The following is a 57,671-nucleotide window of genomic DNA, read 5'->3' on the forward strand; positions in this document are numbered from 1 at the left end:
TTGATCATCGACTGCCGGTAAGACGTTCTCATTCTCAAGCGCCATCAATAAACGCTCGATGCCGATTCCGAATCCGATTCCCGGTGTTGCCGGTCCACCGATTTGTTCGACGAGACCGTTGTATCGTCCACCACCACATAGTGTCGTGATTGCTCCGAAGCCTTCTGCTTCTGACATGATCTCGAACGCCGTGTGATTGTAATAATCGATTCCGCGAACGAGCGTTGGATCAACGACATACTCGATGCCGAGTGCATCTAAGTGAAGCAATACTTCGTCGAAGTAAGCTTTTGATGCCGGGTTTAAGTAATCGAGAATTGATGGTGCTGTTGCCATGCTCGGGTGATCGCGGTCGACCTTACAGTCAAGGACACGAAGTGGATTCGTTTCGAGACGGTTCTGACAGTCCTGACATAACTCGTGAACGACCGGTTTGAAGTGATCGACAAGTGCTGCCCGGTGTGCGGCGCGACTTTCGTTATCCCCGAGTGTATTGATGACGAGCTTAAGGTGCTTCAATCCAAATGAACGGTAGATGCTCATCGCGAGACTGATGACTTCCGCATCGATCGCTGGTTGTTCACTGCCAAGTGCTTCGACTCCGTATTGGTGGAGCTGACGGAAACGACCTGCTTGCGGACGTTCATAACGGAACATCGGTCCAATGTAGAACAATTTCGTCGGTTGGTTCGGTGAACCGAACAGCTTGTTCGTTACGAATGAACGAACAACAGCAGCCGTTCCTTCTGGACGTAACGTCAACTGGTCTTTTCCGCGTTTCTCAAGCATGAACATCTCTTTTTGAACGATATCCGTCGTCTCACCGACGCCACGTTTAAAGAGTTCTGTCTCCTCAAAAATCGGCGTCCGGATTTCCTTATAGTTGTAACGCTTACTAATGTCACGTAATTGTTGCTCGATGTACTGCCAGCGTTCGACTGTTCCTGGAAGGACATCAAACGTACCGCGTGGTAATTTCATCTCAAATTCCTCCTTTTTTGAATACAAAAAAGTCCTCGTCCGCAAAGGGACGAGAACTTGAAGATCCCGTGGTACCACCCTGGTTGTCAAATCACATTTGACCACTCGGTGCAGTTAACGCCTGCGTACGACCTTCCCTACTATCGGTTCAGGAAGATACCTCGGAAGGGTCTTTCATCGAGTTCGTCTGTTCGCCCTTCCAGCCAAGGGGCGACTCTCTAAGCAGACGAGGTCTTGATTACTCCTCTTCGTCTTCGGTCGTATGAATCATTTGGTTACGTCTAATATTGCCTCGTCTCTCGGTTCCTGTCAAGCGTTTGCTTCTTTTTCAAGAATCAATGTCACCGGTCCATCATTGACGAGCGCGATATCCATCATCGCACCGAACTGACCTGTCTCGACTGTCAGTCCTTGCGCGCGAAGACGTTCATTGAACGCTTTATACAATTCGTTGGCAACATCCGGTTTCGCTGCTTCCGTAAACGCTGGGCGACGTCCTTTTTTGACATCACCATACAACGTGAACTGCGAGACGGATAGAATCTGACCGTCGACATCTTGCAACGAGCGGTTCATCCGTTCCTCTTCATCTTCAAACACGCGGAGTCCTGCGATTTTATCAGCTAACCAGTTCACCTGATCGATCGTGTCTTCGTGCGTGACACCGACAAGCAAGAGAAAACCTTGCTTGATTTGACCGATGACCTCCTGATCGACTGTGACACTTGCTTCTTTGACTCGTTGTAATACGACTCGCATGACTCATCCGCTCCTTACGTCATCATGACGCGATGCACAGCATACACGTCAGAGATTTGTTTGATCCGATCGACGACTTTTTGTAAATGGTTGACGTTGTTGATCGCGATCGTCATCGTGATTTTGGCTTGTTTACTGTCGTCGCCTTTCCCGCTGACGGCAACAATGTTCGTATTCGTCGCAGATACCGACTGCAGGACATCGTTCAATAATCCAGCCCGGTCGAATCCAGAAATTTCGATTTCGACGTTATAACTCTTAACGGCTTTGCCTTCGTGTTCCCACTCGACTTCGAGCAAGCGTTCTGGATTTTGTTCATGAATGACATTCAAACAATCCGTCCGGTGAATCGAGACACCCCGTCCACGTGTGATATACCCGACGATATCGTCCCCTGGTACTGGATTACAACAACGACTCATGCGAACGAGCATGTTATCGATTCCTTTGACACGAACGCCTTCTGGATTTTCCTTCTTCGGACGATCAAACGTCTTCATCTCACTGATGGCTTCGTTCAGTTCAAGATTTTTGGACTCTTTGTCTTTGCGTAACTTTTCCGTCAATTTATGCGCGACTTGGGCAGCGGTCAGACCATGATACCCAACAGCAGCATACATGTCTTCTTCTTGCGCGAAGTTGAACTTCCGCGTCACGTCTTCGAGCGTCTTCTCATTGATGACTTCCTTCGGCTCGAATCCGAGTTTCTTGACTTCCGCTTCGATCAGTTCCCGTCCTTTAGAGACGTTCTCTTCGCGTTGCTGACGTTTGAACCATTGACGGATCTTGTTCTTCGCCTGACTCGACACACAAATCTTGAGCCAGTCCTTACTTGGACCATAACTGTGTTTTGATGTGACGATTTCAATGATGTCGCCTGTCTTCAGCTTATAATCAATCGGTACCATCCGTCCGTTGACTTTCGCTCCGATCGTTCGATGACCGATCTCTGTATGAATCCGGTAGGCATAATCAATCGGAACAGAGCCTTTTGGCAATTCGATGACGTCGCCTTTTGGTGTAAAGACGTACAACATGTCACTAAAGAAATCGACTTTGACCGATTCCATGAATTCTTCAGCATCCGCCGTATCCTTCTGTAACTCAAGAATTTCACGGAAATGGGCAATCTTATCCTCAAAGCCTGATTTCGCTTCCTGTTCCTTGCCTTCTTTATACGCCCAGTGAGCGGCAATCCCGTACTCGGCAATAAAGTGCATGTCCCGTGTCCGAATTTGGACCTCGAGCGGCTCGCCTTTCGGTCCGATGACCGTCGTATGCAGCGATTGATACATGTTCGGCTTCGGCATCGCGATATAATCCTTGAAACGTCCCGGCATCGGTTTATATTGCGTATGAATGATTCCGAGAACAGCGTAACAGTCCTTGATTGAATCGACGATGATGCGTACAGCCATCAAGTCATAAATTTCGCTGAACTCTTTTTTCGAGTTTTGCATCTTGTTATAAATGGAATAGATATGCTTCGGACGTCCATCGACTTCCGCTGCGATTTGTACATCATCGAGTACTTCGTTGACCTCTTCAATGACCGAACTGACTAGCGCTTCGCGTTCCGTCCGTTTTTGTTTCATCATTGAGACAATCCGGTAGTACTGTTGTGGATTGATATAACGCAAACTGATGTCTTCGAGTTCCCACTTGATCGTCGAGATCCCGAGACGATGCGCAAGCGGTGCAAAGATTTCGAGCGTCTCTTCTGCCTTTTGCACCTGCTTTTCCTTGACCATATGTTGCAACGTTCGCATGTTATGCAGACGGTCAGCCAGTTTGATCAAGATGACGCGAATGTCTTCTGCCATCGCGATGAACATCTTCCGGTGGTTCTCAGCCAATTCTTCGCGTTTCGATTTATATTTGATTTTCCCGAGTTTCGTGACGCCGTCAACGAGCATCGCGACGTCGGGTCCGAATCGTTCCGTTAATTCTTCGAGTGTAATGTCCGTATCTTCGACGACATCATGAAGAAGCGCAGCGACGATTGTCGTTGCATCCAAACCAATATCGACTAAGATACCGGCAACTTGTACCGGATGAATGATGTAGGGTTCCCCAGAACGGCGGAATTGCCCATCATGTTCGTCTTTCGCGAATTGGTAAGCCCGTTCGATGTCTTTGACTTCAGCTTGCGTCATGTATTCCACACATCGAGCGAGAAGGTCTTCTACATTTACGATTTGTTTGTTTGTCATCCCTTTTCCTCACCCAGTCCCCGGGATCGTCTGCAACGGAATCCCTAATATATAGTTCTTATTATCGTGAAATCTTGAGAAGATGTCAAAATAAAAAGAAATACCCCCTTGGTCACCATGTACCAAGAGAGTATATATGCTTTAGTCTTCGTAACGAATCAATGAAAGAACGTCGTATCCTTCGAGTTTCTCACGTCCACCAAGACCATCGAGTTCAATCAAGAATCCGATTCCGGCAACCGTTCCGCCTAATTTTTCAATCATTTGGATCGTCGCTTCGATCGTACCACCTGTCGCAAGCAAGTCGTCAAGGATGACGACGCGTTGTCCTGGTTGAATCGCATCTTCATGCATCGTCAAGACGTCTTTTCCGTACTCAAGACCATACTCGACACGGACTGTCTCACGTGGTAATTTTCCTTCTTTACGGACAGGTACGAATCCGATTTCCATCGCGTAAGCGGCTGGGCAACCAACTACGAATCCACGTGCTTCCGGACCCGCGATGACATCAGCACCTTTACTGCGTGCATATTCGACAAGTGCATCAACCGATTGTTTGTATACTGGTCCGTTCTGCATGAGTGATGTGATGTCTTTGAAACTGATTCCTTCTTTCGGCCAGTTTTCGACCTCTTTTATATGCTGTTTGAACTCCATGTCTTTTCCTCCTGCTTCGCCGCTTCTACCAAAGTATCAAAACGCTCTTTCAACTGAGCGAGTGACGAATAAATGTATTGTTGCTCGAGCTCTTGACGCGCTTCATGACGCTGGTACGTCGGAGCTTCCGTCAGATCTCGTTTTGCAGCATTTGGGTTTACACCCGGCAGCCCGTCCTCCATTGTAACAAGAAAATCAAGTTCCGAGAATACCGAATGCATAAAGTTAATCGATCGTTTCGTCCATTTTCGCGATTTCGACAAACGTACAAGACCGATCCGGAGCTCGTCACGCGGACATTTCGCGAAATACTGGAAGTAATGCTTGAAGTCCTCCCGCGATGGAATCGTCTCGAAATAATATCCCTCGTCCTTAAAGGCACAATAAATCCGCTCTGCCTGTTGCACGTATGGATAAAATGCTGCTTCTTCTTCCGGTAGATCAAGGAAAACGATATTTTGACGAATCGGACCGTTCAACGGACGTTCCGCGTACTTCTCTTTCACCTCATCGGTAAAGGCGACGAATGTCGTCGTCTCATGCGGTAAGGCGAATAGTTCGCTCAGCGGCCGCTTACCGCCGCGGTAATCGAACACTTGGACATCTTCGACAGCGACGTCTTGAATCATCAATTGTGGTTTACGGAACCCATTCCATTCATTGATGTTCAGACTGCCCATCAAGTGAATCTCCGATAAGGTCGAGACTTCATCGACAAGGTCGCCGAAGCCGAAGCCGATCGCATCGAGTTCCTTCCCATCGCCTGATAGTAGTGCTTTGACATGCGTCAAGTCACGACCGATCCGTTTCATGTCACGGATCTTCGCTTGCTCGATGACGATCCGTGGTGCGGGATTTCCCATCCCGAACGGTGCCAATCGCTGAATATCTTCAATCAACTGAATCGACACATCACTGACCTGTAGACGTAGATCCACATCGATTGTCGCGATGAAGGCATCGTCCGGCAACGTACTTGCTTGTTCATTCAAACGTTGACGTAACGCCTCGACGTCATCGGAAGAGAGCGTCATGCCGGCAGCAGCCGGATGTCCTCCGAAATGCGGCAAGATGTCTTCACATTTCGTCAGTTCAGCGAATAAATCAAAGGCTGGAATCGATCGTCCAGAACCCTTCGCTGTTCCTTTTTCAGCATCATGACACAGCATGATGACGGGACGATGGTATTTTTCAACGAGTCGCGAGGCGACGATCCCGACGACACCTGGATTCCAATCTGCCGCATCGACGACGAGTACGCGGTCATCTTTAAAACGTTCTTCGACAAGCGCCGTTGCTTCCTCCGCAATCTGCTTGACGATATCTTGACGTTGTTTATTTTGTTGGTCGAGTTGTTTCGCGAGATGAAGTGCCTCATCTTTGCTTTCCGCTAGTAACATCTCAAGCGCTGGCATCGCCGAATCAAGACGACCTGCCGCATTGATCCGCGGACCGAATGCAAATCCGACTGATTCTTCCGTCAGTTCGTCTTCCGTCAAACTACAAACGTCACGTAACGCAAGGATACCCGGGCGTTCACTCGCATTCAGCGCCTCGATGCCGCGGATCGCAAGCAACCTGTTCTCTCCGACGAGCGGCACAAGATCGGCAATCGTTCCGAGCACCGCAAGATCGAGTAACTCGACGGGTTCACGGTCAAGGAGTGCATGTGCGACTTTAAAGGCAACACCTGCCCCAGCAAGCTTCGAGAACGGATAGTCTGGATCGACACCTGGGTGAATTAAGGCAAAGGCATCAGGTAACGTTTCTTTTGCTTCGTGGTGATCGGTGATGATTAAATCGACCCCGAGTTCCTTTAGGACATCGGCTTCATGAATGCCGGAAATCCCACAGTCGACCGTGATAACGAGGCTGAACCCTTCTTCTGCCGCCCAGCGAAACGCGGCTTCGTTTGGTCCATAGCCTTCCGTGAAACGGTTCGGGATATAACACTCTGCCATTCCTCCGATTTCAATCAAGGCATGCCAGAGAATCGCAGCGGAACTCACGCCGTCGACATCATAATCACCGTAAATCAAAATCATCTCGCCCTCGTCGACGGCACGTTGAATCCGTTCGACGACTTTTGGCATGTCTTTGAAAGCAAATGGATCATGAAATGCCATTTGATCGGTCTCTAAAAAATCACGGGCAGCTTCACGAGTCGTGAATCCCCGTTGGACAAGTAGTTGTGCGACGTGCGGTGAGATTGTGCCATCCGCCGTCAATTGTTCGATTTGTTCTGAATCGATGACTTTATCAAGCCATGTTTTTTTAGCATGGTACATCTCAAACCCTCCAATCAACTTCCCCATTATAATTGAAAATCCGCACCAGCGATAGCTGATGCGGATACTCTTTTAAGAAGCGCGTTTTGTACGACCAAGTGTCCGACCCTTCATGACGAGCCAGAGTTGCGCGGCGATGAAGATCGAAGAATACATCCCCATGATCAACCCGACAAGCAGGGCGAGACTGAATCCACGGATTGCTTCGCTACCGAAGATGTAGAGCGCTGCTGCTGTCATGACGACCGTGACGACGGTATTGATCGAGCGGATGATCGTCTGTTGGATTGATTCATTGACGATATGCGCCAATTCATCAAACGAGACTTTCCGACCACCTTTTTCAGCGAGTCCGAGATTTTCTCGTACCCTGTCGAACGTAACGATCGTATCGTTGACGGAATACCCGATGATCGTCAGGATTGCTGCGATGAAGTACAAGTTGACTTCGATCTGGAACAGCGAGAAGAATGCCACGATCATCAACGCATCATGTAGCAATGCGAGTACTGTCGCAATTCCGTATAACGGTTGGAATCGGAACGAGACGTAGATGACGATCCCGAGTGACGCGAGCAAGACGGCATAAATCGCGTTACGCGCGATTTCTTGACCAACTTGTGCGGAAACCGTCGAGATGCTCGGTTCCTTATCATACTGCGCTTCAATCGTTTGTTTCATTTCAGAAATTTGATCCTGACTAAATTCACCAACGAACGTGACGTTCGCTAACTTTCCGCCTTGAGCGAACTGAATGCCATCGATTTCTTCCGCATCGATCCCGGCATCTTCAATGACGGAGCGAACGTCCGCTTCCTTAATTTGATTCTCAGAAGAAATCTCGACGCGAGTTCCTTGCGTGAAGTCAATCCCAAGGTTCAGACCACGGAACGACAACAAGAGTACAGAAACGATGACAAGCGCGATCGTGATCGCGAAATAAATTTTTCGATGTTTGATGTAATCGAATTTCGTAGGATTAAAGCTCACGGATTTCACTCTCCTTTACACCGAACCATGATTTCTTCTTATCGAACCATCGGCTACTGACAAGGAGTTGCATCAGGTAACGTGAGACAAAGACGTTCGTGACGAACGTGACGGCGATCGAAACCATCAACATGATGGCGAATCCTTTGACCGTACTTGTACCAAAGTAGTACAACACGCCAGCAGAGATCAATGTCGTCAAGTTGGCATCAAGAATCGTACCGAACGAACGACGGTTACCGGCTTTGAATGCAGACAAGACGGATTTTCCACTTCGTAATTCATCCTTGATCCGTTCAGCGGTGATGATGTTCGCATCGACCGCCATCCCGACTCCAAGAACGAGTGCGGCGATCCCCGGTAACGTGAGGACGGCGTTGATCCCGTTAAAGAAGATCATGACAAGATAGATGTAGAACAGCAACGTGATGATCGAAACGAATCCAGAGATCCGGTAGAACAGTAGCATGAACAAGAAGACAGCGGCTACACCAATTGCTGACGCGAACAATGTTTGATCAAGTGCATCCTGTCCAAAAGCAGCAGAGACCGACGTCGAGTAGATTTCCTCGAGTTTGACCGGTAATGCGCCGGCGTTTAGGATTGACGATAATTGTTTCCCGTATGCGGCATCGATATCGCCACCAGAAATGATCGCTTTATCTGAGTTGATTGGTTCTTGAACAGATGCATCTGATACGATCTTTGAATTTGCTTTTTGAATTTCTTTTTCGTACGAATCACCTTTCTCGTAATCGAGCCAGATGACGAGACGATTCGCAGGTGGTTGCATTTGTGAAATCTTTTGAGTCACATCATAGAACTTTTGTTTTGATTTAAGTGAAAGTTCTACAAGCGGTTGGTTCGTTTGTGGATCGTATCCGACTTTTGCGCCTTTGGCTTTTAAATCCGATCCATCCAGTAACAACTTATTGTTGATGTCACGGAATGATAATTGTGCTGTCGAAGAGAGGATTTGACGCGCTTCCGTCTGATCCTTGACGCCAGCAAGCTGAACGCGAATCCGGTTATCGCCTTCGATCCGGATGTCTGGTTCAGAGACACCGAGGACGTTGACACGGTTCTCGATTGCCGTCAGCGTCGCACTCATCGCATTTTGATCGATGACGTCTCCTTCTTTCAGCGGTTGTACTTCATACAAGACTTCGAAGCCACCCTTAAGGTCAAGGCCAAGCTTCGTATCCTTCAACAACCATGACGATGTCGTACCAATCAGTACGAGCAACGCGATGACGACGATGAAGAATGTGGCAAGTTTCCCTTTCTTGATCATGCTACATTGTCCTTTCTCTAGTTCCCAGTATATTTTCAGACAACTTTGTTCTCCTATCCTAGCTTACAAAAGAAATGGTAATCTTAGCAAACGTTTTTCTCATATATAAACAGAAAAGACGCTCCGGAATCCGGAAAGCGCCTTTTCAATGCCTTATTCGACAGTTTCGTCGTCCATGACAGTCGTTGATTTTTTCGTCACTTCTGCGACAGCACTCCGGTTGAATGTCAATTGTGCATTACCTGACTTCAATGTCACCGTCATGTCGTCAACTTTTTGGACAACCCCGTGAAGACCACCGATCGTAACGATCGAGTCGCCGCGTGAGAGTTCATTTTGCATCTGACGCACTTGCTTCTGGCGTTTGTTCTGTGGACGGATCAACAAGAAATAGAACACCACGAAGATCAAGATCATCGGGAGGAATGTGATTAAGCCTTCCATCTGATTCAGCTCCTTTTATCATTCAAATCACGTTCATTATACCGTGAAAGAATTGATTTGTCAGACGATTTGTTAGAAATTCTTTGCATTCGGTAAATTGTAACCGTATTCTTCGAAGAATTCTTCCTTGAAATCGAGCAGACGATCCTCACGAATCGCTTGGCGAACGCCTTCCATCAACTTGACGAGGAAGTGAAGATTGTGTGTCGAACAGAGATGCAGACCGAACGTTTCTTGCGCCCGGATCAAGTGATGGATGTACGAACGCGAGTAATTCTTACACGCGTAGCAATCACATTTCTCATCGAGCGGACGGAAATCACGTGCATATTTCGCGTTCCGGACGACGAGACGTCCTTGTGATGTCATCAATGTGCCGTTTCGTGCGATCCGTGTCGGTAAGACACAGTCGAACATATCGATTCCGCGGATCGCACCCTCGATCAATGCGTCCGGTGAACCGACGCCCATCAAATAACGTGGTTTGTCTTCCGGCATGAGTGGTGTCGTGAATTCGAGCGCACGGTACATGACGTCTTTTGGCTCTCCGACCGAAAGACCACCGACCGCATAACCCGGGAAATCAAGGGCAACGAGGTCTTTTGCACTTTGGCGACGCAAGTCTTCGTATTCTCCGCCTTGGATGATACCGAACAGCGCTTGATCGTGTGGACGTTCGTGCGCAGCAAGACAACGTTCCGCCCAGCGGCTCGTCCGTTCGACTGATGCTTTCATGTACTCGTGAGAAGCTGGGTACGGTGGGCACTCGTCAAACGCCATCATGATATCTGAACCGAGTGCATTTTGAATTTCCATCGCTTTTTCCGGTGATAAGAACAATTTGTCCCCGTTCAAGTGGTTACGGAAATGAACACCCTCCTCAGAAATGTTCCGAAGATCAGCAAGTGAGAAGACTTGGAAGCCACCTGAATCCGTGAGAATCGCGCCATCCCAGTTCATGAATTTATGCAGACCGCCCGCTTCCTTGATGACATCATGTCCTGGACGCACCCAGAGGTGGTACGTGTTCGCGAGGATGATGTTCGCGTTCATGTCCTTGATTTGTTCCGGTGCCATCGTCTTGACCGTCGCTTGCGTTCCGACCGGCATGAAGACTGGTGTCTCGAAACTACCGTGCGGCGTGTGGACGATTCCTAACCGCGCTCCGGATTGTTTACATGTTTTGATATGTTCATATGTTACCGCGTGTTTTGTCATTAGTTTCGTTCCTCTCTCGTTAAGAACATCGCATCACCGAAGCTAAAGAAGCGATAGCCGTTTGCGACTGCTTCTTCGTAGGCATGCAGAATGTGTTCCCGTGTCGATAACGCGGACACGAGCATGATCAATGTTGATTTCGGTAAGTGGAAGTTCGTGATCAGACCATCAATCCCTTTGACTTCCTGACCCGGGAAGATGAAGATGTCCGTCCAGCCCGTTGCTTCGACGAAGTCGCCATGGTCGCGAATGACCGTCTCAAGCGTTCGTGTCGACGTCGTCCCGACCGCGATGATCCGTCCGCCTTGTTTTCGTGTTTCGCGTAGCAAAGCAGCTGAACTTTCCGGCAGTTCGTAATACTCACTGTGCATCTTGTGACTATCGACGTCGTCGACCGAGACAGGACGGAATGTGCCAAGTCCAACGTGTAACGTCAATGGTGCGATCCGAACGCCTTTCGCTTTAAGCGCTTCAAGCAACTCGGGTGTAAAGTGAAGACCAGCCGTCGGTGCTGCCGCACTTCCGCGTTCCCGAGCATAAACCGTCTGATAACGATCTTGATCCTCGAGTTGTTCATGAATGTACGGCGGTAGTGGCATCGTTCCGAGTTGGTCGAGCACTTCATAAAAAATGCCGTCATAGAAAAACTTCAGGATGCGTCCTCCGTCTTCAAGTGCTTCGACACACTCAGCACGAAGTAATCCGTCACCAAACGACAAAATCGTTCCTGGTTTGACGCGTTTTGCCGGTTTCGCCAGTGTTTCCCACACATCGTCACTCGTTTGCTTCAAGAGTAACAATTCGATCTTCCCACCTGTCTCTTCCTTCACACCAAAGAGACGTGCTGGTAAAACTTTCGTATCGTTGATGACGAGTGTATCACCTTCGCGGAAGTGATCGACGATATCATGGAAGTGTTGATGCTGAATCGCACCCGTCTCCCGATCGAGAACCATCAATTTCGAACTCGTCCGGTCGAGCAATGGCACTTGGGCAATTTGTTCTTCTGGTAAATGAAAATCAAATAAGTTTACATCCATTGGTTCAATTTCCTTCTTTCAGTCCTAAATGTTGGCGGGCGAACGGTGTTAAGACACGTCCGCGCGGAGTACGTTGTAAAAAGCCTTGTTGCAGTAGATATGGTTCATATACATCCTCAATCGTCTGCGCATCTTCCCCGATCGTCGCTGCGATCGTCTCAAGACCGACCGGACCACCGGCAAACCGTTCTGCAAGCGATCGTAGTAAACGATGGTCGACATCGTCGAGCCCAAGCGCATCGACATGCAAACGATCAAGTGCACTTGTCGCGAGCACGGCATCGATCTCGGTTTGATGGGCGACTTGAGCGAAATCACGGACACGCCGTAACAACCGATTCGCGACACGTGGTGTTCCACGTGAACGAAGCGCGATGGCTTCTGCAGCCAGACGATCCGCTTCGAATCCGAACAATCGTGACGTTCGGGTCACGATGGCAGACAACTCTGACATCGTATAATATTCAAGCTTCAGCGTCACGCCAAAACGATCGCGGAGCGGTGCCGATAACATCCCCGCACGCGTCGTTGCACCAACGAGCGTAAACGGTGGTAAATCAATTCGGACGCTGCGGGCGAGTTCACCTTGACCGATGACGATATCGAGACAATAATCCTCCATTGCTGGATACAGAATCTCTTCGATCGATCGACTCAATCGATGAATCTCGTCGATGAACAGGACATCGCCCGGTTCAAGCGATGATAGGATCGCCGCTAAATCACCCGGTCGTTCAATTGCAGGACCGGCTGTCGTCTTGATGCCGACCCCCATCTCGTTCGCAATGATCGTCGCAAGCGTCGTCTTCCCAAGACCCGGAGGACCGTAGAGAAGCACGTGATCGAGTGTTTCCTGACGAATTTTTGCCGCCTCGATGAAGACACTTAAGTTTCCTTTTGCTTTCTCCTGCCCGATGTATTGCTCGAGCGTCTGAGGACGCAGACTCCACTCTTCTTGATCTTCCGCATGGGCGGATTCTGACAAAATGCGCTCTTCCATGTCCTCACCTCACATTCAATAACAACTGGAGTGCCCGTTTGACATATTGATCCGTCGACAGGACTTCTGCCTGCAACGCTTTTTTGACTTTCTCGACTTCTCGGTCACTGTAACCAAGCGCCGTCAAGGCTTCACAAGCTTCATTCAGCTCAGCATTGCCTTGCGCGAACAAGCCTTCGCTCGGTACGTAATCCGGTGCGAGCTCGGCTAACTTTCCTTTTAGGTCGAGCGTCATTTGCTTCGCTGTTTTCTTGCCGACACCTGGGAATTTGACGAGATAACTTTCCTTCTCTTGTTCAATCGCTTCAACGAGCGCATCGACATTCCCTGATGCGACGATCGCGAGCGCTCCTTTCGGTCCAATTCCTGTGACCCCGAGCAACTTCGTGAACAAGGCACGCTCACGACGGGAACGGAATCCAAATAAGACTTCTTGGTCCTCACGGACATAATGATACGTATATACGATGATCTGTTCGTCTCCGGTCCGATAAAAAAACGGGTTCGGTGCTACGATCTTGTAGCCAATCCCGCCAACTTCTACCGTCACGAATTCCGCACAGACATAAGCGACTTCGCCGCGTACGAATTCTATCAATGTGGAACGCTCCCATCCTTAAACAAACTCTCGTGTTATTGTAGCATACATCTTCGTTTGGCTTCAAAGCGTTCTTCAGCAAAAATCAATACATATGTTCGCTCTCTCAATCCGAAGACAAAAAAGCGTGATCGTTCGCACGACCACGCTCCGATCCTCTATTTTACGAACGCGCAAGCATCCGGTCGAGCGCCAGCACGGCATGCCGCGTCGTCTCTGCATCTACCGTAATGATGTTGACCGGCTCACCGGCTTCGACTTGTTCGAGCGCCCACGCCAAGTGCGGTAAGTCGATCCGGTTCATCGTCAAACACGGACACATGAATGGATTGAGCGACACGATATCGAGTTCCGGATGCGTCGTCGCGAGTCGATTGACGAGATTCATCTCTGTTCCGATCGCCCACTTCGTTCCGGGAGCAGCCTGTTCGATTTGTTGAATGATGTACGCGGTGGATCCATTGAGATCAGACGCTGTCACGACTTCATGCGAACATTCCGGGTGAACGAGAATCTTTCGCTCCGGATCCGTCTTGCGGAACTGTTCAATCTGACCGACCGTGAATTTTTCATGGACCGAGCAGTGTCCTTTCCACAAGATGACGCGGACGTCCTGGTCTTCTCCATCAAAAACGAGTTCGTCCTTGATCGGATCCCAAATCGCCATCTGTTCTAACGGAATTCCGAGTGCGTGCGCCGTATTGCGACCGAGGTGTTGATCGGGCAGGAAGAATAAGATGTCGCGTTCAGCAAGCGCCCACTCAACCATCTGGACAGCATTTGACGACGTCACCGTTGCCCCACCGTGACGACCGACGAATGCTTTGATGGCTGCCGTCGAATTGACATACGTCAACGGTAAAATCGACTCCCCGAATCGTTCCGTCAAGATTGTAAAGGCGCGCTCCGTTTGCGTATCATTCGCCATATCTGCCATCGAACAGCCAGCACGCATGTCAGGCAAAACAACTGTATGTGACGCATCCGTCAGCATGTCTGCCGTCTCTGCCATGAAGTGGACACCACAAAAGACTGTATATTCCGCTTCTGTCATCTGCTTCGCGACTTGCGCGAGCTGGAGCGAATCTCCCGTCGCATCCGCGAACTGGACAACTTCATCCTTTTGGTAGTGGTGGGCAGGTAAGAACAAGCGACTGCCCATCCGTGCTTTGACCCCTTCAATGATCGCAATTAATTCTGCTTCCGATTGCTGTAAGTACGACGCCGGAATCCCCTCATGACGTAATAAGTCAAATGACATCTTTTTTTCCTCCTTCGATTTTCATACTGATATCAAGCGCTGTTGCTGAATGGGTGAGTGCCCCGAGTGAGATGACGTCTGCTCCGCTATCCGCGAAGTCTGATAACGTGTCTATCGTGATTCCGCCGGATAACTCGACCGTGATATGCGGTGGAATCAATTGCCGAAGCTGTTTGATCTCTGCTGGTGTCCGGTTATCGAGCATGATGATATCGACTTTTGCAGCCACTGCCTCCAGTACTTCCGCTTCCGTCTCGACTTCGACTTCGATTGGTGTCGTATGACCCGCGACACGTTTTGCTCGCGCCACCGCCTCTGTGATCGATCCCGCGACTGTGATGTGGTTATCCTTGATCATGACGGCGTCATCGAGACGTCCGCGATGACTATATCCACCCCCGACGCGAACGGCATGTTTTTCGAGCATTCGTAATCCAGGGGTCGTCTTTCGTGTATCCGTGATTCGGATTCGTCCTGCTGCTACCTCGACCGCTTGACGTGTCTTCGTCGCAATCCCAGATAAGCGTTGCACTAGGTTCAAGGCGACCCGTTCTCCGCTTAAAATGTCCTGTAACGAACCAGACCACTCGGCAAGGAGTGTTCCTCGCGTGACGATCGTCCCTTCCGCTACATGAATCGTCACGTCGACTTGTAAGAGATGTGCCATCTCCCGAATGATGTCGACTCCGCAAAAGACACCGTCTTCCTTTGCTAGAAAACGACCGGTCCCGCGTTCTTGTCCCGTCAGACATCCTTCACTCGTGATATCCCACTGTCCGATGTCCTCGATTAAAAATGCTTCCAGTTGTTGCCGTAACTGCCACTTGTTCAACGTTCTCATCCTCTCCTGTCAACCGACTTCGCGCCCCTTCAAGCAACAGACATGCCGTTACGTGACGTAATCGATTCTCTTCCGCTTCCTGTCCGGATTCGTCTAATGTCCAGCTTTTTAACTCTTCTAAACTATCTTCTATTTGCTTAACATCCATTTCGACACCAATGACCTGTGATAGACGGTCTGTTACGGAACGAAGTGTTCCCGGGCGTCGTTTCACTTGTTTTACTAAAAGTTCCGGTAACAACTCGAGCTGTTCTGCTACTGCTTTCCCCATAACAACACATTCAAGGAGCGAGTTCGACGCCAGACGATTTCGACCGTGTAGTCCAATCGATGCTGTCTCACCAACCGCGTAAAGTCCTTCGACATGCGTCTGCCCCGTCAGATCCGTTTCGATCCCACCCATCAAGAAATGGATGCCTGGTGCAATTTCAACGAGATCCGGATTTATGTTCAGTTTTTCACATTTTTCAACAAACGTTGGAAACCGTTTCGTCCGGTCGACGACGTTTGACGTATCGAGATAGACCGGTTCACATTTTCGCACCTCATGGATTCGTTTTGCGACTTCATCTCGCGCCGCTAAATCTTGCATCGGATGATCCGCCATGATCCGGTCACCATTTTTCGTTACAAGCGTCGCTCCTGCACCTCGTAGTGCTTCCGTGATCAAACCTTCCGAGCGACCAGCATGAACGAGTACCGTCGGATGATGCTGGATATAACCGAGATCACGAATCGTCGCCCCCGCTTCAAAGGCGAGTGCAATCCCGTCTCCTTGAATCAAAGGGTCATTCGTCGACGCCGCGAATAATCCACCCACTCCACCGGTCGCAAGAATCGTCGCGCGCGCCACAATCTCGATTGGCTCTCCCTCGCTATATCCGACTGCACCTACTACCTGCCCGTTGACTTGAATCAACTCCGTGATACACGTCTGCTCAAGAATCGGAAATGGTACTCGCGGCATCAACGTCTTCATGATCCGTTTACCAGTCTCGTCCCCGCCACAGTGATAAATCCGCGACAAACGATGCGCTCCTTCACGACCGAGCAAAAACTCTCCCTCGGATTGATCGAATGGAACGCCTTGTCGTAACAAGAATTCCATCGCCTCGGTTCCCGATCGAGTGACGTAATCGACGACGGACGGATTGATACGCCCTTTTGCTGCTTGGCATGTATCTTCAAAGTGATCACGATGATCGACTTCTGCATAAGCGGAAGCAATCCCACCTTGTGCTCGAACGGAATTTGTCTCAAACCGCGTGCCTTTTGTGACAAGCAACGCTTCCGTTCCGGGTGGAAGATGCAGAGCGACCGATATTGCAGCGAGCCCTGTTCCAATGATCAAAACATCCGTCTCAATCCTTTTATGTAAAGACATATGTTTTACACCTCTATATCTAAATGTTTACTATTGACTTGACAATAAGTTTGGCATACTTTTAGCTGAGTGACAAGACGAAAGGACAGGATTTTTTCATGATCTATCTCGATTACGCAGCGACGACTCCGCTGCATCCACAAGCACTCGATCATTATCAACAAGCCGCTCAGTCGTTCTACGGCAACAGTTCTTCTCTTCATGACATCGGTGGCAACGCTGAACGTTTACTCGAACGAGCTCGTCAGTATCTGATGCAACAATTGGCTCAACAAGAAGGAACCGTCATCTTTACAGGGAGTGGATCTGAAGCAAACTACATTGCTTTGACCCATCTGATGCGACAGAGTAACAAATCAGTTGTCTTGACACTTCGATGTGAACACGACTCGGTCTTGCTTCCGCTTGCGCGCTGGGCACAAGAAACACGACACCTTTCTTTATTACCGGACGGAACGTTCGATTGGGAACAATTCGTTGCAGCTTGTACGGATGAAATCGGTGTTGTCTCGATTCAACATGTCAATTCGGATACGGGTTTTCGCTTTCCGGTCGAACGGATTGCAGCATACTGTCAATCGCGCGAGATTCTGTTTCATTGCGATGGTGTCCAAGGATTTTTAAAAGATGCAATCAACATCGACGCTTTTGATGCCTACACGATGAGTAGTCATAAAGTGTATGGACCAAAAGGATTGGGCGCTTTGTACTTGCGGCGTCCGCTCTTCAGCCCTTATTACGAGGGACATCACGAATTCGGAATCCGCCCAGGCACAGTGGACGTTCCAGGAATTGCCGCCTTCATCGCTGCCTGTGAGGCGTCTCGCTTCGAAAATCCAGGAATCCAAGCTTCAAGCCGTCGATTTCGTGGTATGCTAAAAAAAACATTGTCTTCGTCTCGTTACACGATCATCGAGTCGCCGACGCAACTCGCTTCCATCTGCGCCATCCATACGAAGCAACGGGATGGTCAATACGCATTGCTCGCCTTGAATCGTGCTGGAATCGCGGTTTCCGCTGGTAGTGCTTGTCGTGCTGGAGAAAACGGTCCGAATGCGACATTACGTGCCATCGGCTTTGACGAATCAGCGGCTCACGGGTTGATACGACTCAGTTTTGGAAGACAGACGACGAACGAAGAAATCGAACAGTGCATTGATGTGTTGAACACGATCTCATGACACTGAAGAAAGGTAGGAGACATGATGGGGAAACGCATCTCCGGAGAAGAACGCCGGAAATCATTACTTCGTATGATTGAGGAAAGTGAGCAACCTGTCACGGGAACGGCACTGGCGAAACAAGCAGGCGTCAGTCGTCAAGTGATCGTGCAGGATTTATCTTTGTTAAAGGCAAAAGGATATCCTGTCATCGCGACAGCTCGAGGTTATTTAATCAATGATCCTGAAATCGACGGATCGAAATTACGTCGCAAGATCGTTTGTCGTCACGGCATCGATCAATTAAAGGATGAGTGTGACGCCATTGTTGACGAAGGGGTCGTCGTCCGCGATGTCATCATCGAACATCCCGTCTACGGCTTCATCACTGGAGAATTGATGCTAAAAAGCCGCCGGGATGTCCGGGTATTGCTAGAGAAGTTACATGAGACGCAAGCCACTCCACTCTCGAGCCTGACGGACGGAGTCCATATTCATACGCTTGAGGCTGATCATGAAGACGCACTGGAAGCCGCTATCGCTAAACTCGATCGTCTCGGAATTCTCGTTTCGGAACTCGATGTCTGAACATCAAAAAACCGCCTATTCCTAAGGAATAAGCGGTTTTTTTATCGTTCAATCGGTTCAAGTCGTGTCTCCGGCATCGTAGCAGGAGGATCGAACGTTGCTAAGACTTTGCGGACGCGTCGGTTTTCGATATGCAAGACGGTCAACGTGACACGTTCATAACGCATCGCCGTTCCGACGTCTGGCAATTGACCGCTCTCCTCCATGATCCATCCCCCAAGTGACTGGGCATCGGTGTCCGGCATCGTCAATTGAAATTGCTGACAGAAGTCTTCAATGTCATACTCCGCTAGACATTCGTATTGCTCTGGACCAATCCGTTTCGTATATTCCAACGATTCATCGTGTTCATCCCAAATCTCCCCGACGATTTCTTCTAAAATATCCTCAAGGGTGATCAGACCTGCCGTCCCTCCGAATTCATCAAGGACAACTGCCATGTGGGACTGCTTGACTTTGAGTTCCGGTAATAAATCCATCAATCGCGTCTGTGGTACGACGAACGATACCGGTCGAATCCATTCTCGGATATCAACGGAGCCGTTCTTCACGTATGCACGCAGAAAGTCCCGCTCCGATAATACACCAATGACGTGATCAATCGAATCTTTATAGACCGGTAGACGAGAATAGCCACCCTTTTGGACTTCTGCAATGATGTCTTCGAGCCGCGCATCAATATCGATCGCTTGAATATCCATCCGTGGCGTCAGCGCATCTTCGACCGTCGCATGTTGAAAATCAACTGCTTGATGAACGAGTTCAGCCTCTGCAAGCCCCATGATCCCTTCTTCCTGACTAATATCGACGAGTGCCTTGAGTTCCTGTTCGGTCACGAGCGGTCCTTTCGGATCAGCCCCAATCAATCGTAGCGCCAATTGGCGTAAGCGGAGTAACAGGAAAACGAGCGGTCGAAAGCACAGTAAGAAGAAACGCAGTGGACGTCCGATCAATAACACGTAACGTTCCGTATGTTCACGAGCATACGACTTCGGTATCAATTCTCCGAACAACAGCAACAGAAAAAACAGCGCAAGAAAGGCAACGGTTTGTGTTGCGATCGTCTCGACGAACTGGATGATCCACCAGCCACCAAATAAGATAAAGGCGACGTTGACGATCGTATTCCCAATCAAAATCGACGTCAGTGTCTCTTCGTAGCGTTGAAGTAAGCGAAACACACGGGACGCACGCGCGTCCCCTGCTTCCGATTGGTGCAACAACCGCAACCGATTGACACTCGCGAGTGCCGTCTCAGCTGAGGAAAAGAACGCAGATAACATGAGAATCGGAATTAACCAAACGACTGAAATCATGGGCAATGGGTCCACGATGCTTTCACACTCCGTTTCCTAATGGAATGAACCGCTTAGAATGATGACTCGACGAATTCGAACTCGAAATCACGGATACGAACGACATCGCCGTCGATCGCACCAAGACGACGCAACTCTTCGTCGACACCCATTTGACGCAGTGTCCGAGCGAAACGTTTAATCGATTCTTCACGCATGAAGTTCGTCATCGTGAAGAGTTTTTCGATGCGTGGTCCTTTGATGACGAAGCAATCGTCTTCATCTTTCGAAATCGTAAAGCCAGCTTCTGGTGCTTCGTAACCGTAGACGACACGTGGTGTCGCTGTTTTCTCTTCGAGTTCCTCAAGACCGAATTCTGGTGTCGCATCGACGAGGTCAGCGATTCGGAATAACAGATCGCGTAACCCTTGACGTGTTGCTGCTGAAATCTCGAATACTTCAAGCTCTGGGAAAGCTTCCTTGAAGGCTTCAAGATGTTCTGCCGCATCTGGCATGTCCATCTTATTCGCGACGACGACTTGCGGACGTTCTGTTAAGCGCAGATTATAGTCCGCGAGTTCTTTATTGATGATGTTGTAGTCTTCGATTGGATCGCGACCTTCCATCCCACTCATGTCGATGACGTGGACGATGACTTTCGTCCGCTCGACGTGACGGAGGAACTGGTGACCGAGTCCGACCCCTTCACTTGCGCCTTCGATCAATCCTGGCAAGTCAGCCATGACGAAACTACGGCTATCTTCCGTTTCGACGACACCGATGTTCGGTGTGATCGTCGTGAAGTGATATGCGCCGATTTTCGGACGTGCTGCTGAAACGACCGATAACATCGTTGATTTTCCGACGCTCGGGAAACCGACGAGACCGACGTCTGCTAGCATCTTCAGCTCAAGTTTCAAGTACTTCTCTTCTCCTGGCTCACCGTTTTCAGCGTGCTCAGGTGCTGGGTTGGCTGGTGTCGCAAAACGTGTATTCCCACGGCCGCCACGTCCACCTTTTGCGACGATCGCTTGTTGTCCGTGATGGACGAGGTCAGCGATGACTGCATTTGTATCGTCATCGTAGACGACTGTGCCCGGTGGAACCTTGACGATTAGATGCTCGGCTTTACGACCGTGCATCCCTTTTGACATGCCGTTTTCACCTTGAACCGCTTTAAAGTGACGTTTGTAACGGAAGTCCATCAATGTCCGAAGTCCTTCGTCAACTTCAAGGACGACGTGTGCCCCGTGACCACCGTCACCGCCGGCAGGACCGCCGTCCGGAACATATTTCTCGCGACGGAACGCTACTTGCCCACGTCCTCCGTCACCTGCTTTTACATAAATATTTACCTGATCGACAAACATGTCGGATCCCTCCTCTTACTTCTCTTCCTCAAACGGAAGACTTTCAATCTCAATCACACACTCATTTTCCGTCTGCGACTCGATTTCCATCGGCGTCACTAGATCCTCAAGGCGCGACATATCTAGTAGATCCCGATAGATCTCGATGGTCACGCCCTCGTGGAAGGTCACGGATACTTCACCTACTCCTACATCAATCATGGCGATGGCTGCTTCGACGAGTTGCTTCAGCCGCTCATCTTCCATGTGGGGTGCTCCGATGACATCATACGTCACAGTTTTGCCTGACCATTCAGCTTGCAGTAACGCCAGTGCGGTTTTCGGCAATCCGATTCGCGCTAGACGTCCTTCCCGAGATGCTTGCTCCCGGTACGCCGAACAAATCGACTCGACTGCTTGTTCGTCTCCGATCGCGCCATACGAACGGACGAGTTGTATCCGGTTCAACCACTCGTGACGAAGAGTCTTTAAAAGATCAAGTACCTGCTGTTCCTCCATCGGTCGTTCCCTCCTAAAAAAAACAGACCCTAACCCTCGAAAGTGGCTAGAGTCTGCTTCGTCGATCCTTATGCTGGGTAAACGCTGACTTGTTTCTTGTCGCGTCCGAGACGTTCGAAACGAACGACACCAGTTGCAGTTGCGAAAAGTGTATCATCGCCACCACGTCCGACGTTCATACCTGGGTGAATCTTCGTACCGCGTTGACGGTAGAGGATTGAACCAGCAGAAACAGTTTGACCGTCTGCACGTTTCGCCCCAAGGCGTTTCGATTGCGAGTCACGACCGTTCTTTGTCGAACCTACCCCTTTTTTCGATGCGAAGAACTGAAGATTAAGTTTCAACATGTGGAATCCACCTCCTATACTTGTTCAAGTTGGATAAACTCACCGTAACTTTCAGCGATGGTACCAAGTTGGACCAAAGTCGCTTCCAGTAACAATTGGGTGCGCTCACTGACATCCGGTGCTAAGTCAGCGTACGGTTCTACATAAAAGTAGCCACCCTCTTGTTGTTCTGCCATTTCAAGGAGCAGGACCTGCCCGAGTAATGCTTCTATGGCATTGTATGCCCCGAAGATCACCGACGAGACGCCGGCACAGACAAGGTCGAGACCTGGTTCTGCAAACTCGGCATGTCCTGTCACTTCGATGGAGCGGACGAGTTCCGCTTCATCTCGTCGAATCTTGACACGTATCATGGCTTACGCTTCGATTTTCTCGATGCGGACCTTCGTGTAAGGTTGACGGTGACCTTGCTTACGACGGTAGTTCTTTTTCGCTTTCATTTTGAAGACAGTGATCTTTTTCGCGCGAGCGTGTTTGATGACCGTTGCTACGACCTTCGCACCTTCTACGAGTGGAGCGCCGACTTTAACATCGTCACCACCAAGGATCAATACTTCACCAAATTCAACTGTGCTGTCGACGTCTGCGTTTAATTTCTCAACGTAGATTTCTTGGCCAGCTTCAACTTTGACTTGTTTACCACCAGTTTTGATAATTGCGTACATTACGTGCACCTCCTCTTAGGAACTCAGACTCGCCATCACGGGCAGCGAATGCTTTAAAACCCGGTCTGTGCGGTTGTAGTCATTTGGGTGCTTCCAAACGAACTAACGTTATTCAGAATACCAAACGTTCTTCTACCTTGTCAATGCTGTTCTGAAGGATTATTCCGATCGTTTGATGAAATCGAGACAGTCCTGTGACGACCCGGTGAACAGGACCGCTGGATCGCCTTCGAGCACATGGACTTCGAGCGGTTGACGAGAGATGAATTCGTCCTGCAACAGATGCCGTGGTGCGCGAATCACGGCTGCTTCCGCATAGGTCGCAATCTCAAGTAACTTCGGTTCAATCAAGCGATAGACACTCAATCGCGTCCACTGTCCGGATTCCTGCGAGCGTTCCTGTAGCGATTTCCCGTGACGTTGTCGTGTCAGTTCGCATAAACCCATCTTCGTAAACCCATAGACTTCGATTTGTTTCGTCTCGAGTGCCGCGCGCTCTTTGAGGAGCTGGGTCACCCGTGTCTGCCCCTTACTTGAACCACGCAGGAAATCGATCGCAATCATCCCGCTGATGTTGCGTAACCGCAATTGCCGCATGACTTCGACAGCAGCCGCTTCATTGATTTGATCAAACGTCCGCTTTTGTTCCTTGACGGAGATCGTCTTCCCACTGTTGACGTCGATGACAGTCATCGTCTCGACCTCTTCAATCAAGAGATACGCTCCTCCGTCAAGCCAGACGACCCGTTGCATCGCTTTCTCGATTGCGCCATCGATTGCTTCCATCTCGGGTAAGCGTCCTTTTCGTAGCGAGCGTTCGACGGACAGACCAAGCAATTCGAGTCGTTCCTTTTCCGGACGCGTCATGACGAGTGCATCAGTAACGTGTGGAAGTCGTTTCGCTTCTTGGACGATCAGTGCCTCATCTTGTTCAAGACGCGGCGCCTGCAAAAGTTCTTTGTGACGTGTCCGTAATGACTGCAGCTCTTGTTTCAATTCATCGATTGATGCTTTCGCTGCTTCCGTTCGGTAAAGAATTCCTTCTTCTTCTGTTGTCGTCAATTGCTCCGCCAGTTGACGCTGAACGACGAGATCCAGCTTCCGACTGAAACGGATGCGGCGACCGTATGGAAAATAGACAAGATAACGTCCACCATAGGTGATATTCTGCGTCACCTTGTGTTGTTTTGGTGCGACCCCTTCCTTGACGACCTGGACAAGTAACGTCTGTCCGACCTGGACGGCTTGTCCAATCGTCGGTACGTCCGGATAGCGGCGAAGTGCTTCCACCGTCTCATTCAGCGGTAAATAAAGCGGTGTACCGTCAGTCGCGATCAAAAAGGCTGCCCCGAGCGTCGGATGCAACCGGTCGACCTTGGCATAGACGAATGTGCCGACCCGGATCTCGTCACGCATCCGTTCATGATATTCAATCAATCGACCGCCTTCGACCAATGCTAATCGTTCAAGCGAAGCGGTCTGTTCACTAATCCATCGCATACTGATCCCTCCAAAAAAATTAGACTAGGCGCGACGATGTCGTCCTAGTCTAATTTCCCATTCTTATTTCATCCCAAGCATCTTCTTCAATTTGACGAAGAAGCCTTTTTGCGGTTGTTCATTTAAATCAAGCAGTGGCACGGATTCTCCAAGAATTCGGCGGGCGATGTTTCGGTATCCGAGTCCAGCCCGATTATCCGGATTCATCGTCACAGGCACACCACGGTGGGAAGCGGCGATGACTTCTTCATCATCGATGATCAGACCCAGGAGGTCGATCGAAAGAATACGCATGATCTCATCGATGTCGAGCATATCCCCCGATGCCATCATGTGTGAACGCACGCGGTTAATGACGAGTTTCGGAACGATGTTACGTTCTGAGCGCTCGAGCATCCCGATGATCCGGTCCGCATCCTGAACGGCTGCTTTTTCCGGTGTCGTCACGACGACGGCTTCATCGGCTCCGGCGATTGCATTCATGAAGCCTTGTTCGATTCCGGCAGGGCAGTCAATCAAAACAAAGTCGTATTCAAGTTTCAGTGTATCGATGATTGCCTTCACCTGTTCGGGTGTGACGGAGGACTTATCCTTTGATTGAGCAGCAGGCAACAGATACATCTCTTCAAAACGTTTATCGCGGACGAGCGCTTGGTGCAACTTACATTGCCCCGTCACGACGTCAACGATGTTATAGATACTCCGGTTATCGAGACCAAGCACGATATCCAGATTGCGTAACCCGATATCCGTATCGACGAGACAAACCGAATGTCCCATCAATGCAAGTGCTGTTCCAATGTTCGCAGTCGTCGTTGTCTTACCGACACCGCCTTTACCGGATGTGACGACGATGGCGCGTCCCATATTCGTCTTCGCCTCCATATGTACCTGTTCTTTCACTTGTTCCATATCCGTCACCCTCTTTCACTATCAATCGCAAACTGATCCATCCGCGCGAGCGGAACGGTTTGAAGGCGGGAGAATTCGACCCCGTCTTCACCTAAAAATGCACAACCCATATCGAGAGCAGGAATCGGTGCGTCCTCCGGTTCCTCATGGACGGTGCCAGCGACCGCAATCCACTTCGGTTGCAACACGCTCGCCGCGATGACGGCTTCCGTATTGCCACCTTTCCCCGCATGAACGGTCCCCCGTAACGCACCGAGACAATAGATACTTCCTGTCGCATGGACGACCGCCCCCGGATTGATATCTCCGATGATGACAATCGAGCCTTCGACGTCTAATACGTGCCCACTGCGTGCCGTGCCACCGAAATAGTGGAACGTTCGCTCTCCGTACAAGGCTTTTGCCTCGTCCTTCGTGATGCACTCACTGTCATAACCTTTGAAAGAGAAGGAATCATGTCGCGCGACGATAGATTCGACGGCCGTCAACACCCCTTCATCGACATAACGTCGACCGAAGAAGAAGGTGATCGGTACGGCGCGTCCGTTCTCGACGGATTTGTCCGCAAGCGTCAACTCTAAATCGTCAAGAAATTCATCCACACTGCACCTTTCATTCACATAGACGGCGAGGCCACCACGATGACCTTTCATCGTTACATAACGTTTACGCTCAATCATGACTCATCCTCTTTTCTCGTCAAGGGTCGACTGCACGAGTCGGGTCATCGGATAATACAGGATGATGATCCCGATCAACTGCGCAACCAGACTCCTTGGAATGATCTGTGTCGCGAGTTCCTGGAAGGATACCCCGACACCAACGACCGAAGCCGTGAAGAAATATATATCGAGTTCATACAAAATGGCACTGAACGTGAACGTGACAAGAATCGTTAATACGTTCTCCTTTACATATTTTAGCACGAAGCTACTAAAAAGCGGAATGGCGGATAACGCAAATAAGTAAATGCCGATGATATCCGAATAGACGAAATCATACAACAATCCGAAGACGAGTCCGAATCCGAGTGCCTGTTCGAGTTTTCCATATCGACCAAGGAACATCAAACCGATCAATGTCGCATGAATGACATACGGCGATCCATCTCCGAGAGGTCCTGCGAACAGCGTTCCTTCCAAGATGAAAAGAAGGAACACGGCGAAAAACAACTTAACGTTATTCACGAGTGTCCCCTCCCTTATCGGTCTCAGCGAAAGGTTCCTTCGCTTCGCGTTCAATCACGAAGACATGACCGAACTGTTCGAAGTCTGCTGCCGGTTTGACGTATGCGATTTTTGAAGCCCCATACTGATCGGATTTCACTTCCGTGATTTTTCCGATGACGATCCCACTCGGATACTTTCCACCAAGACCTGACGTCGTGACGGTCTGCCCTTTTTTCAGCTTCGCGTCGTTCGGAATTTTCGTGAACTTGAGTAATTTCGTTTCTTCATCAAACCCCTCGATCGTACCGAAAACACCTTTTCCCTTCGTATCGTCAGCCGTTGCCGAGACGTTATTCGTCCGACTCGTATCCGACATCAACTGTACGAGAGACGTATAGGCGCTCGCTTGGATGACGCGACCAATTAGTCCGTCTGCTGTTACAACGGCCATGTTCGCCTTGACACCCTTTTGTTCACCGATGTTGATCGTCACGAACCGTTGCCATTCAGATGCCGTCCGACCAATCATCTCTGCCGGTAACAACTTGTAGTCGCGGATCGATCCGTTCAGGTCGAGCATATCCTTCAATTCTTTATTCTCACGCTCAAGATCACGGACTTTGACCGCATTACCAGCATAGTCATTCAATCGTGATTTCAAGTGTTCGTTCTCTTTGTAAACGTCACGCACTTCTCTAATCGAAGTGACCGTATCATCAATCCAGCCAATCGGTGTCGCGAAAAGGCGTTGACCGACGCCCGCGGTATCACGCACGAAGCTTTGATACCAGTGGGATTGGTTACGCCCTTGCAGCGAAATGCCGATCAAAATCACCAAAAGGAGAAAACTAAGGAGTGTGATGAGCAGTTTTCGATTGTTTAAAAATCGCTTCATCGCTCATCCCATCCTTATCTTTTTTGCGAGATGCCTGATTTCGAACGAAGGACATTCATCATCTCGAGTGATTTTCCTGTACCGATTGCGACACAATCGAGTGCATTTTCTGCAACGAGTGTCAAAATACGTGTTTCGTCTTCGATGACAGCATCGAGGTTCTTTAAGAGAGCCCCACCGCCAGTCAGAACGATACCGCGGTCCATGACGTCTGCTGATAATTCAGGAGGTGTCTGCTCAAGCGTGTGCTTGACACCCGCAAGAATCGCATCGACCGTATCTGAAAGTGCATCACAAATTTCGGCACTTGTGACTTCAATCTGTTTTGGAAGACCTGTCACGAGATCGCGTCCACGGATCTCCATCGTTTCATTTTCTGATTCTTCATCGATGCGTGCGTAACCGATTGTCATTTTCAACGTCTCAGCTGTCCGCTCCCCGATCATCAGGTTGTACTTCGACTTGATGTAACGAATGATGGATTCATCCATCTCGTCTCCACCGACACGAATCGATTGACTCGTGACGATACCACCGAGTGAGATAACAGCAACTTCCGTCGTACCACCACCGATATCAACGACCATCGAGCCTGTTGGTTCTGAAACCGGAAGACCTGCACCGATTGCTGCTGCAAATGGTTCTTCAATCGTGTACGCTTCACGCGCTCCCGCAAGTTTCGCTGCATCTTCAACCGCACGTTTTTCGACCGATGTGATCCCACTTGGTACACAGATCATGACGTTTGTTTTTGAAGAGAACAAACCTTTTTTCTTCGAAGCTTGATCCATGAAGTATTTGATCATCGTAGCGGTTGTTTCATAATCCGCGATAACCCCGTCTTTCATCGGGCGTCGTGCTGTCACGTTACCCGGCGTACGACCGATCATGTTTTTCGCTGCGTTACCGACCGCTTCAATTTTTCCTGTATCCGTACGGAAAGCGACGACGGACGGTTCGCGGACGACGATTCCTTGCCCCTTTACATACACGAGCGTGTTAGCCGTACCTAAGTCAATGCCGATTTCACGGCTGAATGATCCAAACATTATTCAAAAAACCCCTCTCTGAGAATACACTTCACTAATTATAACGGAAAAGCCTTCATTGGAAAGCGTTAAAACGTTACAGCTTGTTTACAGTTCGCCTTAGAAAACACACAAAAAAACGTCTGATGGAAAGAAACGAAACTTTCCCTTCAGACGTTATTCTTACATAAATCCGCGCTGTTTCATACTAATAAATTGTCCGTGCCCGATGATGATGTGGTCAAGACAACTGATTCCAATGAGCCGTCCTGCCTCAACGAGCCGCTCTGATACCTCGATATCCTCTCGACTCGGTGTCGGATCACCCGACGGATGATTATGCACAGCGATGAAATTCGCAGCCGAACAACGAATCGCTTCCCGGAAGACGTCACGCGGGTGGACGATCGACGTGTTCAATCCTCCAATGAATAACGTTTTTTTCGAAACGACCTCATTTTTCGTATTCAAATACAGACAGATGAAGTGTTCTTGTTGATAAAGACGCATCTCTTCTAACAACAGCTCCGCTGCGTCTTCCGGTGAACGAATCGTTGGTCGCACCCACTTCGGTTCCGTGACGAGACGACGACCCAGTTCTAGTCCCGCCATGATTTGTAATGCCTTCGCCTTTCCGACCCCTGGTGCTTTTTCGAGTCCTCCGACTCCAGCCGCTTCGAGTTCGATCAGCGAAGGATAGATATGCAGTAATTCTTCCGCGATTTCAAGCGGGGTCCGGTCCCGTGTCCCACTTCGGACAAGACACGCGAGCAGTTCGACTGTCGTCGCTTGTGCCAAGCCTTTCAACTGAACCATATCCTTCGGCCATTCAATCACAGCATCCGACCTCTCTGTTTCAGAATTACGCAAACATCGGCTTGATTTTAAACGACGCGAGACGTTTCGTGATCTCGTGTATGGGCAATCCAACGACATTATAATAATCGCCCTCAATCGCCTCGACGAATAGCCCTCCCATCGCTTGGATACCATAGCCACCCGCTTTATCGTAAGGCTCGTTCGTCGCGATATACCCTTCGATCCACTCGTTTAACAATGCACCAAAACGAACGTGTGTCGTCACGTCGAACGTCTCCTCCTTTTCACCAAAGCGAATCGTCACGCCTGTCACGACTTCATGAGCGCGTCCTGACAGACGCGCAAGCATCGCCCGTGCCTCAGAACTATCTGCTGGCTTCTCAAGAATCATGTCATCAATCGCGACGACCGTATCCGCAGCCAAAATGACGCCGTCTATCGTAATCGCTCTCGCTTTCTTTTGCGATAGATAACGGACGTACTCATGCGGTGACATCGGAAATGGTGCCTCTTCGACGACATTCGCAGGTACGACTTCGTGAGGGATTCCAATTTGCTTTAGAAGTTCCGTCCGGCGTGGTGAAGCCGAGGCAAGGATCAAGTGTGGTTGCGTTACCATTAGTATCACGTTCTTTCCCGTTAATTTCGAATCGGATAATTCGAGTCATCGTATAGTCTAACAAAAAACAAGCGGTCCCTAACAGAGTAGGAACCGCCAAACTCATCTTAATTTCCTGTCACATCGACAAATGGATCTGACTTTGGTGTTTTTTCTTTAAGCGGCGTCTGTTTATCAGGCGTCAACTTCGTTAAATCCGGACGGTAATACGATTCAATTTCGACTGTGAAAGATAGCATTTCGTTTTCCAATTGAATTGCGCCACCGCCAGGTCCTTGTTCTTCTGGACCAGTCAACTGAATCTGTCGAAGAATCGTAATGCGATCTGTTCGCTCAATTTGTTTCAAGAAGGCCATCAATTCAAGATATGACGGTGCTTCAATCGTCAAAGAAGCTGGTAACGGTGTCGCATTTGCTGCGGGAGTAGTCGCTGTAGGCGTTGTCGCTTGATCCGATTCGGTCGCCATCGCTCCGTCAACAGCCGGTGTGGACGTTACGGGAGATTGTGGTGTAGTCTCTGTCGACTGACCGAAAGTAATCGACTGCACTTTTACTCCAGCAATCTGACTTGCTGCGTTGATCGCATCGATGACATCATCATTCGATGCAGTCACCGGAACTTTTTGTTGTAGGAAACTCGATTCTGCCACGTCCACTTTTTGCTCATTTGCTTTTGCTTGCTCTAACGCCATTTGCTCTCGTTTGAGTGTCGCCTCTTTTTGTTGCAAGGTTTGATGTGTCATATACGTCGTATATCCAAAATACCCAATGCCACCTAAAACGATGAGAATTGATAAAAAGAGAAGGAGGTAACTGCTATATCGCTTCAATTTTCAGGCACCTCCTCAACTTCTGTCGAGATGACTTCTCCTGAAGGATCATCCGGTGTTTGACCGTCCCCTTCAATTTCTGGCTCAGATGGCTTATCTTCTTTCGGTACTGCCGGGTCTGCCTCATTGGTCTCTCCCTTAACAACCTCCTCAGGATTGACATCCATAGAAAACTGACCGATATATCGCGGTTCTTCTGTCTTCGTGTCATCATTCGGAGTAATTTCCGTCGTTGGAATCTCTTGACCGGTCGCCGGATCAACAGTTGTCGTTGTCACGACATCTGTTTTTTCATTCATCGTTTTTGTCGTAACGCTTGCCAGTGTCGTACCGGAGAACACTTTATCGGTCAGCAACTCTCGGTAAAAATCATTCAGCTCATCGAGTGTCTCAAACTGAGCCGTCATAGCAACGGTATCATCCGCTCCATATGCGTACTGAAGAATGTATCCGCGTTCCGGTAAGTAACGTGTGATTCGCTCAAGTGTTGGAACAGCTGGCTTAGGTGCTTCTTCTAGCGACTCGACCGTCTGTTTCAATTGAACGACTTCTTGTTTAGACGACTGATCGGATTCGGATTGTAATTGTCGGACGATTTGAATCTGATCGTCTACGGATTCCACTCGGTTAGCGAACTGATCCGTTTGCCAATATAAATAACCACCAATCAATCCACCAAATAATAATAAAATCAGCGAAGCGACAAGCGGATATTTCGGTGCCTCGTCACTTTCCGGTAAAAGATTGATACGATCTGGTCGCGCAGTGGCTAGACCGACGATCGGTAAGTAAATGCGTGGAACCGATTGACTATCGATCGTCATCATGTCCGGTACTTCATCTAACTGAAGATCAAAGTTCGTTCGGAATCGTGTCGCTAATTCATCTCGAAACGGGAAGTCTCCCGCAAGGACAACCGTCTTGATTTCGCGGCTTTCTCGAGCGAGCGAGAAGCGGTAAAAGTCTAGCACACGCGAAAATTCTAACAGCATTTCATCCAAGACGAGTTCGACTGTCTGATCATCTGATCGATAGCGATAATGCAATTGATCCTCGATCACGTCTACATCCCAAGCATCTGCCGAAAACGTATCCACTGAGCGAATCAGGCGTGGTACACGATCTTCGATGATAATCAATTGATGGTTCGTCGCGTTCGCATTCCAAATCAGTAGCGTATCGGTATCTGCTGCCGGATAGTGCGCTTCAAGACCAAAGTAGGTAGACAGTGGTTGCGGTTCCGCTGCCACTAATCGAAGGTGCTTTTGTTTAAACAATTGCGTATATTGTTTCAGTGCTTCATTCGGTGCTGCATACAGCATGATTTCACGCTTTTCACCATCTGCAAGGACAGTATAGTCGAAGTATGGTTCTTCAAAAGGAAGGACAATGCTATGACCAATCTCCATGAATAAATAACCCCGGATCTGATTCGTCGCAATCGTCTCCGGAATATCGAGTTTCCGCGCAAGGACGAGTGAACCATCCAGCGCGAGAACGGCTTTAGATCCGCGAGGAACTTTCAACTTCGTCAATAGACTATCAAAAATCAGATCGAGCGACGCTTCCGGTTGAAGCCATCCACCCTGTAACGTACCTGCCGGCAGAGATACGACAGCACGTCGTTTCAAGACCCCTTTTTTGACAACCGCACCAAAAATAGCGACGTCCGTAAAATTAAAATAAACATATGTACCTTTACGCCGTTGCGTCATATGTACGTTCTTCCTTTCTTAAAGCAGTAAATCGAGGTACCACGACACCCAATCATCCGCAAAATAATATGTAAGTAATGTCCCGATCGCAATGGAGGGAACGAATGGTATCGGTTGTTTTCGTCTGACGCGTCCCGTTCCGAGTAGCGTCAGCCCGATCACTGAACCAACAAATGCTGAAACAAACAACGCGATGACGACATGAAGGGGTCCAAGGAAAATCCCGAGTAAACCGAAGAGCTTGACATCTCCCGCTCCCATACCGCGTCGTGATGCAAGAAAAATGACGAACAATAGAACGAATCCGACAATTCCTCCAATAATTGGATTATACCAGTTTTCAAGTGGAGAAAGGTAGCGCACAATCAAGGCAATTGGTAAAAAGAACAGTAAAATTTTATTCGGTATGAGCATATAGGCAAGATCAGACATCGTAAGAATAAACAAGAGACTAGTTAGAGTGAGTGTCAACGCAAGTTCCATCGACCAACCGAACTGCCAAAAGGCATACGCATAGAGCATTCCACCGAGTAGTTCAAGCGCTGGATACTTGATTGAAATCACCTGTCCACAAGAACGACACTTCCCACCGAGTACTACATATCCGAGTACTGGCGTCAGTTCGAGTGGTCCAAGCACATGTCCACAGGTCGGGCAATGGGAACGTGGATGAACGATCGACTCCCCGACCGGAACACGCAAACCGACGACATTTGTAAACGATGTGATCAATAAACCTAACAAGAAAAAATATACCGTGAAGACGATCGTCATGACACGACCTCCCTTTCAAAAAAGTTCAGAAAAAAACCCCCGAGGAGGGGGAAAGTTATGGTGTCACGGTATTTGATGATACTCCTGCACGCTTTAAGCCACCAGGACCATCACCGTTAAAGTAACTTTTTGAACCAACTAAATATACTTTATATGTATATTTACCCGAGGCTTCTGTTACTTGAACATAAGCATCTTGATAATCAGCATCACCATCCATAGGATCCTTAAGTGAATCAACAAATTTGTCCAAATTCCCTGTTCTTGGTGCAGCTGTTGTACCTTTGTCAGTTGAGTCAGTCATAGTTGCTCCACCTTTTAATAGTCCTAACTGAACTACTTCACCGCTCTCTAGAGTGTTTTGAGAAGTATAAAGTTTTGCAGCACTTAATAACTGTTTTGCATTTGATACCTGTGCATCCTTACGTGAGTTATCAATCAATCCACCAATTGCGACGACAGCGATTGCTGCGATGATACCTAAGATAACGACGACGACGAGTAACTCGATCAATGTCAGTCCGCGCTCATCGCGCATTTGTTTTGCATCTAACCAAATTTCTTTTAAACGTTCGATCATTTCATTATGCCTCCCTAGTGCTTTTTTACTGTTCTTGGTTAGTAAGACTTACTATCCAAACGAATACTATTATAGTAGCACCACATTTTTTGTAGTTTATGTCTTTTTTTAACAACAGGTAAATGTTTTTACAATTGTCAACTTGCTTGAATATCGGAATAAATCTTAAACATTGGTACAACGACGGCAATGACAATAACACCAACGATTGCGGCTAATACAACAATCAATAATGGTTCGATGATCGATTTCAAACGATCCGTCGTCGTTTCCACTTCGGTTTCGTAGAAGTTCGCGACTTCCGTCAGCATCGAATCGAGACGACCTGACTCTTCCCCAATCGCAATCATCTGTGTGACGAGCGGTGGGAAGTACTTGTTTCGCTCTAATGGTTCGTGCATCGGAATACCGCGCGACATCGCTTCGTTCGCACCAGCAATCCCTTTACGAATGATCCGATTCGTAACGATTCGTTCAGTAATATCAAGTGAAGCTAAAATCGGTACTGACGCATTGAGCAATACAGATAGACCACGTGTCATCAGCGCGATTTGTGATTTTTGAATCAGCGGTCCGAAGACTGGAATCATTAACAAGAAACGGTCAAAAAAGAGACGCTGTCGCTCATTCTTGAGGTTAAAATACAACAGTCCGATTAAGCCAAATGCAATCAATAGAAGCACCCACCAATAGGCGACAAAAAAGTCGGAGACAGCGACGACGAGTTTCGTGATCAGTGGCAACTCACTGCCTAACTGATCAAAGATCGAAGCGAACGTCGGTACGACATTCATCATCAGGAAGACAACGACGCCGATCGCGACAAGCGATACGACCGCCGGATAGATTAAGGCCGAAATGACTTTTCGTTTGATCTCATATTGTTTTTGCAGCTGCGTCACGATATTATCTAGCGCCTCTTCGAGATTACCACTCGCTTCTCCCGCCATCGCCATACTAACGAAAAACGTATCAAATACACGAGGATGTTTTTCGATTGCCTGGGAAAACTGAATCCCACTACGCAAGTCATCTTCTACCTCGACAAGCGCTCGCTCGAGTGGTTTTGATTCTGTTTGTTTACGTAGAATTTCTGTTGCTCTAACAATCGAAACACCCGATCGAACGAGCGTTGCAAACTGACGCGCATACATGACGAGGTGTTCAATCTTCGGTTTAGCACTTAAAAACGTAATCTCGGTATTTAACCCTTTTGATTCTTGCTTCTCAAGCAATGTGACGGCAATTTGATCCGTCCGAAGACGTTCTGCCGCCTCTCGCTTCGTCAGGGCAGTGATCTTGCCTTTTTTTCGTTTTCCGGCCATCGTTCGACCTTCGTAAATGAATACTGCCATCCCTTCACCCCGATATGTATGGTGTTGCAGCAGATGCCGGAATCAAACCGCGGCTGACCAAATCTTGTAAAGCCATCTGCATCGTTTGCATGCCATATTGTTTACCCGTCTGTAAAACGGATTGAATCTGATATTCCTTACCCGTCCGAATCAAGTTGGAGACAGCTGGTGTATCAACCATGATTTCTAAAGCCGCAACACGTCCTGTCCCATCCGATCGTGGCATGAGTCGTTGTGAGATGACACCCGCTAGGACGTTCGCTAACTGTGCCCGAATCTGATCTTGTTGCTCCGACGGAAATACATCGATGATGCGACTGACCGTTGAGGCTGCTGTTGCCGTATGCACCGTCGCAAAGACAAGATGACCGGTTTCAGCAGCCGTTACCGCGGTAGCAATCGTCTCAAGGTCGCGCATTTCTCCCAGTAAAATAACATCCGGATCTTGGCGAAGCGCTGAGCGCAATCCTGTCGAAAAACGTGGCGCATCAATTCCAATCTCCCGTTGATCAATTAAGCTCTTTCGATGACTATGTAAGTATTCAATCGGGTCTTCCAGTGTGATGATCCGTTTATACATTGTTTGATTGATTTCGTTAATCATCGCAGCAAGCGTCGTCGACTTCCCGGAACCTGTTGGACCCGTGACAAGGATGAGACCATGTGGCTTCGTCAAAAATCGCTTGATGACTGGAGGAAGTCCTAACTGTTCAAGCGAAGGCACTTCTGTCGGGATCGTTCGAAAGGCCATCGATAATGCGCCTCGCTGATAAAAACAATTGACCCGATATCGTGCTACACCTGTCACACCAAACGAAAAATCAATATCTCGATCCTGCTTCAGTTGCTGATACATGTCTTCCGTGATCAACGAACGAACGAACCCGTCAATGATGACTGGTTTCATCTTCTCGGATCCATATGGTGTCAGTGTTCCATTGATCCGAAACACAGGAGGGGATCCGGCAGTCAAATGAACATCGGATGCCCCTCGTTCCTTCGAGGAACGAAGAATATCTTCGATTTGGGCACGTTCCATCGTTTGATTCATTCTGAAATCACCGTCCGTAAAATTTCTTCTGTCGTCGTGATACCATCAGCTACTTTCGATAGACCATCAGCTAGAAGGAAACGTTGTCCTTGCGATTTAACGTACGCTGTGATGTCACTTTCCGTCGACTGGTTCATGATCATGCGCCGTAAGACTTCGTCAATCATGATGACTTCCTGAATCGCGACACGACCTCGATATCCAGTCATATTACAAGATGAGCAGCCACGACCTCGCATGACAGTCGTCGCTTCGATTCCTTCTTGATCAAACAGCTCCTGTTCCCGCGTTGATAACGAGTGGGCTTCTCCGCAGTCCCGACAAACACGGCGGACGAGTCGTTGTGCGATCAATCCGCTAAGTGAAGCTGCGACGAGAAATGATTCAACGCCCATATCGATCAACCGTGTAATTGAACTAACTGCTGAATTCGTATGAAGCGTGGATAGAACTAAGTGTCCCGTCAAAGAAGCACGGATCGATATTTCTGCTGTTTCAATATCGCGAATCTCACCGACCATGACGACGTTCGGATCCTGACGGAGAATCGATCGGAGACCACTCGCAAATGTCAAACCGATCTTCGCATTCACTTGGACCTGATTGATGCCATCGACCTGGTACTCAACCGGATCTTCGACGGTGATGATATTGCGTGACTCATCATTCAACTCATTTAAGGCTGCATACAATGTCGATGATTTCCCTGAACCGGTTGGCCCGGTAATTAAAATAATACCGTTCGGTCGTTTTAACATTTCTCGGAACTGTGATTCATTCCGTGAGCTAAAACCAATTTTAGAGATGGAAATATTCGAATTGGAACTATCCAAAATTCGAATAACGACTTTTTCCCCGTATACGGTAGGTAGTGTAGAAACACGGAAGTCGTAAGCTAGTCCATTAAAGACATATTTGATTCGCCCATCTTGCGGTAACCGGGATTCCGTAATATCAAGCTCACTCATGACCTTGATTCGTGTCGTTAAAATGCTTTGAATCTGCTTCGGATAATTATTTTCCGTTCGAAGTTCTCCATCGATTCGAATTCGAATCGTCATCGATGTTTCCTGGGGATCCATATGAATATCGGATGCCCGTTGTGCAATCGCATTTTCTAAGATTTGATTAACGAGACGAATGATTGGCGCATCTTCACGTGTCACCACGTCGCGCGACTGGTCCATCTCCGTCATATCATCTGACTCCAACAAATCGCGCAACGATGAATCGATATCATAATACTTCAAAATCGTTCGTCTGATTTCGTCCCGTGTCGCAATACCTACGTCAATCACTAGACCCGTCTGCATCCGTAAATCATCGATTGCAATCAAGTCCATCGGATCCGCCATGGCAATAAATAAACGATTTCCTTCACGGTAGACCGGAACTAACGTATGCCGCTGTGCTAACTCTTTTGAAATCAATTTCGTCACCGCGACATCGACCGGATAATTATACAGTTGAATGATCGGAATCTTTAACTGATGATGGAGCGCTTCTAGTAATTGTTGTTCCGTCAAATGACCGAGGCGGAGTAACGCGTCACCCAATTTTTCAGTTGGTCGTTTTACAGAAAGTGCCTCATCGATTTGACTCTCTGTCACTAAACTCTCTTCGATTAACATTTCACCGAGTCGTTTTCGCTTCATCGCCATTTAGTCCGTCATCCTTCCGCATGCCATGATTCGTCTTCAATCATTACAGTTCGCTTTTGTTTCTTTTCATCAATCAGACTCGTAACGCCTCCCGTTACGACACACAGTAATACCATACCGATCGCTACAAAAGGATTACTAATCCAATCCAACTGAACACTAAAATAGATCAGTGTCACCATGATAATCGCTGCGATGGATAATACTGACTTCGCCTGAATCGAGGTCACATATGGAATCGTCACCGCAAACATCAATCCACAAATGATTGTCGCAAGTCCGATGATGATTCCAAGTTCAATTGCAATCGTCGTCCAATTCATACTCTTCCCTCCTCGTTTAGCCGACAGCTTCTCCTGTCGACTCATCTTCTACCGGCGAAGCGGGATCACCTTGATTATTCTCATCTGGTGTCGTTGGTAAATCTGGGCTGTCCGGTGAAGTAGGTGTCTCTGGCGTTTCAACTGTTCCATCCGTTTGTGGATCTTCAGAATTCGGATCAGTTGATGTCTCTGAATCCGTTTCTTCAGATGGTGTTTCTTCGGTTGGTGGAACTACGACAGGAGCCTGTTCTTCTTGACTGCTTTTCGTGATGACAGCAGGAATCGCTGCATAAAAATCCAAGGAAAGAAGTTTTTTCTGTTCCCCTTTAGTGGTCTTCATTACACGGTAGACTTCAATCGATTTTCCTTCTTCGCCAGCTTGCGTATCATTCGTCGTCCCGGCTGAAAGCGTAGCTGAGTAACGAGTAATGGTTCTAAATGGAATTGTCTTTTCTCCTTCCAACACGACAGTCACTGCCTCTTTTATCGGTGCTCCACGTAGTTCAATCGTCACGTCGCTTCCCTCTTGCGTGGCGACGAGGCGATAAACTGATGCTTGCGTATTGCGAACAGCAAAATCTGTTTTTTCGTCAATTTTGACATCGTAACCTAGTGTAATATCATCGGGGAGTGTCGCATGTGGCATGCGTTCCACGATTTCAAATGGTGTTTTTGCGAACAATTCGTATAATTTACTTCCAACGTAAGAAGCGGCGATTGGATCCATACCATACGTTTTCACATTCATTAATTGATCTGGCTTGATTTCGACGTTTGCCATGCCTGTAATCATTTGTTCTTCTGCTGCTGAACGTGTTGAAAACGTGATACTTGATACGACCTCACCTTCAGCAGACGACTCTGACGTTTGTGAAGGATCAAAATTCCCTTCAGCTAATGTCTTGCTTGTATTCGTTAACCATATTTTAAACGCTTCCGTTTGTTCTTGTGAATAGCTGACAGGTTGCGTAGATAGAAAACTTTGTAGCATTTCGTCATCGATTGAGAGAATTAAGTCTCCTCCCGTTTTCAGAGACGCTTTTTTAACAGATTCCTCAGAATCAAACGTCACCAATTCAGTTGGTATCGGCATAGTATCTTCACCTGTACCAGTCGTCAACGGTGTTTTTTTGGCCCATTCCGTAATCGCTTTTTGGACAACGGATTCAGCTTCTTTGCGACTCATACCGCTTACGGGAACAGATCCAACTTTCGCTGTTTCAGAGAAAGTCGTCTGTACGTTCGCCTTTCCGGTAAAAGAAATTAAGGCAAACGATGGCACATAAATCAAAGCCACAAGTAAGATGAGTAAAAGTGTATGTATGACAAAACGCTTTGGATTGATCATCATCTGTTTCCTTTCTGTACGAATTAATCATTTCAGGTGCCTAGTATTTCCATTATAATGAATAATATGATGAAAGATAAGCCCTGCCTGACAAATACTTTCTTCATATGAGAGAATATATACTTTAAATTTTATTATTAGTTCATATATGAGGTGAGTTCATGGAAGAAAATCAACAGGGTTTCTCGTTAATTGAAGTACTAGTTAGCATAACTATTCTGTCTATCATTTCAATTTCTTTAATTAGTATCTTTTCACAGTCACTTTCGGCATCTAGAAGCAGTACTACACTAACTTTTGCAAATTACTTAGCAAAAAATGCAGTTTCTTACATTGAAAAAGAAGCACTGGAAGCTCAAACTGGTCCTTTTGTATTTGAAGAACTATCTAAAAATGCGCAACTAACAAGTTTGCAAGAAACACCCCCATTGATTACACCGTCATGTGGTGTTTCGGTTATTTGTAATTCGATCTTTAATGATGCACAAATTAATAATCTTCTATTTCATGTAAAATATAGTGTCGTTTCGCATGAAATTGATGCCAAACCTTCTCCAGATTTAATTGATCTTTATGTATATGTATATGTAGATGGTCAATCAGAACCCATTACATCATTGAAAGGATCGATTACGAATGCCGCGCTCAATCAAAGTTTTCCATCGACAAAGTGATGGGTTTTCACTTGTTGAATTACTTGTCTCCATAGTTGTTGCTTCTATATTCAGTGCTGTCATTTTGACGGTATTTATCTCAGGAACGAAAAGTTTCAATGCAACAGGTATTATTAGCGAAATCAGAAGCGAAGCGGATGCTTCGATTGGTCAAATTCTAAGTGATATCACAGGTTTTGATGCCATTCGTGTCGATGAAGAGAATAAAATTTCTTTCTATGAAAAGTCTCTTCCTAGCTTGAACTCTAATACAGGATTACTCGAACGTTCAACATCTTTTATCCCTTTTCGAACAACTAATAAACGCGGCGTTGAATCAAATACTGAGACTATACAATTTACTTTCGATACAACCTCATTCGATAATTCAATTTTAGTTTATGAAAAACATTTCGAGTCTATTAATGATCAAATTAAGATGAAAAAAACATTTACGATTTCAAATCCAGAGTATATAGAAGTTACAGAGGGGGAGAACCCCGGAAGATATATAGTTCATGGAATTCTGACAATTGAATTATATATACAATCTAGTGATGATGATGAACAACAAACTTTAACTAGTACAATCGGTTTTTAGTTTTGGAGGAGAATACTATGAGAATATCTCATTCTGAAAAAGGATATACATTATTATTTGTACTCGTTACATTATCTGTGTTATCAGTACTTGCGCTTGCAACAATTGGTATTAGTCTTCAATCTTCTCGATTAACAGAAATTCGTGAAACCGATATTACTGTCAATCAAGATGCTAAAAATAAGCTAAAGGAAGCTTTACTTCAATTAGATGCCGTCACAAAGAAATTTGATTCTAACGCCCTATTTCAGTTAATTTCTAAGCCTACTGAATTCCAACCACTTTTAGGAAATAAAATCAAAATAATCGATCAGTTTAATCAAGAGAAGGCTCCAACCAATGAAGTACTTTTATTATGGAACAAACAGCAAGATAATAATGTATTAAAGACATTAGATTTATATATTGTTTCTACTATTAAAAAAGGAGACCAGCCTAGGATTCGTAAAACATATAGCCAGCGTGTTTATTTATCTGCTATTCCAAATTTTTTATACTATGTTCTTGGATCTTCATCTAAGGTTACCCTACAAGGTTCTCCGTATATCACGGGAAATATTTACTCCAAACAACCTTTAAAAGTAACGGCTACTCCTGATTTTAAATATAAAGAAGTCGACGACTCATTATCTGAAACTCGTAAAATGTATCGTAATATTTCAGCTCATCCTTATGTCAACGGTAAAATAAAGGTTTCAACTAATGAAAAATCATTATTACATTGCAGTGACTTTTTAGAATGTCAAGATACATCAAATCATTCAAAAGTGTTTCGTGCTTCTGGAAAAACACAGCTACTTGCAATAAACGATCAATTTATAGATTTTGACTATCTTTTTTCTTTAAATGATTTTTTATCTTTACCATCACCTTATAACTTTCATGATGGTACATTAGAAAATGTACAATCTCAATTATCAACTGCGCTAAGTCAAAATAATTTCATCCCATACATACCGAAAGGCTTTTTAGACGACTTATCAAAAGAAAAACTTGTTAAATCAAAAAATGGAGAACCTGTTACGATTGCTTCTAATATTTCAACATCTCTTTCTAGTAATGCTCCTTTAATTATTGACGGTGATTTAAATATTTATTCAACTGGTACCTCCGAGAATCCACTTATCGTCTCACGACCACTTATAGTTAATGGAGATTTATTGATTCAAGGGCATGTAGAATTTTCATCCATTATTTTTTCACTTGGAAAAAGTACTTTACAGGATGCAGTCATTCAAAAACCTCAAAATAGCACAAATTCTCTTGTGCTATTGAGTAAAGGACCTGTACTTATAAACCGAATCAATTCATTTAAACCTATACAAAATTCAACGGCTAATCCATTGTTTGATTTAGAAGCATTTATTTACAGTGATTCGCCAGATATCACGAAAATCTTTGGAGTGGGATCTACCTTATCACTTAAGGGAGGCATATTTACCAAGGGTGAACTAGAATTAAATGCTTACCGAGGTACTTTTTCTAAAAATGATTTTACTAATCGTAATGATTTGATTGTTGAAATGGTGAAAGGTGAACAAGATGATCCCGCTACTTTCAAATCAGATAATGCAGATCGTCTACAACTAGATTATGATGCAAGCGTTCTAAAAAGTGCAGGAATCATGCCAAAAAATAAATATGTGCAACTTTTTGTCGAATCTCCTAAAATACAAATTCCTTAACTATGCACTAAAAGGCTGGACATAACTAGTTAAATTAATAGAGCAAGGCCCTCGAAACGACTATATGTTTCGAGGGCCTTGCGTTTTTGAAACTGAGTTATGTCCCAACAACTTTTAATATCTTCTCTTTCAAAAAATTAATACAAATCATTAAAGGTAGATAATCCTGTTTGTCTTGAAATTTTTCTGATTTCAGAAATCGGAATAGAAGCTCCATGTTGTTTTAATAGTTCATACATATTTCGATTTCCCTGTTCTACAGCAGCCTGTATAGGCTTAATCTGACAACCATTTACGTTTGCTCCTTGATTCAGAAGTTCTTTAACTGCAACCTCATTGCCATTGCGAGCAGCTTGTACGAGTGGAGTTTCCCCGATATTATTACATTGATTAATAACTTTCTTATTACTATGATTCAAAATATATTTCCATCGTTCTCGTTCAACGTTCGGACTCGTCAAAAAATGCAAAGGACCGTTCCCTTTTGAATCAATTCGATATAAATTCCAGTCTTTTTCCCAGCATTCTAGTACTGGTAAAGAAGCCTCTACAAGAGTAGATTTCCAAAAGTATTCCTTGTCAGTAAGCTTTGAATTTAACAGTCGGCAAACTGCCTGATTTTCTCTTAATTTATTCAAATCATAAATTAATTTTTCACGTTGTATTGTATTTACGTTTATATTTTGAGAAATATCCTTAATTCTTTCAGAATCCTTTTGTTGAATTGCTTCAGCTAAATCATCGTAGGAAAATGGTTTCATTTGTTGATAAATAATTAATCCCCCTACAATTAATAGCGCCAACAAGATTGTACCCATTAGATATTTTTTAATAACGATCACCCGTATCTACACTAAATCCTTCTTCCACCAAAACAAAAAATGTATTAGATATCTCTTTGTTTTCTTTCAATAAAACACTTCCTGTTTTGCTTAGTGAAGTCAGTTTAATTTTTGCTAATCCTTTTGAAAGACCGGTTATTTTATACTTATCTATTCCTACTCCATTTGTAACTGCCTCTACTTTAACAAATGATTTACCTGATACAATATCTAATCGATAGTTCGTTTCTGTAACTGTCTGTGAGTTCCAAGTAATAATAGGAGCTTTTATTTCATCGATTTTTAAGACCATATCTTTTCCTTGAATCGTACTCGGAAACTCCATTACATAAACTGGTAACGTCGCCAAATCATTAGGGGAATCAGCATACGATACTTGGATTTTCGCATCGTTATTAGGTGTTCCCATATTTCCAGTAAAAGTGAGCTGAGGTTTATCTTCTACTGTAAGTGCATCACTTAAAGACTTAAATACTAATTTAGGCATAGAAGTTAATTGAATCTCTGATTTTAAAGTTTCATCAGAAAAGAATTTAACATCCCTTACGTACCTTTCACCCTTCTCAATTGTGACAGGAGAACCTACTCCTAAAAATGCAAACTGACTATCAATGACATAACGTAAACGTTGTAATTCTTTTTATCATTTTCTAAAATAAAGTCTATATTTGTTGTCTTTTTGGTCAGAGGTGTAATCGTAAAGGAGCCGTTTTGGAACGTAACTTCCGGTTGAGGATCACTTTGACGAATTATCTTGCTACCAGCTGAATCAATAATAAAAGATTTAGTTTGTCCCACAAAAACGACTTCTTTTCTTTCAAATGTTGGAATTGGTAAAACAATAAGATTTGTTGGTTCCGAATATATTTTTGCCCAAAGACTTCGCTGACAGCTCGTACCTGTACGACCCCAGGAGTATCTGATATTAAATATTTACCATCTTTAATTACAGCATTTGATGCGCCTGCATCTAAAATTTCAAAGGCTAAGTTTTTGAATTCATCAATTCGATCGATAGGCATAATATTTACTTTTTTTGATAAATCGATTGATGAATTTTCGTAAATCGAATTGTATGGCCCTATCGAAATTTTTGGCTTCTTATATATTATATTCGGTAGTTCATCAAAAAGAATCTTGATAGGTAAAGTATTGCTTAAGACACTGCCCGACCATGCGCCAGAAACTTCTGGTCGTTCTAAATAAAACTCCCCTTCTTCTGTAGATTCCACTTCAATTTTCCAAGCAATTTCTGCAACACTTGGCGTATAAGAATTCAGAGATTGTCTATATGAAACAGGGGTAAATTCAATTTTATATTCGTAATCATTTGTTTGTGAAATTTTGACATCGTTATTATTACTTGTAATTGACGAAATTTTTAAGCCTTTCGGTAATTTTTCTAAGAAAGAATTTAACGTAACTCTAGAAATCACATTATTTTTAACAACTGGAAACTCAATTTTATAATCAATCAATACTTTTTCTCCAGTTAAAAACGTCTTGTAATTTCGAATTGACCGTTTAACCTTGATCGGATTGGGATCATCTATAACCTGAATGAGTCTTTTTTCAGTGACTTTTGCTTTCCGCTCTTCTGGTTGACCAACACGATCGGTCGCCTCGATTTTTACCAAGAATGCTCCACGCTTGTCCTTAAAAATATTTGATAGTGCAGGGGATACAACAAACTTCCCATCATTGTCTATCACGATATCATGTGTAGCGAGTATTGCAGATTTTTCGTTGTCTCCATTATAGATTGTCATAACAGTTCGCAGTTTTTTGTCTGCTAAATCGTAATCGATTGCTTGCCAAGAAGTAGAAAAGTCAGTGGAATTTAAGAATGTATCTCCGTCTTTCAAATTCCATCTAATCTCTGGTTTATGGTTTGATGCAATGAAAGCTCGATACATCGTGTTTGAGAATAGTTGTTTCTCATCAATCGATGCATTTGAATTCTCAAGATTTGTATGACCTGATCCTGAGTACGTAACATTCCCCTTACTGTAAATATAAAAATGGTTGCGCGCATCACCGAGAGTACGCCCAATTTTCTCAGGTGTATTTTCAATTTTTTGACCATCTATCGAATAACCGTACATATTATAATATGGAGTCACATTCTCATCTTCTAGATCTAACTGAAAATACTGATCATGAGTTTGTTCGACACTAATTATTTTTTTATCTGAACCATCGCTATTTAAATCAATTTGATACGGATAACCAGTTAAAATTCCTTTATTAACTAATGCAGCTTTTGACGATTTATTAGGAGCACCTTGTCCTAGATTTGTAAATCCTACAGAGGGTTGAGCTGCATATCCTGAAAAGTATTTTTCCCATGTTGTTTCTGATGTTTCCTGACCCGGAGAACGATATAACGTATCATGTGTCATAAGCAGCCCTTGACCCGTCTTAACATAATCTTGGATTGCTTTAAAGCTATTTTCTTTTTTTATGCTATTGCTTTTATAGACGTCTTTAAATCCTAAAATCAACAAGTCGTATCTTTCGTTTAAAGTACTAACTGAATTAGGATTATAATCTTTATAATTTATATTTGTTAAATCAGAACTATAGTCGTCAAATTTTGATCCTGTCATTTCTTTAACATTAAATTTATAGAAACCGGGTCTTGATAAAAGTTGGTTGTTATTCATAAAACTGGAGTTGGTAATACGACTTTCATCACCTCCAGTAATCTGTAGAATTTCAGCTTGAACTTCTTTATCAACATATAAAAAGCTACCAGACAAATAATCTTTTTGATTTTCTCCGGCAATTACCTCGACCATCCAATTTCGTGGACCTGTATAGCTATATCCAAGTGGTTCCCAAACTAATTCATTATTTGGATTTATACTTGTTGGAACCCACTCATCTTCCGAAAAGCGATCATCACTGTTAAAATCTATATAAAGTTTAAATTGAACAGTTGATTTCATAGTCGGTGGTACTTTTGATAAATCTGTCGAGATTTTGAATGTGATGGGTACATTTTTTTTAGCGAACATACTAAAAGAGACTTTATTAAGCTTTATGGTTCCTTGTGATACATCTACACTAACCAAGCGCGGTCTAGTACTTTTAAAACTATTTATAAAATCAGTTGCTTTTGTCATATCATTTACTTTTGTTGTCCGTTTATCATCATAAAGCTTTCTAATATTTCCCGCATTTGATTCAGTATCTGAATGTAAAATAATAGGTGTTCCATTGTCTAATAATTCATTTAATTTCTTGTATTTCAAAATCGTTAAATCATTTTCAATTTTCGATGTATTATGTGCGATTTTTCTAATACTGGTGTCATTAGAAGTTACTACACTTAATTTTTTTGTCGAATATTTATCTGAAGTAACACCTGACTTTCCTATTACAACAATGTCAAATCTACCATCTAATCTGAAGCGAGAAGCATTAAATTCTTTTATAGTCATTCTCGTAACTTCGGCATTATTTAAAACTCCTAAATTAGTGGGAACTGTATTCGGAATCTCGTACATATTTTTTTCAGTCCAAGAATCTGTGAGTTCAAGTACTTGTAACTTAGTAAGATTTTCTGTTGCCTGAAAATGAGGTTCGTTTATGAGAAAAGGAAAAATTAAGATGCAACATAATGCAAACATAATTTTGAAGCGTATATTTTTCATAAATAGTCTCCTTTTTAATAAAAAATAGGATAAAATGATAGTCTTTTACAACTCTCATTTTACCTTAAAAGAAGCCTACTTCCTTTTTTTATAAAATTTACGCACTTCACTGATGAAATAAAGTGATCCCGTCACGACATATGTTCGATCTACGCTTAAGTGACCAAAGAATGATTCGACCGTTGTTACGTTAGCGCCTTCCTGCTGCAACTCCCCTATCGTCCGCGCTCGCGGGAAATCAAATGTCGTCTCGTAAATATCCGGTGTAATGCTACGTAACTGCGTTAGCATCGCCGTCCGGTCTTTGTCACGCAAGATTGAACAGAGTAACGTCACGGGCTTTGATTCCTCTTTTAAGCGTTCAACCAGCGCCGTGATGCCTTCCGGGTTATGGGCACCATCGAGAATGATTCGTGGTTTGCGCGAGATGATCTCAAACCGTCCCGGATGTTTTGCCTCCCGTAATCCTTTTCGGATTGCCGCTTTCGACCAGCCGAGTCGCCGCGCACAGATGACGGCATTCGCCGCATTATGGACTTGATGATGACCTTCGAGCCCTAAGCGCGTCTCCGGAATTCCATCATACGTCGCCCATGTCCCTGTCTCTTTCAAGCGGTAACGAATGATGGCTTCCTGACTCCATTTCAACGTCGCATTCCGATCCCCGCAATACGCCATTAACGGCACCGTCAGCTCTTCCTGCAGTTTTCCGGCGATGACCGGTGTTCCTTGTTTGATGATCCCGAACTTCTGTAAAGCAATCTCTTGGAGCGTATCTCCGAGAATCGCTTGATGATCGTGCCCGATTGACGTGATGATCGCTGCGACCGGCTTCTTGAAGACGTTCGTCGAATCATACAATCCACCGAGTCCGACTTCATAAATGACGAAATCGGGACGAATCTGATCAAAATAATAGAAGGCAAGTCCTGTTAATGCCTCGAACTCAGTGACCGTACCGAGTGCCGGATCGATGTGCTGGATGGCAGCTTGAACGGCGATCGCAGCAGCGACGAGATCATCTTCTGCGATCGGTACCCCGTTCAACATGATCCGTTCCTCGAACTGAATGATATACGGCGACGTAAACGTCCCGATGCGTAATCCTTCCGCAATTCCCATCTCACGTAAGAACGCAACCGTCGATCCTTTCCCGTTCGTGCCAGCGACATGAATCGTCGGAATCGCGTCCGGGTCAATCTGTAATTCCAGTAACATCGCCTGCATCCGTTCAAGACCTGGTTTGACGCCGAATGCTAGTAAGCTCGATAACCATTCTAATACATCTTCTCGCGTCCTCATGTTGTTCGCTCCTTTAAAAAAAGTGGCTCAAGGAAACTTGAGCCACTGCTGTAATTAGTGTGAGAGTTCGTTGATGCGTGCTTCGACAGCTTGACGTTTTTCCGTATAATCAAGTGCCTTCGCTTTTTCTTCATCAATGACATGTGCCGGTGCTTTGCCGACGAAGCCAGGGTTGTTGAGTTTTTTCTCGACCCGTTCGACTTCTTTCGTATACTTGACGAGTTCTTTATTCAAGCGCGCGATTTCTTCCTCGATGTTGATCAAGTCCGCGAGTGGGATGAACAATTCTGCTCCCGTTACGATCGAACTCATTGCTTTTTCTGGCGCCGGCATCTGTTCTTCGATTCGGAGTTCAGACGCGTTCGTGAACTTTTGCAAGTACGAGCTATTTGACGACAAGTCGTCTTGAACACGTGCGTCATTCGTCGAGATGAACAGTTGGATCTGTTTCGACATCGGTGCGTTCACTTCGGCGCGGATGTTACGAACCGAACGGATGACGTTCTGAACTGCTTCGAATGCTGGAACAGCTTCCGGGAAGTCGAGTGATGCCTCGCGTGTTGGCCATGAAGCACGTGTGATCGTTTCGCCTTCATGCGGTAAGTGTTGCCAGATCTCTTCCGTGATGAACGGCATGAATGGATGCATCAGACGCATGATCCGGTCGAGCGTATAGGCAAGAACCGAACGCGTCGTCTGCTTCGCTGCTTCATCTTCCCCGTTAAGCGGTAATTTCGCCATCTCGATGTACCAGTTACAGAAGTCTTCCCAGATGAAGTGATAGAGAATACGTCCCGCTTCACCAAACTCATATTTGTCCGACAGACGCGTCACATCGTCGATCGTCGTCTGTAAGCGTGTCAGAATCCATTTATCTGCGAGTGACTTCTCGCCTGTCAAATCGATCTGATCAAACGTTAGACCATCCATGTTCATCAAGGCAAAACGGCTTGCGTTCCACAGTTTGTTCGAGAAGTTCCATGTTGCTTCGATTTTTTCCCAGTAGAAGCGGAGGTCGTTCCCTGGCGTTGATCCTGTCGTTAAGAACCAACGGAGTGAATCGGCACCGTACTTCTCAATGACATCCATCGGGTCGATTCCGTTACCGAGTGATTTCGACATCTTGCGTCCTTCCGAATCACGAATCAATCCGTGGATCAAGACGTCTTGGAATGGACGTTGTCCTGTGAATTCGTACGATTGGAAGATCATCCGTGATACCCAGAAAGCGATGATGTCATAACCCGTAACGAGTGTCGATGTCGGGAAGTATTTTTGATAATCCGCTGCGTCCGTGTTCGGCCATCCCATCGTTGAGAACGGCCAAAGCGCTGAAGAGAACCACGTATCAAGAACATCGTTGTCTTGCTCCCAGTTCTCGATATCGGCTGGTGCTTCCTTACCAACGTAGACTTCGCCTGTTTCTTTATGGTACCAAGCCGGAATCCGGTGTCCCCACCAGAGTTGACGGCTGACACACCAGTCACGGATGTTTTCCATCCAGCGCACATACGTGTTCTCAAAGCGTTGTGGAACGAAGTTGACCTTGTCTGGTCCTTGTTGTTCCTCGAGTGCTTTTTGCGCGAGTGGTTCCATTTTGACGAACCATTGGAGTGAAAGATACGGCTCAACGATCGCGTCTGAACGCTCCGAGTGACCGACAGAGTGCAAGTGTGGTTCGATTTTGATTAGAACACCTTCTGCTTTTAAATCTTCAACGATTTGTTTCCGGCATTCGAAGCGATCCATACCTTCGTATTTCCCTGCGTTCTCGTTCATCGTTCCATCTTCATTCATGACGAGGACACGTGGTAACTCGTGACGGTTACCGACTTCGAAGTCGTTCGGGTCGTGCGCTGGTGTGATCTTAACGACACCTGTACCGAACTCCATGTCGACATAGTCATCGGCAACAATCGGAATCTCGCGACCAACGATTGGTAACGTGATCGTTTTTCCGACGAGGTGAGCATAACGCTCATCCTTCGGGTTCACGGCAATCGCTGTATCACCGAGCATCGTCTCAGGACGTGTCGTCGCGAGTTCAACGTGACCTGAACCGTCCGTTAGTGGATAGCTGAAGTGATAGAACGCACCTTCGATATCCTTGTAGATGACTTCGATATCCGAGATCGCTGTTTTCGTCGCTGGGTCCCAGTTAACGATGTATTCGCCGCGGTAGATCAAGCCTTTTTCGTAAAGTTTCACGAAGACTTCTTGAACCGCTTCTGACAATCCTTCGTCAAGCGTGAAGCGTTCACGCGAATAATCGAGTCCGAGACCAAGTTTTGCCCATTGTGCACGGATCGTTGACGCGTACTCTTCTTTCCATGCCCATGATTGCTCAAGGAATTTCTCACGACCCATTTCAAGACGTGATTGTCCTTCTGCCCGCAGTTTTTGTTCGACTTTTGCTTGCGTCGCGATACCGGCATGGTCCATTCCTGGTAGATAAAGAACGTCGAATCCTTGCATCCGCTTCATCCGTGTCAGCATGTCTTGTAACGTTGTGTCCCACGCGTGACCAAGGTGCAATTTACCTGTGACGTTCGGTGGTGGAATGACGATCGTGTACGGCTCTTTTTCTGGATCCTGATCGGCTTTGAAATAGTCACCTTTCACCCAAAAGTCGTACCATTTTTCTTCCGTTGCCTGCGGATCATACTTCGTTGGCATTGATAATTCCTGCATCCTGATCGCTCCCTTTTTGTCCATAATAAAAACGGCTTCTCTCGTCCTATGCTAAGGACGAAAGAAAGCCGTTGCTTTTTTCCGCGGTACCACCTTAGTTCATCCACAATCGGATGCCCTCGAGCCACGTAACGTGTGGAGGACGGATATCGCTCGTAAGACTCACGATACCAGCTCGTGGGGTGACCTTCCTCCTGTTCGCCCGTCACATCTTTCAGCCAAGGATGTGTTCTCTACACCGGTACGAATACAGGACTACTCTTCCCGTCATCGCTGTTGCCATTTTCTTCTTTACTTATTTTAGCCGAGACTTCAAGCAATCGTCAAGAACTGCTTAACGACCAAATTCAACTTGGAGTTCTTGGAACGTCAATTCGACGGCTTCGATCGTCCGCTCGATGTCTTCGTCCGTGTGGGCGATTGACAGGAAGAGACCTTCGAATTGTGACGGTGGTAAGAAGACACCACGCGCCGCCATCTTTTGATAATACGAACGGAACATCTCAAGATTCGATGTTTTCGCTTTTTCGAAGTTCGTGACGCGCTCATCCGTGAAGAAGACACCGAACATCGCGCCTGCACGGTTCGTCGTCAACGGAATGTTATACTTCGCCGCAGCGTTCAGGTAGCCTTCTGACAAACGGCTCGCTTTCCGGTCGAACTCTTCATAGTGTTCTGGTTTCAATTGTGTCAATGTCGCTAGACCTGCTGCCATCGCGAGTGGGTTCCCGGATAACGTACCTGCTTGATAGATTGGACCTTGTGGTGCGATCTGCTCCATGATGTCACGACGTCCACCGTAAGCACCAACTGGCATTCCGCCGCCGATGACTTTACCGAGACACGTGATATCCGGTGTGACACCGAAATGTCCTTGGGCACAGTGGAATCCGACACGGAAACCGGTCATGACTTCGTCAAAGATCAGTAAAGCGCCGTTTTCTGACGTAATTTCCCGTAAGCCTTCGAGGAATCCTGGTTCTGGTGGCACGAAGCCCATGTTCCCAGCAGCCGGTTCGACGATGACACCGGCGATATCGTCGCCGTGTTTTTCAAACGCGATTCGGACAGCGTCCAAGTCGTTGTACGGAACTGTCAGCGTCATGCTCGCGATTTGCGCCGGAACGCCTGGTGAATCTGGTAATCCGAGTGTCGCGACACCTGAACCTGCTTTGATCAAGAGCGAGTCACCGTGACCATGGTAACAGCCTTCGAACTTGAGGATTTTCGTCCGACCTGTGTAGCCGCGTGCGAGACGAAGGGCAGCCATCGTCGCTTCAGTCCCTGAGTTGACCATCCGGACGACTTCGACTGACGGCACACGACTGATGACGACTTCCGCCATCGCTGATTCGATTTCCGTTGGTGTCCCGTAGCTCCAGCCACGCGTTGCTTGTTCTTGAATTGCTGACGTGACGATTGGATCGGCATGACCGAGAATCATTGGTCCCCATGACAAGACGTAATCGATATATTCTTTTCCGTCGATATCATAGAGCTTCGATCCTTTCGCATGATCTGCGAAAATCGGTGTCATCCCGACCGATTTATAAGCACGGACCGGACTGTTGACACCACCCGGCATGAGCGGGAGTGCCCGCTCGAATGCTTCTTTTGATTTTGAGTTCTGGTTAATTAAGCTCATTTCGACCCCTCCAGGTAACGACAAATGTCTTTTGCGAAATAGGTGATGATTAAATCAGCGCCTGCTCGTTTAAAGCCAAGCATCGTCTCAAGGACGATTCGTTCTTCATCGATCCAGCCGTTCAAGGCTGCGGCTTTGACCATCGCATACTCACCCGATACGTTATACGCGACGATCGGTAAATCGATTCGCTCACGCACATCACGAATGATATCCATGAACGCAAGCGCAGGTTTGACGATCATGAAGTCAGCTCCTTGATCAACGTCCGCTGTTGCTTCGCGGAACGCTTCGCGACGGTTTGCTGGGTCCATTTGATAACCTTTCCGGTCGCCTTCTCCCGGTGCCGAATTTGCTGCATCACGGAATGGACCGTAATAAGCAGACGCATATTTAACACCGTAGCTCATGACCGGAATGTGGCTGAAGCCGTTCTCGTCTAATCCTTGACGAATCGCTGCGACGAATCCGTCCATCATCGATGATGGCGCGATGACGTCGGCACCTGCTCGGGCTTGGGAGATTGCTGTCTTGACGTGAAGCGGTAGTGACGCATCATTATCGACCGTACCGTCGGCGACGATTCCACAATGACCTGTCGACGTATATTCACATAAGCATGTGTCGGCGATGACCGTTAGCTGCGGGGCAACCTTCTTGACGAGACGTGTCGCTTCTTGAACGATCCCGTGATCGTGAAACGCACCTGATCCTTGCTCGTCTTTCAAGTGGTCGTGCGGGACACCGAATAAAATGACAGATTCGATTCCGAGTGCGACGACTTCTTCAATCTCAGCCGTCAGATGATCGAGTGATAAGTTGAAGACGCCAGGCATCGAACTGACTTCGCGTTTAATGCCTTCGCCTTCAGCGACGAAAATCGGATAAATCAAATCTGATTTATGCAATTGATTCTCGCGGACGAGTGACCGGAGTGATGCGGTATGACGTAAACGACGGTGACGTGCGTATTCTAATGTGTTCATGCTGATTCCTCCTCAATGATACGATCAATCATGCCGTCTACCGTGAATTCACGGGCGACATGGATCGGTTGAAGTCCGGCTGCTTTTGCTGCTTGCTCCGTGATTGTCCCAATGACGATGAACGTCGCCTGCGGGGACAGTGGAGCAATCGCTTCGACAGCGGAAGGACTCTGCAGTCCAATATAGGTGGCAGTTCTGATAAGTGCTTCAGGTAGCCGACGGGTGACGGTTTCATACGTGATGATATCTTCGATCGTATACCGATTCAGGTTTCGTAACTGATCGACCGGCGCTTGCCGCGATCGGTTCCCACGCGCGAAGACGATATGATCGCTGTCAGACAAGTATGGTCCGAGTTCTGCGACGAGTGCGTCTCCTGTAAAGGTCGACGGACAGAAGTCGGCTGTTCGACCGTACTTCGCAAGTGCATCTGCCGTCTTTCGTCCGACGACCGCGATACGTGTTGCTGTTAATTCAGGCAACGCATCAGCAATCCGGTGGACACCATTCGGACTCGTCACGATGAGCCAATCCATTCCCTTCGGCAATGTAAACGAAACCGGTCGCGTTTCAATGACAGGATAGTGCACTGACTCGATCGCGACGGCGCGCAGTCGCGCCATCTGCTCGGTCGTCGGTGGTCGGCTGCCCGTGAAGAGTACCTGCTTACAAGTCATCCGGAAGTGTCGCGAGAATCTCACGACCGCCCGAAGCAAGCAGACGTTCTGCAACATCTTGACCGAGTTGCATCGGGTCAAGACCTGATTCGCGCTCGAGTAGGATTTGCTCACCATCGACGGATCCAATGAATCCGACAAGTGTCGTTGACATGTCTTCGTTGATCGTTGCGAATCCACCGACCGGAACGTGACAGCTACCTTCGATCGCCGCTAAGAACGCGCGCTCTGCGTAAGCTACTTTTTCCGTCATCTGATCATGGATCAGGTGCAGAAGGTCACGTACTTCTTGATCATGTTCGCGACATTCGATACCGAGGATTCCTTGTCCGACGGCTGGAATCATGTCATCTGTCGAGAGATATTCCGAGACGACGTCTTCAGACCAACCCATCCGTTGTAGACCAGCTGCTGCGAGCAAAATTCCGTCAAACGGACCATTCTTTAATTTATCGAGTCGTGTGTCGATGTTTCCGCGAATCGATTCGATTTTTAAATCAGGGCGGAGTTTTAGCAATTGCGACCCACGACGTAAGCTACTCGTGCCGACAACTGCACCTTCTGGCAAGGAAGCAAGACCTTCGCCTGTTTTCGTGATCAAGGCATCACGCGCATCGACACGTGCTGGTGTGGCACCGATGATGAGACCATCCGGTAATTCAGAAGGTAGATCCTTCATGCTGTGAACGGCAAAATCGATTTCTTCGTCAATCATCTGTTGCTCGATCTCTTTTACGAATAATCCTTTACCGCCGACTTTCGAGAGCGTCACATCCAAAATGCGGTCCCCTTTTGTGATGATGTTCTTGATTTCGAACTCATACGGCGCGCCGGCTTGTTTCAACTGGTCAATGACCCATTTCGTCTGTGTCATCGCTAGCTTCGAGCTTCGCGATCCAACAATGATTTTTCGCATGCTAAAATCCCCCTGTACAATGATAAAGGGGCGGCACAAGTCCGCCCCATGCATTTTCTATTGTAACACAAATCGTGCTTTGTTCACCGGTTCACAGCTTTTGCAGAAGGTGTCGTCTCTTCTGATGTCATGACATCATCTTCGAGCCCTTCGAACAAGTCTTCGTTTAATGCAAACGTATCCATGAACTGCGCAATCCGCTCATCGGCATCTGGCTTCGCTGCCGCATCTTTAATATAAGACAACGGCTCACGCAACAACTGGTTGATGATTGATTTCATGTGTTTGCCAATGACGGTTTTTTCGCGTTTTGACATATCCGGTAATTTCCGTTCCAAGCTTTGCATCGTTTCTTGTTGAATCCGCAATGCCTGGTCTCGTAATTCCGTGATGATCGGTACGACACCAAGTGTCGTCATCCAACCTTCGAACTCAGCGATTGCTGCTTCGATCCGTTGTTCGATTTTCGCCGCTTCCTTCATCCGTTCCGCCATGTTTTGTTGGACAATCGATGTCAAATCATCGACATCGTACAAATGAACACCCGGTAAATCACCGACGGTCGGTTCAATGTCCCTTGGTACGGCGATATCGATCAAGAGGAATGGACGATCGTGCCGGAACAGCTGTGCTGCCGCGATGTCTTCCCGTTTGATGATGGCACGTTTGGCACCTGTTGAAGAGATGACGATGTCTGCCCGAAGCAAACCGCACTGCATCTCGTTAATCGAATGTGCCGATCCTTCGAACCGATTCGCGACCTCTTCTGCTTTAGCTAACGTCCGGTTAAAGACCGTGATATCGCGTGCCCCTGCTTCATATAGGTTGAGCGTCGTCAATTCGCCGGTTTCTCCCGCACCGATGACGACGATTGATTTATCTTCAAGCGATCCAAGTAACTGTTCGGCAAGCGTGACAGCAGCAGCACTGACAGAAACGGCATTTTCACCGATTCCAGTTTCTGCGTGAGCCCGTTTGGCGAGCGTGACCGCTTCTTTGAAGAGTTTATTGAAGACCGTTCCTGTCGTTTCAAGCTTCTGCGCCATGAAGAAGCTTGTCTTCACTTGACCAAGGATCTGCGTTTCACCGACAATCATCGAATCAAGTCCACTTGTCACGCGGAACAGATGCTTCATCGCATCAAACCCTTCATGAATGAAGAGATACGGCTCGAGTTCCTCCATCGTCAAACCGAACCAGTTTGCAAGGAAACGTTTCGTATAATATCGTCCTGTATGTGGCTGATCCGTCACGACGTACAGTTCCGTCCGATTACATGTCGAGACGATGACACTTTCAAAAATACTTTTTTCATCGCGCAATGCGACGACCGCTCCCTTCATCTCATGCTCCCCAAATGAGACTTGTTCGCGTATTGATACAGGCGCTGTTTTGTTATTCAAGCCGACCACTACGATATGCATGCGCTCTACCCCTTACGTCCAAAGATTTCGTTCCGATCTATCTTTTCGTTCTCTATCCTACATTATAACCATTATAAAAAAGATTCCAATCAATTTATAAACTAAAATGAGTCGAAGTTGTGAAATCTTCTTCATTTTTTCTCTTCTTCTACCTTATCCCTCTCTCATGAAAATCACAAACCCTCTGCTCCTAAAAAGAGCAGAGGGTTACACTTTACTTCAAGGAGTCAGTTGATACCGTCACGTCCGGTACGTCGAGACGCTGCTGACGTAAACGATAGATCCGAGCGATATTTTGAACGACGACTTTTGAAACTGCGTATGTTGGAACCGCCAAGATGACACCAATGATTCCACCGATTTTCCCAGCAACGAGCAAGACGATGATGATCGTCAGCGGATGAACCTTGAGTGTTTTTCCTTGGACATAAGGAGAAATCAAGTTCGACTCAATTTGCTGCGCGACGACGATCGTGATGATCGCATAGACGGCTTTGATCGGATCATCGATGAACCCGACGATGACCGCCGGTACAGCACCGATGTAAGGTCCAAGATACGGAATGATGTTCGTGACCGTACAGAATAAGGCAAGCAGTAACGCATATTGAATATCTGAGATGAAGAAGCCAATCAATGACATGAGACCGACACAGATTGAGACGATAACCTGTCCATTGACATAATGCTTCACTGTCACATGCATATCGTGCAAGATTTTACGCGTTTCTGTTTCATAGCTTTTCGGCAACAGCTTCACGACGGAATCCGGAAACTTATAGCCGTCAAGCAACATATAAACTAAGATGAACGGCACTAAGACAATGATTAAGACGGTCGAAGAGATGACACCGAAAATCGTTCCGACAGACGTCGAGACAGACTTAAAGACTGTACCGATATACGACGTCGCTTCATTCGTCCACTTGTCAAACAAGTCCGTATTCTCGTGAACCCATGTCGAGATGAAACGATTGTCCATCAATTGATCGCGTAAGTTTAACGTCTGATCGCGCAATTCGATGACGAGCGTCGGAATGCTTGTCGCAAAATCCGTCACCTGCTCGACTAAGATTGGTCCGATCGAAGCGACAGCAATCGTCAGAACCGTGATGAA

At 46.6% G+C, this 57,671-nt stretch carries 52 protein-coding genes, 1 pseudogene and 3 other annotated features (2 of these 56 running past the window's edge); of the genes and pseudogenes, 5 read left to right on the plus strand and 48 right to left on the minus strand.

The window, feature by feature from the left end:
* The 14 genes and pseudogenes from hisS to EXW93_RS11195 all read right to left on the minus strand — a co-directional run.
* Positions 1-981, minus strand: partial view of a histidine--tRNA ligase gene (hisS, locus tag EXW93_RS11125; protein WP_023468925.1) — the 5' portion only. Its footprint begins 300 nt before the window's first position; the window shows 981 of its 1,281 coding nt (coding positions 1-981); the start codon lies at positions 979-981; the stop codon falls past the left edge of the window.
* A 42-nt stretch (positions 982-1,023) separates the two neighbouring features.
* Positions 1,024-1,245: a binding site (T-box leader), on the minus strand.
* A gap of 45 nt (positions 1,246-1,290) precedes the next feature.
* Positions 1,291-1,740 carry a D-aminoacyl-tRNA deacylase gene (gene dtd / locus EXW93_RS11130; RefSeq protein WP_174316464.1) on the minus strand — a complete coding sequence of 150 codons (450 nt, stop codon included), beginning with the start codon at positions 1,738-1,740 and terminating at the stop codon, positions 1,291-1,293.
* Between the two features lie 14 nt (positions 1,741-1,754).
* Positions 1,755-3,953, minus strand: coding sequence for a RelA/SpoT family protein (locus EXW93_RS11135; protein WP_174316465.1), 2,199 nt, complete (start codon positions 3,951-3,953; stop codon positions 1,755-1,757).
* A 141-nt stretch (positions 3,954-4,094) separates the two neighbouring features.
* Positions 4,095-4,613: an adenine phosphoribosyltransferase gene (locus EXW93_RS11140; protein ID WP_023468928.1), complete on the minus strand. Its 519-nt coding sequence runs from the start codon at positions 4,611-4,613 to the stop codon at positions 4,095-4,097.
* On the minus strand, positions 4,592-6,901 hold the full coding sequence (gene recJ, locus EXW93_RS11145; RefSeq protein WP_174316466.1) for a single-stranded-DNA-specific exonuclease RecJ: 2,310 nt from the start codon (positions 6,899-6,901) through the stop codon (positions 4,592-4,594). The genes EXW93_RS11140 and recJ overlap by 22 nt, the downstream gene beginning before the upstream one ends.
* A 72-nt stretch (positions 6,902-6,973) precedes the next feature.
* Positions 6,974-9,185: pseudogene (gene secD, locus EXW93_RS16300) on the minus strand (protein translocase subunit SecD).
* 153 nt (positions 9,186-9,338) lie between these two features.
* Positions 9,339-9,629: a preprotein translocase subunit YajC gene (yajC, locus tag EXW93_RS11160; protein WP_029342244.1), complete on the minus strand. Its 291-nt coding sequence runs from the start codon at positions 9,627-9,629 to the stop codon at positions 9,339-9,341.
* A 72-nt stretch (positions 9,630-9,701) separates the two neighbouring features.
* The gene (tgt, locus tag EXW93_RS11165; protein WP_029342245.1) at positions 9,702-10,847 is read right to left on the minus strand and encodes a tRNA guanosine(34) transglycosylase Tgt; all 1,146 of its coding nucleotides are present in this window, start codon (positions 10,845-10,847) and stop codon (positions 9,702-9,704) included.
* Positions 10,847-11,887 (minus strand): tRNA preQ1(34) S-adenosylmethionine ribosyltransferase-isomerase QueA, encoded by a 1,041-nt coding sequence (gene queA, locus EXW93_RS11170; protein WP_023468934.1) that lies wholly within the window; start codon positions 11,885-11,887, stop codon positions 10,847-10,849. The genes tgt and queA overlap by 1 nt, the downstream gene beginning before the upstream one ends.
* Before the next feature lie 4 nt (positions 11,888-11,891).
* Positions 11,892-12,887 (minus strand): Holliday junction branch migration DNA helicase RuvB, encoded by a 996-nt coding sequence (gene ruvB, locus EXW93_RS11175; protein ID WP_023468935.1) that lies wholly within the window; start codon positions 12,885-12,887, stop codon positions 11,892-11,894.
* A 4-nt stretch (positions 12,888-12,891) separates the two neighbouring features.
* Positions 12,892-13,485: a Holliday junction branch migration protein RuvA gene (gene ruvA, locus EXW93_RS11180; RefSeq protein WP_023468936.1), complete on the minus strand. Its 594-nt coding sequence runs from the start codon at positions 13,483-13,485 to the stop codon at positions 12,892-12,894.
* A 163-nt stretch (positions 13,486-13,648) separates the two neighbouring features.
* Positions 13,649-14,746 (minus strand): quinolinate synthase NadA, encoded by a 1,098-nt coding sequence (nadA, locus tag EXW93_RS11185; RefSeq protein WP_023468937.1) that lies wholly within the window; start codon positions 14,744-14,746, stop codon positions 13,649-13,651.
* Positions 14,736-15,578, minus strand: coding sequence for a carboxylating nicotinate-nucleotide diphosphorylase (gene nadC / locus EXW93_RS11190; RefSeq protein WP_023468938.1), 843 nt, complete (start codon positions 15,576-15,578; stop codon positions 14,736-14,738). The genes nadA and nadC overlap by 11 nt, the downstream gene beginning before the upstream one ends.
* Positions 15,502-16,971, minus strand: a complete 1,470-nt coding sequence (locus EXW93_RS11195; protein WP_055968705.1) for an L-aspartate oxidase — start codon at positions 16,969-16,971, stop codon at positions 15,502-15,504. The genes nadC and EXW93_RS11195 overlap by 77 nt, the downstream gene beginning before the upstream one ends.
* 98 nt (positions 16,972-17,069) lie before the next feature.
* Between EXW93_RS11195 and EXW93_RS11200 the strand changes: the two genes are divergently transcribed.
* Together EXW93_RS11200 and EXW93_RS11205 are read left to right on the plus strand one after the other, a co-directional pair.
* On the plus strand, positions 17,070-18,152 hold the full coding sequence (locus tag EXW93_RS11200; RefSeq protein WP_023468940.1) for a cysteine desulfurase family protein: 1,083 nt from the start codon (positions 17,070-17,072) through the stop codon (positions 18,150-18,152).
* 24 nt (positions 18,153-18,176) lie between these two features.
* On the plus strand, positions 18,177-18,719 hold the full coding sequence (locus EXW93_RS11205) for a transcription repressor NadR (protein WP_055968707.1): 543 nt from the start codon (positions 18,177-18,179) through the stop codon (positions 18,717-18,719).
* A gap of 41 nt (positions 18,720-18,760) precedes the next feature.
* On the opposite strand, the gene EXW93_RS11210 is transcribed toward EXW93_RS11205, so the two are convergent.
* The 23 genes from EXW93_RS11210 to EXW93_RS11320 all read right to left on the minus strand — a co-directional run bounded on the left by EXW93_RS11210 (position 18,761) and on the right by EXW93_RS11320 (position 39,476).
* Positions 18,761-20,035 (minus strand): hemolysin family protein, encoded by a 1,275-nt coding sequence (locus EXW93_RS11210; protein WP_074668414.1) that lies wholly within the window; start codon positions 20,033-20,035, stop codon positions 18,761-18,763.
* A gap of 53 nt (positions 20,036-20,088) precedes the next feature.
* Positions 20,089-21,384, minus strand: a complete 1,296-nt coding sequence (obgE, locus tag EXW93_RS11215; protein ID WP_023468943.1) for a GTPase ObgE — start codon at positions 21,382-21,384, stop codon at positions 20,089-20,091.
* 15 nt (positions 21,385-21,399) lie between these two features.
* On the minus strand, positions 21,400-21,882 hold the full coding sequence (locus EXW93_RS11220) for a Spo0B domain-containing protein (RefSeq protein WP_023468944.1): 483 nt from the start codon (positions 21,880-21,882) through the stop codon (positions 21,400-21,402).
* A 68-nt stretch (positions 21,883-21,950) separates the two neighbouring features.
* Complete coding sequence (gene rpmA / locus EXW93_RS11225; RefSeq protein WP_012370976.1) at positions 21,951-22,229, minus strand: 50S ribosomal protein L27; 279 nt, start codon at positions 22,227-22,229, stop codon at positions 21,951-21,953.
* A gap of 14 nt (positions 22,230-22,243) precedes the next feature.
* Positions 22,244-22,582: a ribosomal-processing cysteine protease Prp gene (locus EXW93_RS11230; protein ID WP_023468945.1), complete on the minus strand. Its 339-nt coding sequence runs from the start codon at positions 22,580-22,582 to the stop codon at positions 22,244-22,246.
* 3 nt (positions 22,583-22,585) lie between these two features.
* Complete coding sequence (gene rplU / locus EXW93_RS11235) at positions 22,586-22,894, minus strand: 50S ribosomal protein L21 (protein WP_012370978.1); 309 nt, start codon at positions 22,892-22,894, stop codon at positions 22,586-22,588.
* 15 nt (positions 22,895-22,909) lie between these two features.
* Positions 22,910-22,979 (minus strand) — a sequence feature (ribosomal protein L21 leader region).
* Between the two features lie 74 nt (positions 22,980-23,053).
* A complete protein-coding gene (locus tag EXW93_RS11240) occupies positions 23,054-24,394 on the minus strand; it encodes a ribonuclease E/G (protein ID WP_058264755.1) in 1,341 nt (446 codons plus the stop codon).
* Between the two features lie 63 nt (positions 24,395-24,457).
* Entirely contained in the window at positions 24,458-25,261 is an 804-nt protein-coding gene (minD, locus tag EXW93_RS11245; RefSeq protein WP_029342255.1) for a septum site-determining protein MinD, read from the minus strand.
* Positions 25,262-25,311: 50 nt separating this feature from the next.
* On the minus strand, positions 25,312-25,986 hold the full coding sequence (locus tag EXW93_RS11250) for a septum site-determining protein MinC (RefSeq protein ID WP_023468948.1): 675 nt from the start codon (positions 25,984-25,986) through the stop codon (positions 25,312-25,314).
* Positions 25,987-25,989: 3 nt separating this feature from the next.
* Positions 25,990-26,493 carry a rod shape-determining protein MreD gene (gene mreD, locus EXW93_RS11255; RefSeq protein WP_023468949.1) on the minus strand — a complete coding sequence of 168 codons (504 nt, stop codon included), beginning with the start codon at positions 26,491-26,493 and terminating at the stop codon, positions 25,990-25,992.
* Positions 26,486-27,370, minus strand: coding sequence for a rod shape-determining protein MreC (gene mreC, locus EXW93_RS11260; protein ID WP_023468950.1), 885 nt, complete (start codon positions 27,368-27,370; stop codon positions 26,486-26,488). Before mreC ends, mreD begins: the two co-directional genes overlap by 8 nt.
* 14 nt (positions 27,371-27,384) lie before the next feature.
* The gene (locus tag EXW93_RS11265) at positions 27,385-28,419 is read right to left on the minus strand and encodes a rod shape-determining protein (RefSeq protein WP_023468951.1); all 1,035 of its coding nucleotides are present in this window, start codon (positions 28,417-28,419) and stop codon (positions 27,385-27,387) included.
* Between the two features lie 162 nt (positions 28,420-28,581).
* Complete coding sequence (gene radC / locus EXW93_RS11270) at positions 28,582-29,214, minus strand: RadC family protein (protein WP_050677672.1); 633 nt, start codon at positions 29,212-29,214, stop codon at positions 28,582-28,584.
* Positions 29,215-29,260: 46 nt separating this feature from the next.
* On the minus strand, positions 29,261-29,836 hold the full coding sequence (locus tag EXW93_RS11275) for a Maf family protein (RefSeq protein WP_023468953.1): 576 nt from the start codon (positions 29,834-29,836) through the stop codon (positions 29,261-29,263).
* A gap of 107 nt (positions 29,837-29,943) precedes the next feature.
* On the minus strand, positions 29,944-30,666 hold the full coding sequence (locus EXW93_RS11280) for a hypothetical protein (RefSeq protein ID WP_023468954.1): 723 nt from the start codon (positions 30,664-30,666) through the stop codon (positions 29,944-29,946).
* On the minus strand, positions 30,663-32,381 hold the full coding sequence (locus EXW93_RS11285) for a type IV pilus biogenesis protein PilM (protein ID WP_023468955.1): 1,719 nt from the start codon (positions 32,379-32,381) through the stop codon (positions 30,663-30,665). The genes EXW93_RS11280 and EXW93_RS11285 overlap by 4 nt, the downstream gene beginning before the upstream one ends.
* 18 nt (positions 32,382-32,399) lie before the next feature.
* Positions 32,400-33,155 (minus strand): prepilin peptidase, encoded by a 756-nt coding sequence (locus EXW93_RS11290; RefSeq protein WP_055968716.1) that lies wholly within the window; start codon positions 33,153-33,155, stop codon positions 32,400-32,402.
* Positions 33,156-33,210: 55 nt separating this feature from the next.
* Entirely contained in the window at positions 33,211-33,735 is a 525-nt protein-coding gene (locus EXW93_RS11295) for a type II secretion system protein (RefSeq protein ID WP_052017095.1), read from the minus strand.
* Positions 33,736-33,872: 137 nt separating this feature from the next.
* Entirely contained in the window at positions 33,873-35,090 is a 1,218-nt protein-coding gene (locus EXW93_RS11300) for a type II secretion system F family protein (protein ID WP_055968718.1), read from the minus strand.
* Between the two features lie 4 nt (positions 35,091-35,094).
* Positions 35,095-36,129 carry a type IV pilus twitching motility protein PilT gene (locus EXW93_RS11305; protein WP_200864060.1) on the minus strand — a complete coding sequence of 345 codons (1,035 nt, stop codon included), beginning with the start codon at positions 36,127-36,129 and terminating at the stop codon, positions 35,095-35,097.
* A gap of 8 nt (positions 36,130-36,137) precedes the next feature.
* Positions 36,138-37,802 carry a GspE/PulE family protein gene (locus EXW93_RS11310; protein ID WP_023468960.1) on the minus strand — a complete coding sequence of 555 codons (1,665 nt, stop codon included), beginning with the start codon at positions 37,800-37,802 and terminating at the stop codon, positions 36,138-36,140.
* Between the two features lie 8 nt (positions 37,803-37,810).
* Positions 37,811-38,125 (minus strand): hypothetical protein, encoded by a 315-nt coding sequence (locus EXW93_RS11315; protein ID WP_023468961.1) that lies wholly within the window; start codon positions 38,123-38,125, stop codon positions 37,811-37,813.
* A 16-nt stretch (positions 38,126-38,141) separates the two neighbouring features.
* Positions 38,142-39,476, minus strand: a complete 1,335-nt coding sequence (locus EXW93_RS11320) for a G5 domain-containing protein (RefSeq protein WP_174316468.1) — start codon at positions 39,474-39,476, stop codon at positions 38,142-38,144.
* A gap of 158 nt (positions 39,477-39,634) precedes the next feature.
* On the opposite strand from EXW93_RS11320, the gene EXW93_RS11325 reads away from it, so the two are divergent.
* The 3 genes from EXW93_RS11325 to EXW93_RS11335 are packed head-to-tail and all read left to right on the plus strand — an operon-like array spanning position 39,635 to position 42,412.
* Positions 39,635-40,147: a prepilin-type N-terminal cleavage/methylation domain-containing protein gene (locus EXW93_RS11325; protein WP_174316469.1), complete on the plus strand. Its 513-nt coding sequence runs from the start codon at positions 39,635-39,637 to the stop codon at positions 40,145-40,147.
* Positions 40,110-40,727: a PilW family protein gene (locus tag EXW93_RS11330; RefSeq protein ID WP_174316470.1), complete on the plus strand. Its 618-nt coding sequence runs from the start codon at positions 40,110-40,112 to the stop codon at positions 40,725-40,727. Before EXW93_RS11325 ends, EXW93_RS11330 begins: the two co-directional genes overlap by 38 nt.
* 17 nt (positions 40,728-40,744) lie before the next feature.
* Positions 40,745-42,412, plus strand: a complete 1,668-nt coding sequence (locus tag EXW93_RS11335; protein WP_174316471.1) for a type II secretion system protein — start codon at positions 40,745-40,747, stop codon at positions 42,410-42,412.
* Between the two features lie 137 nt (positions 42,413-42,549).
* On the opposite strand, the gene EXW93_RS11340 is transcribed toward EXW93_RS11335, so the two are convergent.
* The 11 genes from EXW93_RS11340 to EXW93_RS11390 all read right to left on the minus strand — a co-directional run.
* The gene (locus EXW93_RS11340) at positions 42,550-43,218 is read right to left on the minus strand and encodes an ankyrin repeat domain-containing protein (protein WP_174316472.1); all 669 of its coding nucleotides are present in this window, start codon (positions 43,216-43,218) and stop codon (positions 42,550-42,552) included.
* Between the two features lie 22 nt (positions 43,219-43,240).
* Positions 43,241-43,741: a hypothetical protein gene (locus EXW93_RS11345; RefSeq protein ID WP_174316473.1), complete on the minus strand. Its 501-nt coding sequence runs from the start codon at positions 43,739-43,741 to the stop codon at positions 43,241-43,243.
* Positions 43,742-44,003: 262 nt separating this feature from the next.
* On the minus strand, positions 44,004-46,913 hold the full coding sequence (locus EXW93_RS11350) for a DUF5057 domain-containing protein (protein WP_174316474.1): 2,910 nt from the start codon (positions 46,911-46,913) through the stop codon (positions 44,004-44,006).
* A gap of 75 nt (positions 46,914-46,988) precedes the next feature.
* Positions 46,989-48,215, minus strand: a complete 1,227-nt coding sequence (locus tag EXW93_RS11355; protein ID WP_058264742.1) for a bifunctional folylpolyglutamate synthase/dihydrofolate synthase — start codon at positions 48,213-48,215, stop codon at positions 46,989-46,991.
* 54 nt (positions 48,216-48,269) lie between these two features.
* A complete protein-coding gene (locus EXW93_RS11360; RefSeq protein ID WP_371811159.1) occupies positions 48,270-50,906 on the minus strand; it encodes a valine--tRNA ligase in 2,637 nt (878 codons plus the stop codon).
* 50 nt (positions 50,907-50,956) lie between these two features.
* Positions 50,957-51,186 (minus strand) — a binding site (T-box leader).
* Positions 51,187-51,240: 54 nt separating this feature from the next.
* A complete protein-coding gene (gene hemL / locus EXW93_RS11365; protein WP_023468969.1) occupies positions 51,241-52,551 on the minus strand; it encodes a glutamate-1-semialdehyde 2,1-aminomutase in 1,311 nt (436 codons plus the stop codon).
* Positions 52,548-53,537, minus strand: coding sequence for a porphobilinogen synthase (gene hemB, locus EXW93_RS11370; RefSeq protein ID WP_174316475.1), 990 nt, complete (start codon positions 53,535-53,537; stop codon positions 52,548-52,550). The genes hemL and hemB overlap by 4 nt, the downstream gene beginning before the upstream one ends.
* Positions 53,534-54,214 carry a uroporphyrinogen-III synthase gene (locus EXW93_RS11375; protein WP_174316476.1) on the minus strand — a complete coding sequence of 227 codons (681 nt, stop codon included), beginning with the start codon at positions 54,212-54,214 and terminating at the stop codon, positions 53,534-53,536. Before EXW93_RS11375 ends, hemB begins: the two co-directional genes overlap by 4 nt.
* The gene (hemC, locus tag EXW93_RS11380) at positions 54,204-55,130 is read right to left on the minus strand and encodes a hydroxymethylbilane synthase (protein WP_023468972.1); all 927 of its coding nucleotides are present in this window, start codon (positions 55,128-55,130) and stop codon (positions 54,204-54,206) included. The genes EXW93_RS11375 and hemC overlap by 11 nt, the downstream gene beginning before the upstream one ends.
* Before the next feature lie 83 nt (positions 55,131-55,213).
* Complete coding sequence (hemA, locus tag EXW93_RS11385) at positions 55,214-56,554, minus strand: glutamyl-tRNA reductase (RefSeq protein ID WP_035396598.1); 1,341 nt, start codon at positions 56,552-56,554, stop codon at positions 55,214-55,216.
* 214 nt (positions 56,555-56,768) lie between these two features.
* Positions 56,769-57,671: the 3' portion of an AI-2E family transporter gene (locus EXW93_RS11390; RefSeq protein ID WP_174316477.1), read on the minus strand. 240 nt of this gene lie beyond the right edge of the window; 903 of the gene's 1,143 nt are visible here — the last part of the coding sequence; its start codon lies off the right edge, out of view — the gene reads right to left on this strand; the stop codon is at positions 56,769-56,771.

This window comes from Exiguobacterium sp. JMULE1 (genome assembly GCF_013337175.1).
In the GTDB taxonomy this organism is placed as follows: Bacteria; Bacillota; Bacilli; order Exiguobacteriales; family Exiguobacteriaceae; genus Exiguobacterium_A; species Exiguobacterium_A indicum.

Bases quoted from the DNA above. Each gene is read 5' to 3' on its own strand.
- dtd (WP_174316464.1), bottom strand. From the start codon at position 1,740: ATGCGAGTCGTATTACAACGAGTCAAAGAAGCAAGTGTCACAGTCGAT.
- EXW93_RS11135 (WP_174316465.1), bottom strand. From the start codon at position 3,953: ATGACAAACAAACAAATCGTAAATGTAGAAGACCTTCTCGCTCGATGT.
- EXW93_RS11140 (WP_023468928.1), bottom strand. From the start codon at position 4,613: ATGGAGTTCAAACAGCATATAAAAGAGGTCGAAAACTGGCCGAAAGAA.
- recJ (WP_174316466.1), bottom strand. From the start codon at position 6,901: ATGTACCATGCTAAAAAAACATGGCTTGATAAAGTCATCGATTCAGAA.
- yajC (WP_029342244.1), bottom strand. From the start codon at position 9,629: ATGGAAGGCTTAATCACATTCCTCCCGATGATCTTGATCTTCGTGGTG.
- tgt (WP_029342245.1), bottom strand. From the start codon at position 10,847: ATGACAAAACACGCGGTAACATATGAACATATCAAAACATGTAAACAA.
- queA (WP_023468934.1), bottom strand. From the start codon at position 11,887: ATGGATGTAAACTTATTTGATTTTCATTTACCAGAAGAACAAATTGCC.
- ruvB (WP_023468935.1), bottom strand. From the start codon at position 12,887: ATGGAAGAGCGCATTTTGTCAGAATCCGCCCATGCGGAAGATCAAGAA.
- nadA (WP_023468937.1), bottom strand. From the start codon at position 14,746: ATGTCATTTGACTTATTACGTCATGAGGGGATTCCGGCGTCGTACTTA.
- EXW93_RS11195 (WP_055968705.1), bottom strand. From the start codon at position 16,971: ATGTCTTTACATAAAAGGATTGAGACGGATGTTTTGATCATTGGAACA.
- EXW93_RS11200 (WP_023468940.1), top strand. From the start codon at position 17,070: ATGATCTATCTCGATTACGCAGCGACGACTCCGCTGCATCCACAAGCA.
- EXW93_RS11205 (WP_055968707.1), top strand. From the start codon at position 18,177: ATGGGGAAACGCATCTCCGGAGAAGAACGCCGGAAATCATTACTTCGT.
- EXW93_RS11210 (WP_074668414.1), bottom strand. From the start codon at position 20,035: ATGATTTCAGTCGTTTGGTTAATTCCGATTCTCATGTTATCTGCGTTC.
- obgE (WP_023468943.1), bottom strand. From the start codon at position 21,384: ATGTTTGTCGATCAGGTAAATATTTATGTAAAAGCAGGTGACGGAGGA.
- EXW93_RS11220 (WP_023468944.1), bottom strand. From the start codon at position 21,882: ATGGAGGAACAGCAGGTACTTGATCTTTTAAAGACTCTTCGTCACGAG.
- rpmA (WP_012370976.1), bottom strand. From the start codon at position 22,229: ATGTTGAAACTTAATCTTCAGTTCTTCGCATCGAAAAAAGGGGTAGGT.
- EXW93_RS11230 (WP_023468945.1), bottom strand. From the start codon at position 22,582: ATGATACGTGTCAAGATTCGACGAGATGAAGCGGAACTCGTCCGCTCC.
- rplU (WP_012370978.1), bottom strand. From the start codon at position 22,894: ATGTACGCAATTATCAAAACTGGTGGTAAACAAGTCAAAGTTGAAGCT.
- EXW93_RS11240 (WP_058264755.1), bottom strand. From the start codon at position 24,394: ATGCGATGGATTAGTGAACAGACCGCTTCGCTTGAACGATTAGCATTG.
- minD (WP_029342255.1), bottom strand. From the start codon at position 25,261: ATGGGACGCGCCATCGTCGTCACATCCGGTAAAGGCGGTGTCGGTAAG.
- EXW93_RS11250 (WP_023468948.1), bottom strand. From the start codon at position 25,986: ATGATTGAGCGTAAACGTTATGTAACGATGAAAGGTCATCGTGGTGGC.
- mreC (WP_023468950.1), bottom strand. From the start codon at position 27,370: ATGAAGCGATTTTTAAACAATCGAAAACTGCTCATCACACTCCTTAGT.
- EXW93_RS11265 (WP_023468951.1), bottom strand. From the start codon at position 28,419: ATGTTTGGATCATTCAGCCGTGAAATCGGCATTGACTTAGGTACGGCT.
- radC (WP_050677672.1), bottom strand. From the start codon at position 29,214: ATGGTTCAGTTGAAAGGCTTGGCACAAGCGACGACAGTCGAACTGCTC.
- EXW93_RS11275 (WP_023468953.1), bottom strand. From the start codon at position 29,836: ATGGTAACGCAACCACACTTGATCCTTGCCTCGGCTTCACCACGCCGG.
- EXW93_RS11285 (WP_023468955.1), bottom strand. From the start codon at position 32,381: ATGACGCAACGGCGTAAAGGTACATATGTTTATTTTAATTTTACGGAC.
- EXW93_RS11290 (WP_055968716.1), bottom strand. From the start codon at position 33,155: ATGACGATCGTCTTCACGGTATATTTTTTCTTGTTAGGTTTATTGATC.
- EXW93_RS11295 (WP_052017095.1), bottom strand. From the start codon at position 33,735: ATGATCGAACGTTTAAAAGAAATTTGGTTAGATGCAAAACAAATGCGC.
- EXW93_RS11300 (WP_055968718.1), bottom strand. From the start codon at position 35,090: ATGGCAGTATTCATTTACGAAGGTCGAACGATGGCCGGAAAACGAAAA.
- EXW93_RS11305 (WP_200864060.1), bottom strand. From the start codon at position 36,129: ATGGAACGTGCCCAAATCGAAGATATTCTTCGTTCCTCGAAGGAACGA.
- EXW93_RS11310 (WP_023468960.1), bottom strand. From the start codon at position 37,802: ATGGCGATGAAGCGAAAACGACTCGGTGAAATGTTAATCGAAGAGAGT.
- EXW93_RS11315 (WP_023468961.1), bottom strand. From the start codon at position 38,125: ATGAATTGGACGACGATTGCAATTGAACTTGGAATCATCATCGGACTT.
- EXW93_RS11320 (WP_174316468.1), bottom strand. From the start codon at position 39,476: ATGATGATCAATCCAAAGCGTTTTGTCATACATACACTTTTACTCATC.
- EXW93_RS11325 (WP_174316469.1), top strand. From the start codon at position 39,635: ATGGAAGAAAATCAACAGGGTTTCTCGTTAATTGAAGTACTAGTTAGC.
- EXW93_RS11330 (WP_174316470.1), top strand. From the start codon at position 40,110: ATGCCGCGCTCAATCAAAGTTTTCCATCGACAAAGTGATGGGTTTTCA.
- EXW93_RS11335 (WP_174316471.1), top strand. From the start codon at position 40,745: ATGAGAATATCTCATTCTGAAAAAGGATATACATTATTATTTGTACTC.
- EXW93_RS11345 (WP_174316473.1), bottom strand. From the start codon at position 43,741: ATGCCTAAATTAGTATTTAAGTCTTTAAGTGATGCACTTACAGTAGAA.
- EXW93_RS11350 (WP_174316474.1), bottom strand. From the start codon at position 46,913: ATGAAAAATATACGCTTCAAAATTATGTTTGCATTATGTTGCATCTTA.
- EXW93_RS11355 (WP_058264742.1), bottom strand. From the start codon at position 48,215: ATGAGGACGCGAGAAGATGTATTAGAATGGTTATCGAGCTTACTAGCA.
- EXW93_RS11360 (WP_371811159.1), bottom strand. From the start codon at position 50,906: ATGCAGGAATTATCAATGCCAACGAAGTATGATCCGCAGGCAACGGAA.
- hemL (WP_023468969.1), bottom strand. From the start codon at position 52,551: ATGAGCTTAATTAACCAGAACTCAAAATCAAAAGAAGCATTCGAGCGG.
- hemB (WP_174316475.1), bottom strand. From the start codon at position 53,537: ATGAACACATTAGAATACGCACGTCACCGTCGTTTACGTCATACCGCA.
- EXW93_RS11375 (WP_174316476.1), bottom strand. From the start codon at position 54,214: ATGACTTGTAAGCAGGTACTCTTCACGGGCAGCCGACCACCGACGACC.
- hemC (WP_023468972.1), bottom strand. From the start codon at position 55,130: ATGCGAAAAATCATTGTTGGATCGCGAAGCTCGAAGCTAGCGATGACA.
- hemA (WP_035396598.1), bottom strand. From the start codon at position 56,554: ATGCATATCGTAGTGGTCGGCTTGAATAACAAAACAGCGCCTGTATCA.